General features: G+C 70.9%; 55 protein-coding genes (1 of these 55 running past the window's edge). 34 read left to right on the top strand and 21 right to left on the bottom strand.

Annotation, left to right across the window (positions count from 1 at the left end):
• The 3 genes in view from ACERZO_RS25420 to ACERZO_RS25410 are tightly spaced (at most 14 nt apart) and all read left to right on the top strand, a layout consistent with a single transcriptional unit that may run on beyond the window.
• Positions 1–743 carry the 3' portion of a carbohydrate ABC transporter permease gene (locus ACERZO_RS25420; RefSeq protein ID WP_372667277.1) on the top strand. The gene continues 175 nt to the left of window position 1, outside the view, so 743 of the gene's 918 nt are visible here — the last part of the coding sequence; its start codon lies off the left edge, out of view; it ends in the stop codon at positions 741–743.
• Positions 740–1,558 (top strand): carbohydrate ABC transporter permease, encoded by an 819-nt coding sequence (locus ACERZO_RS25415; protein WP_372667276.1) that lies wholly within the window; start codon positions 740–742, stop codon positions 1,556–1,558. Before ACERZO_RS25420 ends, ACERZO_RS25415 begins: the two co-directional genes overlap by 4 nt.
• A 14-nt stretch (positions 1,559–1,572) precedes the next feature.
• A complete protein-coding gene (locus ACERZO_RS25410) occupies positions 1,573–3,567 on the top strand; it encodes an alpha-galactosidase (protein WP_372667275.1) in 1,995 nt (664 codons plus the stop codon).
• Here ACERZO_RS25410 and ACERZO_RS25405 read toward each other — a convergent pair.
• From ACERZO_RS25405 to ACERZO_RS25395, 3 genes are read right to left on the bottom strand one after another with little or no spacing between them, the layout of a single operon-like run.
• Positions 3,550–4,746, bottom strand: coding sequence for a glycosyltransferase (locus tag ACERZO_RS25405; RefSeq protein WP_372667274.1), 1,197 nt, complete (start codon positions 4,744–4,746; stop codon positions 3,550–3,552). The two genes, ACERZO_RS25410 and ACERZO_RS25405, sit on opposite strands and share 18 nt — an antisense overlap.
• Before the next feature lie 23 nt (positions 4,747–4,769).
• Positions 4,770–5,768, bottom strand: a complete 999-nt coding sequence (locus tag ACERZO_RS25400) for a lactonase family protein (protein ID WP_372667273.1) — start codon at positions 5,766–5,768, stop codon at positions 4,770–4,772.
• Positions 5,761–6,378, bottom strand: coding sequence for a bifunctional 4-hydroxy-2-oxoglutarate aldolase/2-dehydro-3-deoxy-phosphogluconate aldolase (locus ACERZO_RS25395; RefSeq protein WP_372667272.1), 618 nt, complete (start codon positions 6,376–6,378; stop codon positions 5,761–5,763). Before ACERZO_RS25395 ends, ACERZO_RS25400 begins: the two co-directional genes overlap by 8 nt.
• 112 nt (positions 6,379–6,490) lie before the next feature.
• Here ACERZO_RS25395 and ACERZO_RS25390 point away from each other — a divergent pair, with 112 nt between their 5' ends.
• The 12 genes from ACERZO_RS25390 (at position 6,491) to ACERZO_RS25335 (ending at position 18,705) form a co-directional block, all read left to right on the top strand.
• Complete coding sequence (locus tag ACERZO_RS25390) at positions 6,491–8,530, top strand: hypothetical protein (protein ID WP_372667271.1); 2,040 nt, start codon at positions 6,491–6,493, stop codon at positions 8,528–8,530.
• Between the two features lie 16 nt (positions 8,531–8,546).
• Positions 8,547–9,230, top strand: coding sequence for an SDR family NAD(P)-dependent oxidoreductase (locus ACERZO_RS25385; RefSeq protein WP_372667270.1), 684 nt, complete (start codon positions 8,547–8,549; stop codon positions 9,228–9,230).
• Between the two features lie 14 nt (positions 9,231–9,244).
• A complete protein-coding gene (gene dgoD, locus ACERZO_RS25380; RefSeq protein ID WP_372667269.1) occupies positions 9,245–10,390 on the top strand; it encodes a galactonate dehydratase in 1,146 nt (381 codons plus the stop codon).
• Entirely contained in the window at positions 10,384–11,229 is an 846-nt protein-coding gene (locus tag ACERZO_RS25375; RefSeq protein WP_372667268.1) for a DUF4380 domain-containing protein, read from the top strand. Before dgoD ends, ACERZO_RS25375 begins: the two co-directional genes overlap by 7 nt.
• A complete protein-coding gene (purB, locus tag ACERZO_RS25370) occupies positions 11,226–12,653 on the top strand; it encodes an adenylosuccinate lyase (protein ID WP_372667267.1) in 1,428 nt (475 codons plus the stop codon). Before ACERZO_RS25375 ends, purB begins: the two co-directional genes overlap by 4 nt.
• 120 nt (positions 12,654–12,773) lie before the next feature.
• On the top strand, positions 12,774–13,595 hold the full coding sequence (locus tag ACERZO_RS25365) for a substrate-binding periplasmic protein (RefSeq protein WP_372667266.1): 822 nt from the start codon (positions 12,774–12,776) through the stop codon (positions 13,593–13,595).
• Between the two features lies 1 nt (position 13,596).
• A complete protein-coding gene (locus ACERZO_RS25360) occupies positions 13,597–14,373 on the top strand; it encodes an ABC transporter substrate-binding protein (protein WP_372667265.1) in 777 nt (258 codons plus the stop codon).
• Positions 14,370–15,131, top strand: a complete 762-nt coding sequence (locus ACERZO_RS25355; RefSeq protein ID WP_372667264.1) for an ABC transporter substrate-binding protein — start codon at positions 14,370–14,372, stop codon at positions 15,129–15,131. Before ACERZO_RS25360 ends, ACERZO_RS25355 begins: the two co-directional genes overlap by 4 nt.
• Complete coding sequence (locus tag ACERZO_RS25350; protein ID WP_372667263.1) at positions 15,132–15,884, top strand: amino acid ABC transporter permease; 753 nt, start codon at positions 15,132–15,134, stop codon at positions 15,882–15,884. It abuts the gene before it with no gap.
• On the top strand, positions 15,881–16,621 hold the full coding sequence (locus ACERZO_RS25345) for an amino acid ABC transporter ATP-binding protein (protein ID WP_372667262.1): 741 nt from the start codon (positions 15,881–15,883) through the stop codon (positions 16,619–16,621). The genes ACERZO_RS25350 and ACERZO_RS25345 overlap by 4 nt, the downstream gene beginning before the upstream one ends.
• A gap of 116 nt (positions 16,622–16,737) precedes the next feature.
• Positions 16,738–17,685 carry a cold-shock protein gene (locus ACERZO_RS25340; RefSeq protein WP_372667261.1) on the top strand — a complete coding sequence of 316 codons (948 nt, stop codon included), beginning with the start codon at positions 16,738–16,740 and terminating at the stop codon, positions 17,683–17,685.
• 138 nt (positions 17,686–17,823) lie between these two features.
• Positions 17,824–18,705 carry an MOSC domain-containing protein gene (locus tag ACERZO_RS25335; protein ID WP_372667260.1) on the top strand — a complete coding sequence of 294 codons (882 nt, stop codon included), beginning with the start codon at positions 17,824–17,826 and terminating at the stop codon, positions 18,703–18,705.
• Here ACERZO_RS25335 and ACERZO_RS25330 read toward each other — a convergent pair.
• Positions 18,588–19,394 (bottom strand): SAM hydrolase/SAM-dependent halogenase family protein, encoded by an 807-nt coding sequence (locus tag ACERZO_RS25330; RefSeq protein WP_372667880.1) that lies wholly within the window; start codon positions 19,392–19,394, stop codon positions 18,588–18,590. The two genes, ACERZO_RS25335 and ACERZO_RS25330, sit on opposite strands and share 118 nt — an antisense overlap.
• A gap of 47 nt (positions 19,395–19,441) precedes the next feature.
• On the opposite strand from ACERZO_RS25330, the gene ACERZO_RS25325 reads away from it, so the two are divergent.
• The 3 genes from ACERZO_RS25325 to ACERZO_RS25315 all read left to right on the top strand — a co-directional run bounded on the left by ACERZO_RS25325 (position 19,442) and on the right by ACERZO_RS25315 (position 21,601).
• Positions 19,442–20,446 carry a phosphoribosylaminoimidazolesuccinocarboxamide synthase gene (locus ACERZO_RS25325; RefSeq protein WP_372667259.1) on the top strand — a complete coding sequence of 335 codons (1,005 nt, stop codon included), beginning with the start codon at positions 19,442–19,444 and terminating at the stop codon, positions 20,444–20,446.
• Complete coding sequence (locus tag ACERZO_RS25320) at positions 20,367–20,831, top strand: NADPH-dependent FMN reductase (protein WP_372667258.1); 465 nt, start codon at positions 20,367–20,369, stop codon at positions 20,829–20,831. The genes ACERZO_RS25325 and ACERZO_RS25320 overlap by 80 nt, the downstream gene beginning before the upstream one ends.
• A 74-nt stretch (positions 20,832–20,905) precedes the next feature.
• Positions 20,906–21,601, top strand: a complete 696-nt coding sequence (locus tag ACERZO_RS25315) for a DUF2334 domain-containing protein (protein WP_372667257.1) — start codon at positions 20,906–20,908, stop codon at positions 21,599–21,601.
• Here ACERZO_RS25315 and ACERZO_RS25310 read toward each other — a convergent pair.
• Positions 21,598–22,233, bottom strand: a complete 636-nt coding sequence (locus ACERZO_RS25310) for an MBL fold metallo-hydrolase (RefSeq protein ID WP_372667256.1) — start codon at positions 22,231–22,233, stop codon at positions 21,598–21,600. The genes ACERZO_RS25315 and ACERZO_RS25310 overlap by 4 nt on opposite strands.
• Positions 22,234–22,489: 256 nt before the next feature.
• Between ACERZO_RS25310 and ACERZO_RS25305 the strand changes: the two genes are divergently transcribed.
• The gene (locus tag ACERZO_RS25305) at positions 22,490–23,368 is read left to right on the top strand and encodes a hypothetical protein (RefSeq protein ID WP_372667255.1); all 879 of its coding nucleotides are present in this window, start codon (positions 22,490–22,492) and stop codon (positions 23,366–23,368) included.
• A gap of 298 nt (positions 23,369–23,666) precedes the next feature.
• On the opposite strand, the gene ACERZO_RS25300 is transcribed toward ACERZO_RS25305, so the two are convergent.
• Positions 23,667–24,599 (bottom strand): ArsR/SmtB family transcription factor, encoded by a 933-nt coding sequence (locus ACERZO_RS25300; RefSeq protein ID WP_372667254.1) that lies wholly within the window; start codon positions 24,597–24,599, stop codon positions 23,667–23,669.
• A gap of 61 nt (positions 24,600–24,660) precedes the next feature.
• Between ACERZO_RS25300 and ACERZO_RS25295 the strand changes: the two genes are divergently transcribed.
• The gene (locus ACERZO_RS25295; RefSeq protein WP_372667253.1) at positions 24,661–25,800 is read left to right on the top strand and encodes an MFS transporter; all 1,140 of its coding nucleotides are present in this window, start codon (positions 24,661–24,663) and stop codon (positions 25,798–25,800) included.
• A gap of 34 nt (positions 25,801–25,834) precedes the next feature.
• Entirely contained in the window at positions 25,835–27,331 is a 1,497-nt protein-coding gene (locus tag ACERZO_RS25290; protein ID WP_372667252.1) for an aldehyde dehydrogenase family protein, read from the top strand.
• An 80-nt stretch (positions 27,332–27,411) separates the two neighbouring features.
• On the opposite strand, the gene ACERZO_RS25285 is transcribed toward ACERZO_RS25290, so the two are convergent.
• Positions 27,412–28,986 carry a GMC family oxidoreductase gene (locus ACERZO_RS25285; protein WP_372667251.1) on the bottom strand — a complete coding sequence of 525 codons (1,575 nt, stop codon included), beginning with the start codon at positions 28,984–28,986 and terminating at the stop codon, positions 27,412–27,414.
• Between the two features lie 149 nt (positions 28,987–29,135).
• On the opposite strand from ACERZO_RS25285, the gene purS reads away from it, so the two are divergent.
• Both purS and purQ read left to right on the top strand, forming a co-directional pair.
• Entirely contained in the window at positions 29,136–29,375 is a 240-nt protein-coding gene (gene purS / locus ACERZO_RS25280; RefSeq protein ID WP_372667250.1) for a phosphoribosylformylglycinamidine synthase subunit PurS, read from the top strand.
• On the top strand, positions 29,372–30,049 hold the full coding sequence (purQ, locus tag ACERZO_RS25275) for a phosphoribosylformylglycinamidine synthase subunit PurQ (RefSeq protein WP_372667249.1): 678 nt from the start codon (positions 29,372–29,374) through the stop codon (positions 30,047–30,049). The genes purS and purQ overlap by 4 nt, the downstream gene beginning before the upstream one ends.
• A gap of 85 nt (positions 30,050–30,134) precedes the next feature.
• Here the strand turns inward: purQ and ACERZO_RS25270 are convergent, their stop codons facing one another.
• From ACERZO_RS25270 to ACERZO_RS25255, 4 genes are read right to left on the bottom strand one after another with little or no spacing between them, the layout of a single operon-like run.
• The gene (locus ACERZO_RS25270) at positions 30,135–30,608 is read right to left on the bottom strand and encodes a hypothetical protein (RefSeq protein ID WP_372667248.1); all 474 of its coding nucleotides are present in this window, start codon (positions 30,606–30,608) and stop codon (positions 30,135–30,137) included.
• Positions 30,609–30,651: 43 nt separating this feature from the next.
• The gene (locus tag ACERZO_RS25265) at positions 30,652–31,077 is read right to left on the bottom strand and encodes a pyridoxamine 5'-phosphate oxidase family protein (protein WP_372667247.1); all 426 of its coding nucleotides are present in this window, start codon (positions 31,075–31,077) and stop codon (positions 30,652–30,654) included.
• Between the two features lie 60 nt (positions 31,078–31,137).
• A complete protein-coding gene (locus ACERZO_RS25260; RefSeq protein WP_372667246.1) occupies positions 31,138–32,883 on the bottom strand; it encodes an ABC transporter ATP-binding protein in 1,746 nt (581 codons plus the stop codon).
• Positions 32,880–34,514, bottom strand: a complete 1,635-nt coding sequence (locus ACERZO_RS25255; protein WP_372667245.1) for an ABC transporter transmembrane domain-containing protein — start codon at positions 34,512–34,514, stop codon at positions 32,880–32,882. Before ACERZO_RS25255 ends, ACERZO_RS25260 begins: the two co-directional genes overlap by 4 nt.
• Positions 34,515–34,609: 95 nt before the next feature.
• On the opposite strand from ACERZO_RS25255, the gene purL reads away from it, so the two are divergent.
• Positions 34,610–36,916, top strand: coding sequence for a phosphoribosylformylglycinamidine synthase subunit PurL (gene purL, locus ACERZO_RS25250; protein ID WP_372667244.1), 2,307 nt, complete (start codon positions 34,610–34,612; stop codon positions 36,914–36,916).
• A 1,078-nt stretch (positions 36,917–37,994) separates the two neighbouring features.
• On the opposite strand, the gene ACERZO_RS25245 is transcribed toward purL, so the two are convergent.
• The 6 genes from ACERZO_RS25245 to ACERZO_RS25220 all read right to left on the bottom strand — a co-directional run bounded on the left by ACERZO_RS25245 (position 37,995) and on the right by ACERZO_RS25220 (position 43,635).
• Entirely contained in the window at positions 37,995–38,810 is an 816-nt protein-coding gene (locus tag ACERZO_RS25245; protein WP_372667243.1) for a pentapeptide repeat-containing protein, read from the bottom strand.
• The gene (locus tag ACERZO_RS25240) at positions 38,807–39,874 is read right to left on the bottom strand and encodes a pentapeptide repeat-containing protein (protein WP_372667242.1); all 1,068 of its coding nucleotides are present in this window, start codon (positions 39,872–39,874) and stop codon (positions 38,807–38,809) included. The genes ACERZO_RS25245 and ACERZO_RS25240 overlap by 4 nt, the downstream gene beginning before the upstream one ends.
• 4 nt (positions 39,875–39,878) lie before the next feature.
• The gene (locus ACERZO_RS25235; RefSeq protein WP_372667241.1) at positions 39,879–40,805 is read right to left on the bottom strand and encodes a hypothetical protein; all 927 of its coding nucleotides are present in this window, start codon (positions 40,803–40,805) and stop codon (positions 39,879–39,881) included.
• 173 nt (positions 40,806–40,978) lie between these two features.
• Positions 40,979–41,848: a lysozyme gene (locus ACERZO_RS25230; protein WP_372667240.1), complete on the bottom strand. Its 870-nt coding sequence runs from the start codon at positions 41,846–41,848 to the stop codon at positions 40,979–40,981.
• 191 nt (positions 41,849–42,039) lie between these two features.
• Positions 42,040–42,837: a lysozyme gene (locus tag ACERZO_RS25225; RefSeq protein WP_372667239.1), complete on the bottom strand. Its 798-nt coding sequence runs from the start codon at positions 42,835–42,837 to the stop codon at positions 42,040–42,042.
• 99 nt (positions 42,838–42,936) lie between these two features.
• The gene (locus ACERZO_RS25220) at positions 42,937–43,635 is read right to left on the bottom strand and encodes a type VII secretion system-associated protein (protein WP_372667238.1); all 699 of its coding nucleotides are present in this window, start codon (positions 43,633–43,635) and stop codon (positions 42,937–42,939) included.
• A 61-nt stretch (positions 43,636–43,696) separates the two neighbouring features.
• Between ACERZO_RS25220 and ACERZO_RS25215 the strand changes: the two genes are divergently transcribed.
• On the top strand, positions 43,697–44,077 hold the full coding sequence (locus ACERZO_RS25215) for a sterol carrier family protein (protein ID WP_167379652.1): 381 nt from the start codon (positions 43,697–43,699) through the stop codon (positions 44,075–44,077).
• Between the two features lie 9 nt (positions 44,078–44,086).
• On the opposite strand, the gene ACERZO_RS25210 is transcribed toward ACERZO_RS25215, so the two are convergent.
• On the bottom strand, positions 44,087–44,884 hold the full coding sequence (locus ACERZO_RS25210; protein WP_372667237.1) for an SAM-dependent methyltransferase: 798 nt from the start codon (positions 44,882–44,884) through the stop codon (positions 44,087–44,089).
• A gap of 200 nt (positions 44,885–45,084) precedes the next feature.
• Here ACERZO_RS25210 and ACERZO_RS25205 point away from each other — a divergent pair, with 200 nt between their 5' ends.
• The 6 genes from ACERZO_RS25205 (at position 45,085) to arfB (ending at position 49,991) form a co-directional block, all read left to right on the top strand.
• Complete coding sequence (locus ACERZO_RS25205; RefSeq protein WP_372667236.1) at positions 45,085–45,963, top strand: helix-turn-helix domain-containing protein; 879 nt, start codon at positions 45,085–45,087, stop codon at positions 45,961–45,963.
• A 286-nt stretch (positions 45,964–46,249) separates the two neighbouring features.
• On the top strand, positions 46,250–46,489 hold the full coding sequence (locus ACERZO_RS25200) for a DUF397 domain-containing protein (protein WP_072475608.1): 240 nt from the start codon (positions 46,250–46,252) through the stop codon (positions 46,487–46,489).
• Complete coding sequence (locus ACERZO_RS25195; protein ID WP_372667235.1) at positions 46,476–46,781, top strand: hypothetical protein; 306 nt, start codon at positions 46,476–46,478, stop codon at positions 46,779–46,781. Before ACERZO_RS25200 ends, ACERZO_RS25195 begins: the two co-directional genes overlap by 14 nt.
• Before the next feature lie 118 nt (positions 46,782–46,899).
• The gene (gene purF, locus ACERZO_RS25190; protein WP_372667234.1) at positions 46,900–48,426 is read left to right on the top strand and encodes an amidophosphoribosyltransferase; all 1,527 of its coding nucleotides are present in this window, start codon (positions 46,900–46,902) and stop codon (positions 48,424–48,426) included.
• A gap of 29 nt (positions 48,427–48,455) precedes the next feature.
• Positions 48,456–49,526, top strand: a complete 1,071-nt coding sequence (gene purM, locus ACERZO_RS25185) for a phosphoribosylformylglycinamidine cyclo-ligase (RefSeq protein WP_372667233.1) — start codon at positions 48,456–48,458, stop codon at positions 49,524–49,526.
• 48 nt (positions 49,527–49,574) lie between these two features.
• Positions 49,575–49,991 (top strand): alternative ribosome rescue aminoacyl-tRNA hydrolase ArfB, encoded by a 417-nt coding sequence (arfB, locus tag ACERZO_RS25180; protein WP_372667879.1) that lies wholly within the window; start codon positions 49,575–49,577, stop codon positions 49,989–49,991.
• On the opposite strand, the gene ACERZO_RS25175 is transcribed toward arfB, so the two are convergent.
• From ACERZO_RS25175 to ACERZO_RS25165, 3 genes are all read right to left on the bottom strand, one after another.
• The gene (locus ACERZO_RS25175) at positions 49,988–50,722 is read right to left on the bottom strand and encodes a GNAT family N-acetyltransferase (protein ID WP_372667232.1); all 735 of its coding nucleotides are present in this window, start codon (positions 50,720–50,722) and stop codon (positions 49,988–49,990) included. The genes arfB and ACERZO_RS25175 overlap by 4 nt on opposite strands.
• A 177-nt stretch (positions 50,723–50,899) precedes the next feature.
• A complete protein-coding gene (locus tag ACERZO_RS25170) occupies positions 50,900–51,550 on the bottom strand; it encodes a VanZ family protein (RefSeq protein ID WP_372667231.1) in 651 nt (216 codons plus the stop codon).
• A 239-nt stretch (positions 51,551–51,789) separates the two neighbouring features.
• Positions 51,790–52,695 (bottom strand): Gfo/Idh/MocA family protein, encoded by a 906-nt coding sequence (locus ACERZO_RS25165; protein ID WP_372667230.1) that lies wholly within the window; start codon positions 52,693–52,695, stop codon positions 51,790–51,792.
• A 66-nt stretch (positions 52,696–52,761) separates the two neighbouring features.
• Here ACERZO_RS25165 and ACERZO_RS25160 point away from each other — a divergent pair, with 66 nt between their 5' ends.
• From ACERZO_RS25160 to ACERZO_RS25150, 3 genes are read left to right on the top strand one after another with little or no spacing between them, the layout of a single operon-like run.
• Positions 52,762–53,382, top strand: a complete 621-nt coding sequence (locus ACERZO_RS25160) for a hypothetical protein (RefSeq protein WP_372667229.1) — start codon at positions 52,762–52,764, stop codon at positions 53,380–53,382.
• Positions 53,372–54,433 carry a CbiQ family ECF transporter T component gene (locus ACERZO_RS25155; RefSeq protein WP_372667228.1) on the top strand — a complete coding sequence of 354 codons (1,062 nt, stop codon included), beginning with the start codon at positions 53,372–53,374 and terminating at the stop codon, positions 54,431–54,433. The genes ACERZO_RS25160 and ACERZO_RS25155 overlap by 11 nt, the downstream gene beginning before the upstream one ends.
• The gene (locus ACERZO_RS25150) at positions 54,430–56,028 is read left to right on the top strand and encodes an ABC transporter ATP-binding protein (protein WP_372667227.1); all 1,599 of its coding nucleotides are present in this window, start codon (positions 54,430–54,432) and stop codon (positions 56,026–56,028) included. Before ACERZO_RS25155 ends, ACERZO_RS25150 begins: the two co-directional genes overlap by 4 nt.
• Positions 56,029–56,051 lie beyond the last annotated feature (23 nt).

The raw sequence follows: 56,051 nt of genomic DNA, 5'->3' as shown, positions 1-56,051 counted from the left end.
TCTCCGCGCCCACGTTCGTCGGCCTGGGGAACTTCGCCGAGATGTTCTCCGACGACATCTTCAAGACCGCCGCGCTCGACACCGTGATCTGGCTCGTGCTCTTCGGCGGCCTCTCGGCCGTCGGCGGGCTCGCGCTGGCGACGCTGTTGCAGCGGGAGAGGAAAGGCGTCGGGTTCTACCGGGCCGCGCTGTTCACGCCGGTGGTGTTCTCGCTGGTCGCGACTTCCCTGATCTGGCAGGTGATCTACCAGCCGGAGGGCGTCTTCAACAAGGTGCTCGGCGCGATCGGGCTCGGCAGCTGGCAGCACGCCTGGCTGGCCGACCCGAAAACGGCGTTGTACGCGGTGCTCGTCCCCGCGCTGTGGCGGCAGCTCGGCTACGTGATGGTGCTGTACCTGGCCGGCCTCAAGGGAATCGACCCGGCGCTGTACGAAGCGGCCAAATTGGACGGTGCCACGGCGTGGCAGCAGTTCCGCAACGTGACGTGGCCGCAGCTGCGCAGCGTCAACTCCGTCGTCCTGTCGGTGATCATCATCGACTCGCTGCGGTCGTTCGACGTCGTGTGGTCGATGACCAAGGGCGGGCCGTACCACTCGTCCGAGCTGCTCAGCACCTACATGTACGCGACGGCGTTCCAGTCGCTGCGCCTCGGCTACGCGTCCGCGCTGGCCGTGGTGATCTTCGTGCTGGCGTTCGGCGTGATCGTGACCTACCTCGTGCGCGCGTTCCGGGAGGACTCGTGAAGACGCGGACCTTCGGGTTCCACCTCCTGTCCGGCGGGCTGGCGGTGTTGTGGCTGCTGCCGATCCTGCTGGTGCTGACGACGAGCGTCCGGTCCTTTTCGGACATCGCGTCGAACGGCCTCGGCGCGCTCCCGGCGTCGTTCACCCTGGACGGCTTCGGGCAGGCCTGGGGTGAAGGCGGCGGCGGGCACGCGATGCTCAACAGCCTGCTCGTGACGATCCCGACCGTGCTCCTCGCACTGCTGCTCAGCTCGCCGGCGGCGTTCGCGCTGAGCCGGTACGAGCTCCCGTTCCGCCGCACGATCATCCTGGTGATGCTGGCCGGGAACCTCCTGCCGCCGCAGATCCTGCTCGTCCCGGTGGCGAAGCTGGCCGAACTGCTGGGCATCTACGACACGCTGACGGCGCTGATCGTCGTGCAGGTCGGGTTCGGGCTCGGCTTCTACACGTTCGTGCTGCAGGGGTTCATGCGGTCGATCCCCGGCGAGATCCAGCAGGCGGCGCTGATCGACGGCGCCGGCGTCGCGCAGATCTTCTGGCGGATCATCCTGCCGATGACCCGCCCGGCGCTGGCGGCGCTCGGCGCGCTGGCGTTCACCTGGACGTTCAACGACCTGCTGTGGTCGATCACCGTGCTGCGCACCGGGACCGTGATGCCGGTGACGCCGGCGCTGCTCGGCCTGCAGGGGCAGTACGTGTCCAACTGGAACGTGATCGCGGCGGGGTCGGTCATCGCGGCCGTGCCGACCGTGGCCGTGTTCCTGCGGTTCCAGAAGCACTTCATTTCGGGCTTGGCGATCGGGGCGATCAAGTGACGTGGACCGTGTCCATGAAGTCCACTTCGTACACCGTGGCGCTGGACCCTGCCGAACGCTGGCTCGAACTGGTGGCGTGGGGTCCACAAGGGATCGAAGACGGGCCGTCGGTGTTCACGAACGCGGGCACGGTGCACTTCATCACCGAGGCCGACGCGGCCCCGGTCGAGTACGCGCCGCTGGGCCAGCGCCCGTTCTCCGGCGCGGACGTCTCGGTGCGCGGCGGTTCGTGGTGGCGGTTCGAATCGGCCTCCTCGGACGACGACCTGCGAGTGGCCTTTGTGGACGAGGTCTCCGGGCTGCGTGCGGTGCTGTGCTACCGGCCGGTGCCCGAGACGGACGTCCTGACCCGGTGGGTCGAGTTCGAGAACACGGGCTCGGCGACGCTGGAGTTCGACCGGCTGGGCTCGGCGGGCGTGTGCGTGCCGACGACTTCCGGCGCGCGGCTGACGTACCTGACCGGCCAGTGGTCACAGGAGTTCACGCGGCGCACGGTGGACCTGCCCGCCGGTGGGTTCCGGATGGAGAGCCGGTTCGGCGTCCCGGGTCACGCGCACGTGCCGTGGCTGGCGGTGCAGGACTCGGCCGGCGGTCCCGCTTACGGCGTCTCCCTGGAGTGGCCGGGTTCGTGGTCGATCGAGGCCGATGTCGAGCCTTCGGGGCTGACGCGCGTCCGGGCCGGCCGGCTGCCGTCGCCGGGTCCGGTGCTGCTGGAACCCGGTGCTTCGCTCGTGACGCCCGCGGTCGCCTTGGCGTCCAGTGTGGACGGACTCGGTGGGCTGGCCTCGGTGTGGCACGACTACGACCGCGTGCTGGCCGGCTCTCGGTGGCGGCGCCCGCGTCCAGTGCTCTACAACTCCTGGGAGGCAACGGGCTTCGACGTCCGGAGCGCGCACCAGCTGGAGCTGGCGAAACAGGCGGCGGACCTCGGCGTCGAGCTGTTCGTCGTCGACGACGGCTGGTTCACCGGCCGCGACGACGACACCGGCGGGCTCGGCGACTGGACCCCGGCGGAGGAGTCGTTCGGCGACTTCGTCGACTCGGTACGGGAGCTGGGCCTGGAGTTCGGCCTGTGGGTCGAGCCGGAGGCCGTCAGCCCGAAGTCGCGGCTGTACGCCGAGCACCCGGACTGGGTGTACCGGATCGACGGCCGCCCGCCGACGCTGATCCGCAACCAGCTGCTGCTGGACCTGGGACGGCCCGAGGTGGCCGGGTTCGTCAAGTCCACTTTGGATTCGCTGCTGACGGAATACCCGATCTCGTACCTGAAGTGGGACATGAACCGCCCGCCCACGGAACGCGGCCGCCCGGGCTCGCCGGCCGCGGACCTGGACGCCGAGCACGTCGCCGGGTACCTCTCGGTGCTGGACCACCTGCGTGCCGCCCACCCGCACGTCACGATCGAGGCGTGCGCGGGCGGCGGCGGCCGGACGGACCTGGCGACGGTCGCGCGCACCGACGTCGTCTGGCCGAGCGACAACACGGGCCCGCTGGACCGGCTGGCGATCCAGGACGGGTTCCTGCTGATGCACGCGCCGCACCTGATGAGTTCGTGGGTCACGGACTCCCCAGGCGTCTTCGACCCGCGGCCGCGGTCGCTGCGGTTCCGGTTCGTCACCGCCATGGCCGGGGTGCTGGGCATCGGCGCGGACCTGTCGAAGTGGACGCCCGAGCAGCACGCGGAGGCGGCTTCGCTGGTGACTGTGTACAAGTCGATCCGGGACGTCGTCCACCACGGCGTCGCCCGGGTGCTGACCGGCGCGACCCAGTACACCTCGGAAGACGGCGACACCGTGGTGGTGCTGGCGTGGAACACCGGCGAGCTGACGGGCGCACCGCTGGTCCCGGGCCGCTCGTCGCGCGTGCGTCTGGACGTGTGCCCGGAGTCGTCCTATGTGGACGAAGAGGGGACCCGGTACTCAGGCGCTCACCTGAAGTACGCGGGCCTCCCCTTCGACTGGACCGCGGCCCACGACGCGGACGTGGTCGTGTTACGCCGATCCCAGTAGCAGCTTCGCGGCCGCGATGGTGCCGTCGGTGCTGACGAGCGCCGCCACCTCGGCCGCGCGATCCTTCGCGGCCAGGGCCGTCCCGAGTGCCGCCGTCAGCGATTCGACCGTCGGGACCGGACCGTCGTGGGCCACGCCGGCGCCCAGCGCCGCGACCCGGCCCGCCCAGTACGGCTGGTCGGTGGCCTGCGGGACGACCACCTGCGGGACGCCGGCCCGCGCGGCCGTCGTCGTGGTCCCGGCGCCGCCGTGGTGCACGACCGCCGCCGTCCGCAGGAACAGCGCCTGGTGGTTGGCCTCGTCGACGAGGAAGACGTCGGCGCCGTCGACGGTCAGGCCCGCCCAGCCGCGCTTGAGCACCAGCCGGCGGCCGTGCGCCCGCACCGCCGCGACGGCGACCTCGGCGACGTCCGCCGCCGCGTGCATCGGCATGCTCCCGAACCCGACGTACACGGGCGGTTCGCCGTCGGCCAGGAACGCCGCCAAGTCGGCCGGCAGCGGCCGCTCGTCCGGCACGATCCAGGCACCGGTCTGCACGACATCGAGGTCGTCGTCCGGCTCCCACGGGTCCAGGATCCGGTCGGTCGCCAGCCACGGCCGCTTGCCGACGACGAACCCGCGGACGTCGTCCACCGCGGGCAGGCCGTGCGCGGCCCGGCTCGCGTTCAGCCCCGGCCCGAACAGCACGTTCAGGCTCTCGCGGTCGACGTCCCAGAGCGCCCGGTTGTCGGTGACGCCGGGCGGGTGCGGCCGGCCGGGGTAGGCGAGCGGCGCGTGGTGCGGCGACGGCAGCGACAGCTTCTGGAACGCCACGTAGTGCGCCGGGATACCGGCCAGCTCGGCCACCGACAGCGCCCCGGCCGCCGTCGGCATCATCCCGGTGGCGACCAGCACGTCGCAGTCCGCGGCGGCCGCCGGCATGACGTCGAACTGGGCCGCGATCAGCCGCGCGGCCCGCTCGGGCAGCGAAGACGGCGCCGGCGCGGCCTTCGTCAGCTCGCGCGCCGATGGCCCGATCGGCACCAGCGGCACGTCGACGGCGGCCAGCCGCCGCACGAAGTCCTCGTCCGGCGGCGCGCACACCTTCACGTCGGCGCCCAGCTCCTTCAGCCGCACCGCGAACGCCGCCAGCGGCTCGACGTCGCCACGGGAGCCGTAGGTGGACAGCAGTACACGCATTGCGCAAACCCCCAGGTTGTTGCTCAGGGCGTAGATACTGGCAGCACGAAAGTCGGCGAACCCGTCGGGTAGTACTTCAGCTCCGCCTCTCCGGACGCCGTCAGCGTGAACGCCGTGATCGCGTCTTCCGACTGCGCCGCGACGTAGCAGGTGCCGTCCACCAGCGCGAAGTGCCGCGGGTTCGCGCCGCACGCCTGATCGGCCACCGCGGCCGCCTCGTCCAGGGCGAACTCCGTCACGCAGTCCGGGCCTCGGTTGGACACGTACATGCGCGTGCCGGTCAGCTCCAGGTGCGCCACCAGGTTCGGCGTCACCGAAGACAGGGTCGACGGCGTGGAAGCGACCACCTCGAACGCGCCCGGCGAGGTCTCCCGGACGGTCACGACGGTTCCGGCCAGCTCGCCGACCACGTACGCGAGGTCGGTGCCGGGACGGCGGACCAGCTGCCGTGGGCCGGTGCCCGGCGGCAGCGCCGACACGGCCAGCGGTTCCAGCCCGCCCGACGGCGTCAGCGTGTAGCTGCGGATCTCGTCCGTGCCGAGGTCGACCGCGCTGACGATGCCGGGGCCCGGGACGGCCATGTGGACGTGCGCGGCTTCCTGGCGGTCGGTGCGGGGGCCGCTGCCCTCGTGCTGGACGAGCGCGGTCCGAGCCTCGATGGAGCCGGACGACGACAGCGCGAACACCGCCAGGCTGCCGCCGGTGTAGTTGGCGCACAGGAGGAACCGGCCGTCCGGGGTCACCGCGAGGTGGCACGGATGCGCGCCGCCCGTCCCGGCCGTGCCCAGCACCGACAGCTTGCCCGAGTCGTCGAAGGAAAGCGCCGTGACCTCGCCGGTGGCGGTCTCGTTCACGGCGTACAGCACCGGCAACGAGGGGTGCCGGGTCAGCCACGACGGCGACTCGAGGGCCAGCGTCGCGACCTCGTGCAGCTCGCCGGTGGCGGACCGGGAGAACGTCGTGATCCCCGTGCCGTTCCCCGCTTCCCCGGTGTAGCACCCGACGAAGACCAGCTCAGCCATGCGCGCTCCTCAACAGCGTCTCGACCCGGGCGGAGATGTCCGCGGCGGTGCCGCGGGTCAGCGCCGAGCCGACCCCGCACGCCACCGCGCCCGCTGCCAGCCAGCCTGGCACGTCCTCCGGCCCGATGCCGCCGGTGGGCACGAGCGGCGCCTGCGGAAGCGCGGCTCGCACGTCCTTGACCCACGACGGGCTCAGCGCGGAGGCGGGGAAAACCTTGACGGCATCGGCACCTTCTTCCAGCGCACGAACGATTTCGGTGACGGAACCGGCGCCGGGGAAGGCCGCCGCGCCGTACCGGTGAGCGGTACGGATCACCGCCGCGTCCACGGACGGCGCCACGAGGAACCGGGCGCCGGCGCGGATCGCGAGCACGGCGGAGGCCTCGTCGAGGACGGTGCCGGCGCCGACGGTCGCGTCCGGGTAGGCGGCGGTGAGGCCGGCGATGGCGTCGAGCGCGCCGGGGTTGGTGAGGGGCAGTTCGACCGACCGCAGCCCGGCTTCGAGGACCGCGCGGGCGGCGGAGACCGCCGACTCCGCGTCGTGGGTGCGGACGATGCCGATGACGCCCTGGCGCAGGGCGTTCGCTGTGTTCTCCCACCGGTAGCTCATGGGCCGAGCATAGCGCGTGAAATCTTAATTTAGGATTTATTCTTGACGGACGCCGACACGCCCCGGCATGCTGCTCCCGGCTCGCAGTTCACCGGAGAAAGGCGTCCGGCACATGCTCTTGAAGAGATCCCTCGCGGTGGTCGCCGCAGCTGTGGCGGCGCTCGCGACCACGGCGATCCCCGCCCAGGCGGCCGTGGACCAAGGCGCTCCCGACTACTACGACAGCGGGGTCGCGAAGACCCCCTACATGGGCTGGAACACCTACTACGGCCTCGGCGCCCCGAGCGAGGCGTCGGTCAAGTCCGTCGCGGACTTCCTCGTGACCAGCGGCCTGCGCGACGCCGGCTACCGCTACGTCTGGATCGACGGCGGCTGGACCGCGCCCGATCCGCGGGACGCGCAGGGGAACCTCCACGAGGACCGCGCGAAGTTCCCGAGTGGACTGTCCACTTTGGTCGACTACCTGCACGGCAAGGGCCTGAAGGCCGGCATCTACACCGACGCGGGCGCCTCCGACGGCAAGAACTGCGCGGCCGGCTCCGGCGGCTACTACGAGCAGGACACCAAGCGGTTCGCTAGCTGGAAGTTCGACGCCGTCAAGGTCGACTTCCTCTGCGGCATCGCCCAGAACCTCAAGCCCGCCGAGGCGTTCGCGCAGTTCAGCCAGGCCCTCGCCAAGGCGGGCCGGCCGATGGTGCTCAACATCTGCAACCCGGTCACCGACGAATGGGGCGTCCCGCACGGGCCCGACCAGGTCGCCGGCATCGCCTACACCTACGGCCCGCTCGTCGCCGACTCCTGGCGCACCAGCACGGACATCGCGTTCGGCACGCCGTACGAGGGCATCTGGAAGGACGTCCTGCGCAACATGGACGCCAACGCCGCGCACCCCGAGGCCAACGGGCCGGGCCACTACAACGACCCCGACTACCTCATCCCGATGCGCAAGACCGAGCAGGGCACCTACGAGCTGAACGAGGAGGAGTCGACCACCCAGTTCGTCATGTGGGCGGAGATGGCCTCCCCGCTCATCCTCGGTTCCGACCCGCGCACGCTCCCCGCGTCGATGCTGAAGACGCTCAAGAACCCGGAGATCGTCGGCGTCAACCAGGACCGCCTCGGCACCCAGGGCGTCCGCGTCGCGACCGCCGGCAGCACCGACACCTACAGCAAGGTCCTCTCCCAGCGCGGGGACCGGGCCGTGGTGCTGCTCAACCGCGGTGAAGCGCCGACGCAGATGACGCTGAACTTCGCCGACGCGGGTCTCAGCGGCCGGGTGTCCGTCCGCGACCTCCGTGCTCGCGCCGACCGCGGCACCGCGACCGGGTCCTACACGGTCACCGTGCCCGCGCACGGCACCGCGTTCCTCCGCCTGCACGGCACCGATCTCGTCCCCGGTGACGACGTCGGCGGCCCGGCGTCCGCCAGCCCGGCGGTCGTGCGCGCCGGCGGCAAGACCGTGACGTTCTTCCGCGACCCCGCCGGCAACCTTCAGCAGAACGGCCTCGACGGGTCGCGTCAGGTCGGCGGCAAGTTCCTCGGCCAGCCCGCCGCGATCGCTTCCGGAGACCAGGCCGACGTCTACGTCCGCGGCCTCGACAACGCCCTCTACCAGCGCACTTACCGCAAGCAGTGGGGTGCCTGGCAGCGGCTCGGCGGCACGCTCACCGACTCCCCGTCCGTGACCACCGACGGAACGGTCTTCGTCCGCGGCGGCGACGGCCAGGTCTGGCAGCGGACCGGTGATGGTCAGTGGTCCGGTCTCGGTGCGCCCGGCGGCAAGCCGATCTACGGCCGCCCCGGCGCGGCGACGTCGACGAGCGGCACGGTCGTCGCCGTCCGCACCGCCGACGACAGCGTCTCGGTGCGCACGAAGACCGGCGACAGCTGGTCGGACTGGACGTCCATCGGCGGCACGATCAGCAGCAGCCCGACGCTGGTCGCGGTCGGCGCGAAGGTCGCGCTCACCGCGTCCGCGAGCGACTACACGCTGTGGGCCAACGACTGGTCCGGCTCCTGGGCGGGCTGGTTCAAACGGCCGGAGTACCCGAGCGGGAGCATCGTGGGAACCCTCGGCACGGCGTCGGACGGCGCGTCGCTGTGGTTCGCCGCCCGCGGGCCGGACGACCATGTCCACGTAGCGAAGTTCTGAGAAACGGAGAACGGCGATGTCCACGCGCACCGCGGTGGTCACCGGAGCGGCGTCCGGGATCGGGCTGGCGACGGCCCGCAAGCTCCTGGCCGACGGCTACCGCGTGCTGGGCGTGGACGTCGCCGAACTCCCCGACGGCATCACACCGATCCGGGGAAGCGTCAGCGACGAAGCGACCTGGGCCGACATCGGCGAGGTCGACGCCCTGGTCAGCAACGCCTACGTCCCCAGCACCGGCCCGCTGCACGAGATCGACCGCGCCGAGTGGCAACGTCAGCTCGACGTCAACCTGACCGGCACGTACCTCGCGCTGAAGGCCTGCCTGCCGTCTCTGCGAAAAAAGGGCGGCGCGGTCGTGCTGGTCTCGTCGGTGCACGCGCACTTCGGGCTGCCGGGCCACCCCGCGTACGCCGCCAGCAAGGGCGCGCTGGTCGCGCTGGCCCGGCAGCTGGCCGTCGAATACGCCCCCGACGTGCGGGTCAACTCCGTTCTGCCGGGCCCGGTGCTCACCGACGCCTGGAACGGCATCTCGCCGGCGGACCGCGAACGCAGCGCCCAGGCGACCCCCGCGGGCCGGCTCGGCGACCCGGCCGAGGTGGCGAACGTGATCGCGTTCCTGCTCTCGGACGCGGCGTCGTTCGTCACCGGGGCCGAGCTGACCGTCGACGGCGGCTGGTCCGCCGCCAAGGATTCCGCGTAGACAGGGGGACACGGGTGAAGATCACCGGGGTTGAAACGTTTCTGGTCGCGCCGCGCTGGCTGTTCCTCAAGGTCAGCACGGACGAGGGGGTCAGCGGCTGGGGCGAGCCCGTGGTCGAGGGCCGCGCGGAGACCGTCCGCGCGGCCGTGCACGAGCTGTCCGAGCTGCTGATCGGCCAGGACCCGCTGCGCATCGAGGACCACTGGCAGGTGCTGCGCCGCGGCGGCTTCTACCGCGGCGGCCCGGTGCTCTCCAGCGCGCTCGCCGGCTACGACCACGCGCTGTGGGACATCGCCGGCAAGGTCCGCGACGCGCCGGTGCACGAGCTGCTCGGCGGTCCGGTCCGCGACCGCGTCCGCGTCTACAGCTGGGTCGGCGGCGACCGGCCGGCCGGCATCCGCGAAGCCGTGTCCGCGCAGGTCGAGGCCGGGTTCACGGCGGTGAAGATGAACGTCGCCGGCCCGTTGACCGCGATCGCGTCGCCCGCCGAGGCCGACGCCGCGGTGGCGCGCGCGTGGGAGGCGCGGGAGGTCCTCGGCCCGCACCGCGACCTCGCGATCGACTTCCACGGCCGCGTCTCGCCCGCGATGGCGCGGCGGCTCGTGAAGCTGCTGGAAGACGTCCAGCCGATGTTCGTCGAGGAGCCGATCCTGCCGGAAACGCAGGGCGACGCACTGCGGTCGATCGTCGAGGCGTCCACCGTGCCGATCGCGCTCGGCGAGCGGCTCTACTCGCGCTGGGAGTTCAAGCCGGCGCTCGACGCGGGCGTCGCGGTCGTCCAGCCGGACCCGTCGCACGCCGGCGGCATCTCCGAGCTGCGGCGGATCGGCGCGCTGGCCGAGGTGTACGGCGCTTCGCTCGCCCCGCACTGCCCGCTCGGCCCGATCTCGCTGGCCGCGTCGCTGCAGGTCGCGTTCGCGACGCCGAACTTCCTGATCCAGGAACAGAGCGTCGGCATGCACTACCACGAGGGCCGCGAGCACGCGTACCTCGCGGACCCGTCGATCTTCGCGTTCCAGGACGGCTACGCGGCCCGGCCGGTGAAGCCCGGGCTCGGCATCGAGGTCGACGAGGAAGCCGTCCGGCGCGCCGACGAGGTCGGGCACACCTGGCGCTCGCCGGTCTGGCGGCACGACGACGGCGGCCTCGCCGAATGGTGATCTGGCTGGACCGCGGTGACCTGCGGCTCGGCCTGGTGCCGGAACTCGGCGGCCGGCTGCTTTCCGTTTCTTTCAAGGGCGTTGAGCTGCTTTGGCGGAACTCCGAGCTGCTCGACGACGACCTGCGCGGCGAGTACGTGCCCAACTCGGGGCGGATGGGCGACTGGGTCAACTACGGCGGCGACAAGACGTGGCCGGCGCCCCAGGGGTGGTCCGGTCCCGGCGAATGGGCGGGGCCGCCCGACCCGGTCCTCGACTCCGGGCCGTACACCGCGGTCGTCGACGGCGACACGGTCACCATGACCAGCGCGCCGGACCCGCGTACCGGACTGCGTTTCACCCGCGCGATCACGATCCTCGACGACGGCTACCGGCTGGACCTGCGCGCTTCGAACACGGCCGGCCACCCGGTGCGGTGGGCCCTGTGGAACGTCACCCAGTTCCCCGGCGGCGGGACGGTCACCGCGGGGCTGCGGCGGCCGGACGTCGTCGCGCTGGTCGCGGGCACCGGCACCCCGGAGTACACAGTGGACGGTGACCGGCTGGTGATCCCGGCCCAGGACGTCGTCGGCAAGCTCGGCGTCCCGGGCACCGCGAGCTGGGTGACGTACGGCGGCTTGACGCTGTCGTTCGACGTCGACCCGTCGGGTGAGTACCCGGACGAAGGCTCGCCGCTGGAGATCTGGCTGGAGCACCCGCTGCCGGCGCCGCTGGCGTCCCTCGGCGACCTCGACCCGCCCGCGCGGATCGTCGAGCTGGAGGTCCTCGGCCCGCTGACCTGGCTCGACCCGGGAGCCACGACGAGCCTGACCATCCACGCGGGTATCGTTGAGCCGTGACGGACAAGCCCCGCATTCCGAACGTGCTCGCCGCCCGCTACGCCTCGCCGGAGCTGGTCCGGCTCTGGTCGCCGGAGTACAAGGTCGTCCTCGAGCGGCAGCTCTGGCTGGCCGTCCTCGAGGCGCAGAAGGACCTCGGCGTCGACGTGCCTGACGGCGTGCTCGAGGCCTACCGGGCGGTGGTCGAGCAGGTCGACCTCGAGTCGATCGCCGCTCGCGAGCGCATCACGCGGCACGACGTCAAGGCGCGGATCGAGGAGTTCAGCGACCTCGCCGGCCAGGAGCACATCCACAAGGGCATGACCTCGCGCGACCTCACCGAGAACGTCGAGCAGCTGCAGCTGCTCCGCTCGCTGGAGCTGGTGCGCACCCGCGTCGCCGCCGTGCTGGCGCGGCTGGCCGCCCTCGCCGTCGAGCACGCCGACACCGTCATGGCCGGCCGCTCGCACAACGTCGCCGCGCAGGCCACCACCCTCGGCAAGCGGTTCGCCACCGCGGCCGACGAGCTGCTCGTCGCCTTCGAGCGGCTCGACAACCTCATCGAGCGCTACCCGCTGCGCGGCATCAAGGGCCCGGTCGGCACCGCGCAGGACATGCTCGACCTCCTCGGCGACGAGTCCACTTTGGACGAACTCGAAGACCGCGTCATGCAGCACCTGGGCTTCGGCCGCCGGTTCGTCAGCGTCGGCCAGGTGTACCCGCGCTCGCTCGACTTCGACGTGGTGTCCACTGTGGTCCAGCTCGCGGCGGCGCCGTCCAGCCTGGCCAAGACGATCCGGCTGATGGCCGGCCACGAGCTGGTCACCGAGGGCTTCAAGCCCGGCCAGGTCGGCTCGTCCGCGATGCCGCACAAGATGAACACCCGTTCGTGCGAGCGCGTGAACGGCCTGGCCGTCGTGCTGCGCGGCTACCTGTCGATGATCGGCGAGCTGGCCGGCGACCAGTGGAACGAGGGCGACGTCTCCGACTCGGTCGTCCGCCGCGTCGCGCTGCCGGACGCGTTCTTCGCGCTCGACGGCCTGCTGGAGACGTTCCTCACGGTCCTGGCGGAGTTCGGCGCCTTCCCGGCGGTGATCGAGCGTGAGCTGGATCGCTATCTGCCGTTCCTCACCACGACGAAGGTGCTCATGGCCGCGGTCCGCGCCGGCGTCGGACGTGAGACGGCCCACGAAGCCATCAAGGAGAACGCCGTCGCCGTCGCGCTCGAAATGCGCGAAGGCCGCGCCGAGAACGACCTCCTCGACCGCTTCGCCGCCGACGAGCGCATCCCGCTCGACCGCGGTGAGCTGGACAAACTCCTCGCCGACCGGATCTCCTTCACCGGCACGGCCGGCCGTCAGGTCGAGCAGGTGGCCGAGCGCGTGGCGCGGGTGCTGGAGCGGTTCCCGGAGGCGGCGGGCTACGCGCCGCAGCCGATCCTGTGAGCTGACGCACGCGTCCACGGACTGGAACGAATCCACCCGAACGGGCCAAATCCCTAATCTCGATCGCTGACCCCGTGTTCTTCGCGCGCGACCCGCGCGCGCTCACCCATGGAAGAAGCGATGAGATCCACGCTGTCGAAGATCGCCGCGCTCGTCACCTCGGGCGCGCTGGCGCTGACCCTGGCCGCCTGCGGTGGTGAGGACTCCGCCGGCGGGCAGACCCTGCGCGTCGGCACCCTGAGCGACGCCCCGCCGTCGATCTACCTGGAGAACGGCCGCTTCACCGGCTACGACAACGAGCTGCTGCGCGACATCGCCAAGCGCGAGGGCTTCGAGGTCGAGTTCGTCGGCACGGAGTTCTCCGGCCTGCTCGCGGGCGTGGCGAACGGCAAGTTCGACATCGGCAGCTCGACGATCTCGAGCACCGAGGCGCGCAAGAAGACGGTCGCGTTCTCCAACGGCTACAACACCGGCTTCACGACGATCGTGACGGCCAAGGGTGCGAACCTGAAGGACCCGGCGGCGTTCGCGGGCAAGCGGCTCGGCGTCGTCCAGGGGTCGGTGCAGGACGAGTTCGCGGGCAAGACGGCCGGCGCGCAGGTCGTCCGCTTCCCGGACTACAACGCGGGTTTCGCGCAGCTGAAGAACGGCACGCTCGACGGCTGGGTCGTCCCGCAGGACATCGGCCAGAAGTACCTGGACCAGAACCCCACGGTCCCGCTGGAGCTCGGCTACACCGTCGAGGACAAGGACACGCCGTCGGCGTTCGCGGTGTCGAAGAAGAACGCGGACCTGCTGAACAAGCTGAACGACGGGCTCGCGAAGGCCGTCGCCGACGGCACGGTCGCCCGGATCTACGCGCAGTTCTACAAGACCACGCCGCTGTCCAAGGAACTCCAGCAGGGCGGCCCCGGCCTCCCCGTGAAGAACGTGGGTGTCTGAGATGAAGAAACTGATCGTCACCGCGCTGGCCGCCGCGCTCACGCTCACCGCGTGCGGTGGGGGTTCGGACAGCGCTTCCTCGACCCTGCGCGTCGGCACCCTGAGCGACGCGCCGCCGAACATCTTCCTCAAGGACGGCACCTACACCGGGTTCGACAACGAGCTGCTCAAGGACATCGCGGCCAAGCAGAACCTCAAGCTGGAGTTCGCCGCGACCGACTTCTCCGCCCTGCTCGGGCAGGTCGCGTCCGGCCGCTACGACATCGCCAGCTCGGCGATCGCGCAGACCGACGAGCGCAAGAGGACGGTCGACTTCTCCGCGGCCTACGACTTCGAGACGATGAGCATCCAGGCCAAGCAGGGCACGCCGGTCACCGACGAAAAGGGTTTGGCGGGCAAGCGGGTCGCCGTCATCCAGGCGACCGTCGGCGACCACTGGCTGGGCACCACGGTCCCGGACGCGCAGGCCGTCCGGTTCCCCGACTACGCCGCCGCGCTGACCGCGTTGAAGACCGGCGCCGTGGACGCGTACATCCTGGACCAGAGCATCGCCGAGAAGAACGTCACCGACAACCCGGACGCCAAGCTCGTCGTGGTGAAGAGCTTCGTCACCGACGTGCCGCACGGCTTCGCGGTGAAGAAGGGCAACACCGAGCTGCTCGGGAAGATCAACGACGGCCTCAAGAAGGCGATCGCGGACGGCACGTGGCTGAAGCTGCACCAGCAGTTCCTGCCGAACGCGCCGGTGCCGGCCGGGTTCTCCGGGGGTGGCTCGTGAAGAAGACGCTGATCACCGCGGTCGTCGCCATGCTGCTGACCGCGTGCGGCACTTCGGACACCGCGTCGGACACCCTGCGCGTCGGCACGCTCAGCGACTCGAAACCCAACGCCTACCAGGAAAACGGCACCTTCACCGGGTTCGACAACGAGCTGCTCAAGGCCATCGCGCAGAAGGAGGGCCTGAAGCTGGAATTCGTCGCGACCGACTTCTCCGCCCTGCTCGGCCAGGTCGCCAACGGCACCTTCGCCATCGGCAGCTCGGCCATCGCGCAAACCGAGGCCCGCAAGAAGACCGTCGGCTTCTCGGAGCCGTACAACTACCAGGCCCTCGGCATCGCGGCGCGGGACACGGCCGGGATCACCGACGAGAACTCGTTGTCGGGCAAGCGGATCGGCGTCGTCCAGGGCACGGTCTCGGACAACTGGCTGGCGTCCAACGCGCCCGCCGCCCAGGCCGTCCGGTTCCCGAACGACGCCGCCGCGTTGAGCGCGCTCAAGACCGGCGCGGTCGACGGCGCTGTGTTCGACCAAGCCACCGCCGAGGACTACGCGAAGAACAACGCGGGGCTCAAGGTGGCCAAGTCGATCGTCACGACCATCCCGCACGGCTTCGCCGTCAAGAAGGGCGACGACGAACTCACGAAGAAGCTCAACGACGGCATCAAGAAGGTCGTCGCGGACGGGACGTGGCTGAAGGTGCACGACCGGTTCGAGCCGACCGCGCCCGTGCCCGCCGAGTTCAAGCCGGGGCAGTAGATGGAGCAGTTCCTCGACACCTTCCTGAACTGGGAGTACATCTGGCAGGTCTTCCCCGACCTGCTGAAGACGGGCCTGCTCAACACGCTCGTCCTGGCGCTGACGTCCGGGCTGATCGGCATCGTGTTCGGCATGGTGCTGGCGGTCATGGGCCTGTCCACCAAGCGCTGGCTGCGCTGGCCGGCCCGGATCTACACCGACATCTTCCGCGGCCTGCCGGCGATCCTGACGATTCTCGTGATCGGCCAGGGTCTCGGCGTGCTCGCGCGCAACGTCGTCGGCACCAACCCGTACCCGCTCGGCATCCTGGCGCTGAGCCTGATCGCGGCCGCCTACATCGGCGAGATCTTCCGGTCCGGCATCCAGAGCGTCGACAACGGCCAGCTCGAAGCCAGCCGCGCGCTCGGGATGAGCTACGGCAAGGCCATGCTGCTGGTGATCATCCCGCAGGGCGTCCGGCGCGTGCTGCCCGCGCTGGTGAACCAGTTCATCGCGCTGATCAAGGACTCCAGCCTGGTGTACTTCCTCGGCCTGCTGTCCGAGCAGCGCGAGCTGTTCCGCATCGGGCAGGACCTCGCGGCCAACACCGGCAACCTGTCGCCGCTGGTCGCCGCCGGGTTCGTCTACCTGGTCATCACCGTGCCGCTGACGCACCTGGTGAACTACATCGACAAGAAGCTCCGGACCGGCCGCAAGGTGCGCGCCGACGAACCAGAGCTGGACCTCGTGTCCAGTGGAAAGGTCGTGTCGTGACGACGGCCGTGCGATCGTCCAGTGTGGAACTGCGGGACATCCACGTCCGGTTCGGGACGCTGGAAGTCCTGCGCGGCGTGGACCTGCGCGTCGAAAGCGGCAAGACGACGTGCGTCATCGGGCCGTCCGGTTCGGGCAAGTCGACGCTGCTGCGATGCGTGAACCGGTTGCAGGAGCCCGATTCCGGCGACCTGCTGCTCGACGGCGAGTCCGTGATCAAGGCCGACCCGGACGCGCTGCGCCAGCGCGTCGGCATGGTGTTCCAGCACTTCAACCTCTTCGGCCACCGGAGCGTGCTGGACAACATCGTGCTGCCCTTGCGCAGCGTCAAGAAGCTGAGCAAGGAAGAGGCGACGGCGATCGCCCGGGCCCGGCTCGCCGAGGTCGGCCTCGCGGACAAGGCACCGTACCGCCCGAGCGCGTTGTCCGGCGGTCAGCAGCAGCGCGTCGCGATCGCGCGGGCGCTCGCGATGGACCCCGAGGTGATGCTCTTCGACGAAGCCACCAGCGCGCTCGACCCCGAGCTCGTCAAGGGCGTGCTGGACCTGATGGCCGGGCTCGCCTCGCGGGGCCTCACGCTGATCGTGGTCACGCACGAGATGGGCTTCGCGCGGAGCGTGGCCGACGAGGTCGCGTTCATGGACGCGGGCAAGATCGTCGAGCAGGGTCCGCCGGCACAGCTCTTCGACGACCCGCAGAGCCCCCGCCTGCAGCGATTCCTGTCACAAGTCCTCTAAGAACTGGTCTCAAAACTCGGCGTGTCGCCGCCCGCCTGTGGGCCCGCTCCGACGGACCGGAGGTCTGTCAGAGAGAATGGGGGGCCAGTGCCCGCCCTCTCGACCTGGAGCCGTTGATGCCGCAAGGGACCGTCCGTTGGTTCGACGCCGAACGGGGTTTCGGCTTCCTCGCGCCCGAGGACGGCTCGCCGGACGTGTTCGTGCACGCCTCCGAGATCGTCGGGGACGGCGGCGCGAAAATGCTCCGCGAGGGTCAGGCCGTCGTGTTCGAGGTCGGCGAGAACGACCGCGGGCCCCAGGCGCTGCGCGTTCGCGTCACCGCCGATGCGGCCACCGGCAGCGCCGTGGGCCTGCTCGGCACCATCAACTGGTACGAGCCGGGCAAGGGGTACGGCTTCGCGTCGCCGGACGGCGGCGGCGCCGACATCTTCGTGCACAGCTCCGCCATCGTGACCGGCGGCGTGGTCACCGAGGGGCAGCGGGTGGCCTTCCTGATCGTCGAAGGCGAGCGCGGCCCGCAGGCCGGGCACGTGATCCCGCTGGGAGCAGGGGCCGGCTCATCCGCCGCGGCTGGTGTCGCGGACGGTGCCGACGGCACGGTGGCCTGGTACGACGAGGACAAGGGCTTCGGCTTCATCAACCCCGACTCCGGTGCCGGGGACGTCTTCGTTCACGCCCGGGCCCTGGCCGAGGGGCTGACGTGGCTCGCGGAGGGCGACCGCGTCGCCTACGAGGTGGCCAGTGGAGACAAGGGCCCGCAGGCCCGCGACGTGCACCTGGTCCGGGGCGCCGAGCCCCAGACGGCGCCGCGGCGGCCGGCACCTGCCGCGGCCGCGGGGCCGGCGGTGCGGGACGTGCCCGTACGAGGCGGCGAGGGCGTCGTCGCGCGCTACGACAGCGACCGCGGCTTCGGCTTCATCACCCCGGACGCGGGCGGCGACGATCTCTTCGCCCACGTGTCCGTGGTCATGGGGTCGGAGCCGCTGCAGAAGGGTGACCGGGTCCGGTACGCGGTGCGTCAGAGCGACCGGGGCCCGCAGGCCGACCGCGTCGAACGCCTCTGAAGAGGCGCGGCTGCTGCCTTCTCCAGGAGATGGTGCGTTCGACGACCCAGCGGACCCGGCCGAGGCGGGACTTGCCACGGCTGCCCACGATCGACGACAGCGGGCTTCGCTGGTCACGCCCGCGGGTAGCCTGCGGGCATGGCGAGGATCGCGCGGTTGACGTACTACCCGGTCAAGGGCTGCGCCGGCACCGACGTGCCGGTGGCCGAGGTCACCCCGGCCGGGCTGGCGCACGACCGCGTCTTCCAGGTCGTCGCGCCCGACGGTGACTTCCGCAGCCAGCGCCGGTACCCGGTGCTGGCCGCGGTCCGGCCGCGGGTGCTCGGCGACAAGCTCGCGCTGTCCGCGCCCGGCCGCGACGACCTCGAAATCGACATCCGGCGCGACGGCCCGCGGCACCCGGGCTCGACGTTCTCGTGGCACGGCGAAGGCATCCACCAGGGCGACGCGGCCGCGGAATGGTTCTCGGACCTGCTCGGCCTGCCCTCGGTGCTGATCGGCGTCGCGCCGGACCACGAGCGCGTGACGGGCGGCGAGACGCCCGGCACGGCCGCGTTCGCCGACGGGCACGCGCTGCTCGTCGCCAGTGAGTCCTCTTTGGACGGCCTGAACGCGCGGATCCTCGAGCACGGCGGCGAACCCGTGCCGATGGACCGCTTCCGCCCCAACGTGGTCGTCTCCGGCTGGCTCGACCCGCACACCGAGGACGAGGTCCGCACGATGACCGCGGGCACCGCGGAGTTCGGCTACGCCAAGCAGTGCGTGCGCTGCACGGTCCCGATGGTCGACCAGGAGACGGGCAAGAAGGCCGGCCCCGAGCCGATCCGGACGCTCGCCGGGTACCGCCGCCACCCGGACGGCGGGGTGACGTTCGGGATGAAGGCCGCGGTACTGAGGCCGGGTCAGCTCGCGGTCGGCGACGAGGTGATCGTGCACTCCTGGGCCGGCCCGAGCCCGAGCACCGCCGCGGCCGAACCGCCGTTGACGGCGACGGCGAGCCGGCCCGCCGAGTCGGTGTAGAGCACGCTCGCCCCGGCCGGGACGTCGGCGAAGGTCCGGCCGATCTCGGTCGTCACCGCGACCCGCTCGCTGTGCACGGACACCGCGCCCGACAACCCCGACAGCTCCAGGTCGGCCGGCGTCGCCGCGAGCTGGACGTTGCCGAAGTGGTCGACCGTCAGCACCTCCGACACCAGCTTCCCGGGGAACGCCGCGACGAAGGGCTCCGGCAGCTCGACCAGGTCGTCGACGCGGGCGCCGAACTCGCCCGGCGCGACCCCCAGCGCCAGGTGCGCGGCCGCGGGCGCGAAGACGTCCCGTCCGTGGAACGTCGCCGACGTGACCGGCAGCCGCAGCGACGGCTCGGCCAGCTCGTAGGCCTCCCGGACCCCGCCGAGGGCATGCGCGGCGGGCAGCAGGAGGCCGTTGTCCGGCCCGACCAGCAGCCCACCTTCGGCGACGACGACCACGCCGAGCCGGGCCGTCCCGACGCCCGGGTCGACGACGGCGACGTGCACCGCTTCCGGCAGGAACGGCACGGTCTGGGCCAGCGCCATCGCGCCGTGCCGGATGTCCTGGGGTGGCACCTCGTGGGTGATGTCGATCACCCGCACGGCGGGCGCGAGCCGCGCGATCACGCCGTGGCAGGCCGCCACGAAGCCGTCGCGCAGGCCGTAGTCGGTCGTCACCGAGATCCAGTCGTACGCCATGTGAGCATCATCCATGGTGGCGGAGGGTGCCCGTTAGGGTTCAGCGCGTGACACCCCTCCCCACCCCCGAGCGGCTCGCCTCCGGCAAGGTCCGCGACCTCTACGCCGTGGGCGACGACCACCTGCTGGTCGTCGCCTCCGACCGCATTTCGGCTTTCGAGCGCGTGTTCCCCACGCCCGTCCCGGACAAGGGCCGGGTGCTCACCGCGATGAGCGTGTTCTGGTTCCGCGAACTGGCCGACGTCGTCCCGAACCACCTGGTCGCCTGCGAAGGGCGCCGGATCCCGAAGGCGTTCCGCGGCCGGGCGCTGCTGGTCGAGCGCCTGAAGATGCTGCCGGTGGAGGCCGTCGTCCGGGGTCACCTTGCCGGGCGCGGGTACGCGGAGTACCGCAAGTCCGGTTCGGTGTGCGGGGTCGCGCTGCCGCCGGGGCTCGCCGAGTCCGAGCGGCTGCCGGAGCCGATCTTCACGCCGTCCACGAAAGCGTTCCCCGGCGAGGTCGACGAGCACCTCGACTTCGGGACGTTCGCGGAGATCCTCGGCCGCCCGCTCGCCGAGAAGGTCCGGGAGGCCTCGCTCGAGCTGTACCGCCGCGGTGCCGCGCGGGCCGCGGAACAGGGCCTGCTGCTGGCCGACACCAAGTTCGAGTTCGGCGTCCGCCGCAACGGCGAGCTCGTGCTCGCCGACGAGCTGCTGACCCCGGACTCGGCGCGCTACTGGCTGGCCGACGGCCACCGCCCCGGCCGCCCGCGCCCGTCGTTCGACAAGCAGCACGTGCGCGACTGGCTGGTCGGGCCGTCGTCGGGCTGGGACTGCGTGTCCACGCTGCCGCCGCTGCCCCCCGAAGTGGTGACGGCCACGCGCGACCGGTACATCGAGGCGTACCACCGCGTCACCGGGCTTTCGCTGGCAGACTGGCCTCGTGATCCTGCTGATCTGCGGCAGCCTGCGAGCAGGCTCGGGCAATGCGGCGGTGCTGGGGACCGTCGCGACCCTCACCGCGAGCAAGACGTACACCGGCCTCGGCGACCTGCCGCACTTCAACCCCGATGACGACCGCGACCCGCTGCACCCGGCCGTCGCTTCGCTGCGGGCGGCGATCAAGGAGGCGGACGCGATCCTGATCTGCACCCCGGAGTACGCGGGTGGCCTGCCGGGCTCGTTCAAGAACCTCCTGGACTGGACGGTCGGCGGCGGCGAGATCTACGGCAAGCCGGTCTCGTGGATCAACGCGTCGTCGGTGGCGGCCCCGACGGGCGGCCGCGACGCGCACGACTCGCTGCGCAAGGTGCTGACGTACGCGGGCGCGAAGATCGTCGAAGAGGCGTGCGTGCGGATCCCGATCGCGCGCGTGGACGTCGCCGACGGCCAGGTCGCCGACCCCGACCTGCGGGGCCGAATCGCGGTGGCGGTGTCGCGGCTGCGCGAGGGCGCCTGACCCTTCCGGCAACGGACGCTCGCCCGTTCTGCGCAGTTCACGGCGACGTCAGACGCGTGCGTCCCAATGGTGGCGTGGACGCTCGCTTGCTGGTTTCGCTGTCGGGAATCACCCCACGCACGCTGCACCGGTGCGCCGACCTCGCGGCCGAGCTCGACCGCCGCCGGGTCCCGCTGTCTCTGCTGTACGCCGCCCGCACCGGCGAAGGCCCGGTGACGGAGTGGGTGCGCACGCGCGCCCGCCGCGGCGATTCCGTGCTGCTGCACGGCTACGACCACACCGTCACGCCCACGCACCGCACGGTGTACCTGGGCAAGAAGGCGGAGTTCGCGACGCTGCCGGCGCACGAGGCGCGCCTGCGGCTGATCGCGGCGAAGGCGGCGCTGGACACCGCGGGCCTGTCGGTCGACGGCTTCGCGCCGCCACGCTGGATCGCCTCCCAGGGCACGCTGCAGGCGCTCGCCGAGCACGGCTTCCGCCTGTGCGCGGACCTCGGCGCGGTCCGCGACCTGGTGACCGGCGAGGTGCTGCGGGCGCGGGTCCAGGAGTTCACGAGCCAGTCGCACCGCACGGAGACGGTGCGCTGCTTCGCGCTGGTGCTGGCGGCGGCGCGGTCGGCCCGCCGGGGCGGGCTGGTCCGGCTGGGGGTGGAAGCCACGGACCTGACCCGCCCCGGTCTCCGCCAGGCGCTGCTGGACGCGGTGGACGTCGCTCTCGAGAACCGCGCGTTCGGCGCGACTTACGGCTCGTTGCGAGCGGTGGCCGCTTAGAACTTCGCGGGTTCGGCCCGTTCGAGCACCTTGACCTCGGTGCCTTCCGGCGCGAGGTTCCCGAAGAGGCCGTAGTGCATGGCCGGGTTGGCGAGCACGGCTTCGTGGATCGGCACGGCCACCCGCGGCGCGACGGCCCGCAGGTAGTCGACGGCTTCGCCGGCCTTGAGCCACGGCGCCCCGGTCGGCAGGCCGAGCACGTCGATCTTCTGCTCGGGCACGAAGAACGAGTCGCCGGGGTGGAAGAAGGCGCCGTCGTCGAAGACGTACCCGATGTTCGGGATGACCGGGATGTCGGCGTGGATGACGGCGTGCTGACCGCCGACGGCCTTGATCGAGGTGTCCCCGACGGCGAACGCATCACCCACATTGGCGACGTCGAACGGGACACCGAGCTTTTCGACCTCGGGCGCGGACCCGGGGTCGACGATCAGCTTGGCGTCCGGGTTGGCTTCGAGGACCTTCGGCAGCCGCTCGACGTCGAGGTGGTCGAAGTGCTGGTGCGTGACCAGCACGGCGGACAGCTCCCGCTCGCCCTCGAACCCGGTGGAGAACGCCCCGGGGTCGATCAGGATCCGCTCGGAGCCGGTCTCCAGCAACAGGCAGGCGTGTCCGAAATGGACGATACGCATCGTTGGTTCTCCTTTACGGGGGATCGTTTTCCAGCCTAGTCCTGGACGCCTCCGCCTCGCCAACACGCACAGTCGCCGACCATCGGCCCAGCCTCGGCAGCGGAGAGGTAACCCGCGAGTTCGGTGACGCTCAGTCCGTCTTTTCGATAATTGTCCTTGATATGTCCACCCCGAACGGAGCAAGCTCGTCGAATTGCGGCCTTATGGATTATCCTGATGCGTCCTGAACTCGTCGAGGTGAGGGGCGGGTGTCCGAATGCTCAAAAGCTTCCTCGGCTGGCTCCGGGACTACGTCGTCTACACCGGCATTGTGGGTCTGGCGGAGGGCGTGCTCGGGATCCTCGCCTTCGGTGGTCTGCTCAGTGCGTTGCTGGGGAATACCGCGATAAAGGCAGGCGCGATCGTCGCAGTTCTGCTCGGGGTGATCGGGTTGTACATCCTGCTCATCGCGAATCGGGTCGAATGGCGGTCACGAACGGAACTCGACCGTCGGCTGCTCCAGTACTACTGCAACGTCCTCAAGGAGCGGCATGGTCACTCGTGGAGGATCGCCAGCTGGGTGGAGTCCGCCGCGGTGCGGCCCAACGGCGACGCGAGCGAGGTGATCACCGTCAAGGCGATCGTCGAATGCGACCTGCTCGACTTCTTCGCCATTCGCACCGGTGCGGGCTGGCATCAATCCGAACAGGCGCGCCGCAAGGTCAAGGTGGATGTCAAGTCGCTTGAGGTGGACGGCATCGGCGGAACACGGCGGGATGCGACTTCCACCTGGCTCAATGATGACCGGCTGGAGATAATCGCCCATTTCGGCAGTCCCGCCAGGCGTGGCGACGAGATCGTGATGGTGATCGAGAAAGAATGGCCAGGAAAGTGTGCTCCACTTATGCGAGACCGGCAGCCGGACGAATTCGCCTTGCGGTTCGCGTGCGTCACCGACTACCTGGAGTACGTGGTTCAACTACCGGAAGGCAGTGATGTCGCCTGCGACGCGATCGGGCTGGTCAAGGACCAGCACGACTACTCGCTCACCGTCCGACGCAACGGTGTCGGGCCGACAGAGGTGTGTTTGGTGGTGAGGAACATCCCGCCACGCCTTCGGGTCGGGATGCGCCTCGACCTCAAGAAGGCGAGGTAGCCCGTCCGAGCGACGGGGCCTCTTACTGCTGTTGCGGGGCGGGAACTACGTGTCTCCGCCTTCGCCACCTTGGTGATTCATGCCCATCCTAGAACTCGACATCGTGGAAGCCTCGGCAGCCGGTTCCGGCCCGAGGGTCGGAACTGTAGCGCTTCGGAGGCCTTTGCGCTCCCTTATCGCACAAACTGATGACCCCGTTACTTTACCCTTACTGACCGTGTGCGAACCTTCGGGTCGGGTCGGTAGTAATGAAGCACGATTCGCTAGTCGTCGAGTCAAGAATGGATCGAAGAGTTCCTCACAGCTTCCCCGTCAGCAAGGCGTCGCCCAGCTCCGTGCGCCGGTACAGCACTCGATGCCCCCGGCGTTCCGACGCCAGCAACCCCGCCGCGCGCAACGCCGTGAGGTGCGCCGAAACCGTCGCCGGGGCCAAGCCGTGCCGTCCCGCCAGCTCCGTCGTCGCCGCCGGGCGGTCCAGGCTCGTCAGCAGCAGCGCCCGGGTGCGGCCGAGGACCTCGGCCAGCGCCTCCGGCGGGTCGGCCGAGGATTCCCACAGCGCGGCCACGCCCCGCGCCGGGTACAGCAGCGAAACCTGCCACGGCGGCACCGTCACGACGCCGACGTTCGGCCACGCGAACACCGCCGGGATCAGCAGCAACCCGCGCGAATCCAGCTGCAGCCGCTCGCGCGCCCGGAGGTCGACCAGGACCGACGTCTCCGACAGCCGCACGCGCGGGTGCAGGCCGGCCAGCATCGCCGCGATCCCGCCGGATCCCAGCTGCCGCGTCCGGTACGCGATGTCCGCCGCCAGCAGCTCGCGCAGCCTCGGCCACTCCGGGGCCAGCAGCGCGTTCCACACGATCTCGAGCTGGTCGGCCAGCAGGTCGCGCGCGGCAGCCGGGTCGGCCGGCAGCCGCGACAGGTCCGCGTCGACCATCCCCAGCTCCAGCGCCACCTGCGCCGGCGGCGTCGCCCGCACGGCCTGGAGCTGCGCCTGCGCGGTGGTTTCCGGGCCGGCGGGCGGCGGGCTCAGGAACTCGGTGATGTAGTGCCGCGCGCTCAGCACCGCGGCCAGCTCGGGCACGTCGGGAACGTCCGGCAGCCACGGCAGGTGCGCCGGGTGCCGCCGGACGCCGAGCAGCGTCTGGACGGCGCCCAGCACCTCCTCCAACGGCGAGATCGCGAACCGGACGCGTTGCGCGCCGGCCGCCGTCAGAACCAGCTCGATCATCGGTGATTCGCCCTCACCCGAATCAGTGTGCCTCCTAGGAGCGGCGAACGACGCTACCGGCATGTCGTTGTTCACCCATCGCGCCTACTGGCGCTGGTCGGCGGGCGTCCAGTTCGCCCGGCTGCCGGCGACCATGGCGCCGCTCGCGTTCACCCTCCTGACCACCGCGACGACCGGCTCCTACCGGCTCGGCGGCGTGCTGATGTCGGTCTTCGTCGCCGCCGAGATGCTGTGCGCGGTGCCGGTCGGGCGGCTGCTCGACCGCGTCGGCCCGTCGCGGGGCCTGCCCGCGCTGCTCCTGCTGACCGCCGCCGGCTACGTCGTGCTGGCGCTGGCCGCGGACGCTCCCGCACCCGTCTTGATCGCGCTCGTCCTGCTGCCCGGCATCGCGGGCGGCGCGTTGTCGGGCGGCTTCCGGACGCTGCTCGCGGACACCGTCGACGACGAACTGCTGCCACGCGCGATCTCCGTCGACGCGATGCTCCTCGAAGGCGTGCTCATCGGCGGTCCGGCGCTGGTCGCGCTGCTCGACCTGGCCGGCACGTTCGTCCCGCTCGCCGCCATGGCGGTCGCGTGCCTGGCGGCGGCGCTGCTCGTCCCGCGTGGTGTTCGCGAGCACGAACGGGTGGAATCCGGCGACGACGTCCCGCCGGCGCGGCTCGTCACCTACCTGCCGTGGCTGGGCTGCGCGTTCACCGTCGGGCTGCTGCTGTCGACGATCGAGGTGGCGCCGCTCCCGCTGGTCCAGCGGCTCGGCGCGCCCGAGACGGTGGCGCCGGTCGTGATCGCCGTGCTGAGCGGGGCGAGCATCGCGGGCAGCGCGCTCTACGCGTGGCGCGGGAAGACCGGTGACCCGCGGCTGTTCCTCGCCGGGTTCGTCGTCGGCGGGCTCACCCTCGCGGGCGGCCTCGGCTGGGCCGGGCTCCTCGGCTCGGTGGCCCTGATCGGCGCCTGCACGGGTCCGCTGGTGGCCGCCACCTCGGTCAACCTGCAGCGGCTGCTGCCGAAGAACCGCAGGTCAGCCGGGTTCTCGTTGTCGTTCACGGTGCAGGCGGCCGGCTTCGGGCTGGGGTCGCTGGCGGTGGGCGTGCTGCCGCTGTGGGTCACCCCGTTGTTCGGTGTCTTTGCCGCGGCGATCGCCGGTGGAATGCTGGTGGCGAAGCCCGCGCGAGCTATTGGCACGATGTCAGTAACGTCGTAACCTGGGCTGACCCGCGACCTCCAGGGAGACGCCGATGACTGCCGTCCAGCCGAAGCCGACGTCGGTCGGCGAGACCTTCGACTCGCTCAGCCCGGCGACCGACGAGGTGGTCGGAACCTACCCCGTCCACAGCGCCGAAGACGTCCAGGCGGCCGTCGAGCGAGCGCGTGTCGCGGCGAAGTGGTGGGAAGAGCTGGGCTTCGCGGGGCGCGCCGAACGGCTCCGCGCGTGGAAGGGCGTGCTGACGCGGCGGCTGCCGCAGCTGTGCCAGGTGGTCCGCGACGAGACCGGAAAGCCGATCGCGGACGCGCAGCTCGAAAGCGTCCTGGCCATCGAGCACATCGCGTGGGCGGGCAAGCACGCTCGCAAGATCCTCGGGAAGCAGAAGCGCTCGGCCGGCCTGCTGATGTCGAACCAGGCGGCGACCGTCGAGTACCAGCCGCTGGGCGTGGTCGGCGTGATCGGCCCGTGGAACTACCCGGTGTTCACGCCGCTGGGCTCGATCGCGTACGCGCTCGCGGCGGGCAACGCCGTGGTGTTCAAGCCGAGCGAGTACACGCCGGGTGTCGGGAAGTGGCTGGTCGACGCGTTCGCCGAGATCGTCCCGGAGCAGCCGGTGCTGCAGCTGATCACGGGCTTCGGCGAGACGGGCGCGGCGCTGGTCGGCGCGGGTGTGGACAAGATCGCGTTCACCGGCTCGACGGCGACGGGCAAGCGCATCATGGCGGCCGCGGCCGAGACGCTCACGCCGGTGGTCATCGAGGCGGGTGGCAAGGACCCGGTCCTGGTCGACGCGGACGCGGACCTGGACGCGGCGGCCGACGCGACGGTGTGGGGAGCGTTCTCGAACTCGGGCCAGACGTGCATCGGCGTCGAGCGAGTGTACGTCCACGAGAAGGTCCACGACGAGTTCGTCGCGAAGGTGGTCGAGAAGTCGAAGGACGTGCGGGCGGGCTCGGACGAGGCGGCCCAGTACGGCCCGGTGACGATGCCTTCGCAGCTTTCGGTCATCAAGCGCCACATCCAGGACGCCCTGGCCCGAGGAGGCAAGGCGGTCCTGGGAGGCGAGGAAGCGGTCGGCGACCGCTACGCGCAGCCGACGGTGCTGATCGACGTCCCGGAGGATTCGGAAGCGGTCACGGAGGAGACGTTCGGCCCGACGGTGACGATCGCCAAGGTCGCGTCGATGGACGAAGCGGTCGAGAAGGCCAACAGCACGAAGTACGGCTTGGGTTCGACGGTGTTTTCGAAGTCCCGAGGGGTGGAGCTGGCGGAGAAGCTGCGCACGGGCATGACGGCGATCAACGCGCCGCTGTCGTTCGCGGGCATCGCGTCCTTGCCGTTCGGCGGGGTCGGGGATTCGGGCTTCGGGCGGATCCACGGTCCGGAGGGGCTGCGCGAGTTCGCCCGCACGAAGGCGATCGCCCGGCAGCGGTTCACGGCCCCGTTGACGTTGACATCGTTCAGCCGCAAGGAATCGACGGACGCACTGGTGGCCAAGCTGGTCACCATCCTGCACGGCAAGCGCTGACGCAGTTCCGGGGCTGTGGACAACTCGCGTCCACAGCCCCGGAACCGCGCCGGTTTTGTCGGTGGTCCCCGGTAAAATGGTTACCGGGGGGCCGAGGCCCGCCCTCGAATCAGATCCGCGCCCTTCTCCGCCACCATGATCGTCGGCGCATTGGTGTTCCCGCGCGGCACCACCGGCATCACCGACGCGTCCACAACCCGCAGCCCCTCAACCCCCTGAACCCGCAGCTGCGGATCGACCACCGACCCGATCGAGCAAGTCCCGACCGGGTGATAAAGCGTCTGCGTGTTCTCCCGAATGTGCTCCGCCAGCTCGGAATCGCTCAGATCGTGCCGCGCAGGCAGGAACGGCTGGTCCAGGAACCGCTTCAGCGGACCGGAACGACCGATCTCGATCAGCGCCCGCAACCCGGCGATCATCTTGTCCATGTCCACCGATTCCGCGTAGTACGCCGGGTCGATTTCCGGCTTCCACAACGGATTGGCCGACTTCAACCGCAGCCGGCCGCGGCTCGCGACGTCCACCAGCGTCGCCGCCGACGTGAACCCCGGGACCGTCGGCTCGCGCATGCCGTTGTCGTAGAACAGCGTCGGCGCGACGTGGATCTGCATGTCCGGCGCCGGCAGCCCGTCGGTCGTCGGGAAGAACGCGCCCGCCTCGCCGATGTTCGACGCCAGCGGCCCGCGTTTCGTCAGCTGGTAGCGGACGAGACCGCCCGGCGTCGCCGCGTCGACCAGGTCGGTCGTGCCGCGTGTCGACCAGATGATCCCGCACGCCGGGTGGTCGTGCAGGTTCTCGCCGACGCCCGGCAGCGCCGCGACGACGTCGACGCCGTGCTCGCGCAGGTGCTCGGCCGGGCCGACCCCCGACACCATCAGCAGCTGCGGCGAGTTCACCGCGCCACCGCTCAGGATGACTTCGGCCGACGCCCGCGCGGTCGTCTCGACCCCGTTGTCCAAATAGGACACGCCGACCGCGCGCGTGCCCTCGAAGACGACGCGGGTCGCCGGCGCGCAGGTCTTCACCGTGAGGTTCGGCCGCTCCAACGCGGGCCGCAGGTACGCGTCGGCGGTCGACCAGCGGCGGCCCTTCTTGCAGGTGACCTGGTAGACGCCGGCGCCTTCCTGGCTCTCGCCGTTGAAGTCGTCGGTGCGCTTGAGCCCCCACGCGACGGCGGAGTCGACCCACGCCGTCGACAGCTCGTGGGTGAAGCGGCGGTCCTCGACGTGGAGCGGGCCGTCGGTGCCGTGCAGGGGCCCGTCGAGCCGCTGGTTGCCCTCGGCGCGCTTGAAGTACGGGAGGACGTCGTCCCAGCCCCAGCCTTCGGCGCCGTGGGAATCGCGCCAGCCGTCGTAGTCGGCGCGGTTGCCGCGGATGTAGATCATCGCGTTGATCGACGAGCAGCCGCCGAGCATCTTGCCGCGCGGCCAGTAGGCCGTCTTGCCCGTGTGCTTCTGCTCGACCGTCTCGTAGTTCCAGTCCCACTTGGTCTTGAACAGGCCGGGGAACGCGGCCGGGATGTGGATTTCGTCGGCGGTGTCCTCCGCGCCCGCTTCGAGCAGCAGGACCTGGGCGGACGGATCCTCGGTGAGCCGGTTCGCCAGCACGCACCCGGCGCTCCCGGCGCCGACGATCACGTAGTCGTAGGAGTCCACAGTGCCTCCACAGCTGTTGGCGCGATGTCAACGACTCATCATGGCGCAGCGCGGCGCGTACGGCCAGTCTAGGTCCTCGCGGCCTGCCGAACTGGGTGAACTATGCTCGCGGGGTACCCACGACCTGCGTGAATAAGGAGCAGCCTGCCGTGGCCCGAGTCGTTGTCGACGTCATGCCGAAGCCCGAAATCCTCGACCCGCAGGGGCAGGCCGCGCTCGGCGCCGCCGGTCGCCTCGGCTTCACCGGGATCAAGGAGATCCGCCAGGGCAAGCACTTCGAGCTCGAGGTCGACGACACGGTCGACGACGCGACGCTCGAGAAGATCGCCGAGGGCTTCCTCGCGAACCCGGTCATCGAGCAGTGGACGATCACCCGGGTGGACGCGTGAGCGCGCGCATCGGCGTCATCACGTTCCCGGGCACGCTCGACGACGGCGACGCGGCCCGCGCGGTCAAGTACGCCGGCGCGGAGGCGGTGCCGCTGTGGCACGCGGACGAGAACCTGCACGACGTCGACGCGGTCGTCGTCCCGGGCGGCTTTTCCTACGGCGACTACCTGCGCGCGGGCGTGATCGCCCGGTTCGCGCCGGTGATGACGCCGGTGATCGAAGCGGCGCGCGGCGGCATGCCGGTGCTCGGCATCTGCAACGGGTTCCAGATCCTGTGCGAGGCCGGGCTGCTGCCGGGCGCGATGATCCGCAACCAGGGCCTGCACTTCATCTGCCGCGACCAGTGGCTGCGGGTGGAGAACACCGACACGGCGTGGACCACGCGGTACGACGCGGGCGCGGAGATCCTCATCCCGATGAAGAACATCGACGGGTGCTACGTGGCCGAGCAGTCCACTTTGGACGAGCTCGAGGCCGAGGGGCGCGTGGTGTTCCGCTACGTCGGCGGCAACCCGAACGGGTCGCGCAACGACATCGCCGGCATCCGGTCGGCGAACGGCCGGGTGGTCGGGTTGATGCCGCACCCGGAGCACGCGATCGATGCGTTGACCGGGCCGTCGGACGACGGGCTGGGCATGTTCTTCAGCGCGGTGGACGCGCTGGTCAAGGCTTAGGGCTCCGCCCCCGGTTTCCAGCTTATCGGGGGCCACCGACAGTTCCGGGGCTGTGGACACGAGTTGTCCACAGCCCCGGACGCGGTCAGCGGTCCCGCGGTTCCGTCAGCAGCGCGACGCGGTCCGCGCCGGGATCGAACCCGAGCACCGGGTAGCCGTGGTCGCCTTCGGCGGTCATGACGACGGGCTTCGCCAGCCGGCGGCCGATCGCGCGCAGGAAGCCGCACAGGGTGTCCACGCCCGCCTGGCCTTGAAGCTCACGAAGGTCGACGTCGAAGTCGATCCGCCCGGCGCACGTCGGACGGAAGATCGCCAGGACACCCGGGACCGGCCAGACCCGCAGTTCGGCCGAGTCCGCATCGGCCGGATGGGTCAGCACTTCCGTGGCGGAAGGCAGCGCCCCTGCCGAGTACTTCCAAGACCATCCCGCCGACCTGACGAGGTCGAACACCGCCTGCCAGTCCTCGACCGAGGTGTTCGCCACGGTCACGTCCGGCAGCGCGCCCATCACCTCGGGGTCGAAGAGATCGCTGACGTCGTCCCACCGCAAGTCCGGCATCCGGCCATGCTGCCCGCCGGCGTGCTCCCGGCGCAGCCGATTTTCAGCTCTTGCTCTGGTCGTTGGACAGCCACTTCTCCGGCCGAACCCGCACCAGCACCGACCGCTCCCCGAGCGCCGAATCGACGTACGCCGTCGCCTGGTCCTCGGGCCAGTAACGGCCCGCGATCCGCAACGCCTGCTCACGCGTCGGTGGCTGGTCGTTCGCCACCACCGGTCCCTCCACCGTCACGTACTTGTACGGCGGGTTCTCGTCCTGCACCGCCAAGCTCAACCGGCCGGCCGCCGTGATCGCGCGGTCCTTGACCGTGTCGCGCTCCATCCAGATCAGGACCTCGCCACCCGGCGAGTAGTCGTACCAAACCGGCACCGCCAGCGGCGCCCGCCCGGCGCGCTCCACCGCCAGCACTCCCACGTGCACTCCGCTCAAGAACTCCGAACGCTCGGCCGCGGTCATCACAAACGACATGGCACTCCCCAAGTAGGCCTACTCGGGGAGCAACCAGCCGAACACTCCGGACATTCCGGGCTACGAAGCCGCCGCTACCAGACGCGCGTACGAGCCGCCCGCCGCCAGCAGCGATTCGTGCGGACCCAGCTCCGTGATCCGGCCGTCCTCGACCACCGCGACCCGGTCGGCCGCCGCCGCCGTGTGCAGGCGGTGGGCGATCGCGATCACGGTCCGCCCGGACAGCACGCTGTTCAGCGACCGCTCCAGGTCCCGCGCCGAGCCCGTGTCCAGCAGCGACGTCGCCTCGTCCAGCACCAGCGTGTGCGGGTCCGCCAGCACCACGCGGGCCAGCGCCAGCTGCTGCGCGATCGCCGCCGGCACCGGGTGCTCGCCCGAGCCCAGCTTCGTGTCGAGCCCATCCGGCAAGGAAGAAGCCCACTCCGACGCGCCCGCCGAGGCCAGCGCCGCCAGCAGCTCGTCGTCCGTCCAGTCGCCGCCCTCGCGGCGGGCCGGCAGCGCCAGGTTCTGGCGCAGCGTCCCCGAGAACACGTGATGCTCCTGGGTAAGCAGCAGGACCTCGCCGCGCAGGACGTCGTCGGCCAGCGCCGAGACGTCCTGGCCGCCGATGCGCACCGACCCCGACGACGGCGCCGCGATGCCCGCCAGCAGCCGGCCCAGCGTCGACTTGCCCGCGCCGGACGGGCCGACGATCGCCAGCCGCTCGCCGCGCGGTACCCGCAGGTCGATGCCGTGCAGCACCTCGCGGTCGGCCGTGTACGCGAACCGGACGCCGTGGACGTCGATGTCACGCCCGCGCGGCACCTCGGTCACCTTCTCCCCGCCCTCGAGCGAGACCGACCGAACACCCAGGATCCGGCGCGCCGCGGCCGCCGCGACCTGCAGGTCCTCGAGCCAGAACAGCGCCTCGTTCAGCGGCGCCGACATCGCCTGGACGTACAGCAGCATCGTGGTGATCTCGCCGAGCCCGGCCCAGCCGCGCGTGTACGCGAGCAGCCCGAGCGGCAGCATGACCGCCAGCGGCAGCACGTAGCTGATCTCCAGCGACGGCAGCCACCGCAGCTGCAACGCCCGCATCCGCCGCTCGCCGAAGATGCTCTGGTCCAGCGCGTCGTGCGCCGCGTCGACGCGCCGCTCGGTGAGGCCGAGCGCCTCGACCGTGCGTGCGCCCTCCGCCGTCTCGTGGACGCTGGTCGTCAGGTCCGCCCAGCGGTCGAGCATCCACTGCATCACCGACGGGATCCGCCGCTGGTACCAGACGTTGACGCTCACCAGCAGCGGCACCGCGACCAGCAGGCCCAGCGAGAGCAGCGGCGACGTCAGCACCATCGCGACGACCGTGAACACCACGGTCACCGCCGCGATCAGGATCTCCGGCGCCGCGAACCGCGCCGCGTGGTCGATCCGGCCGAGGTCGGTGGTGGCGCGGCTGAGCAGGTCACCCGTGCCGGCCGCCTCGACCGTGCCGAGCGGCAGCTGCAGCGCCGTCCCGACGAACTCCTCGCGCGTCTCGGCCAGCACCAGCTCGCCGAACACCGCGCCGCGCATCCGCGCGACCTTCCGCGCCGCCGCCTGCAGCACCAGGATCCCGACGAACACCGCCGCCAGCACGTCGACGTGGCCCGTCGTCGTGCCGGCCGCGACGTCGTCGACCAGCGTGCCGAGCAGCTGCGGCCCGGCCAGCCCGATCAGCGTCGCCACGCACAGCGCGCCGAGCAGCAGCCCGAACTCGCGTTTGTGGATCGCCGCCGTCTTCAGCGCCCAGCGCCGGACGTCCCGCCGGGACGCCGTGGGGAGCCGCTTCACACCGTCACCACCTTCGCCGTGAAAACCTCGTCGGCCACATGTGTCCACAGTGGACTCTGGCTGAACACCACCGTCGTCTTGCCGCGGCGCAGGGCCGCGACGCGCTCGGTGATGCGTGCCTCCGTGTGCGCGTCGACCGCCGACGTCGGCTCGTCCAGCACCAGCACGTCGGCGTCCGCCGCCAGCGCGCGGGCCAGGTTCAGCCGTTGCCGCTGGCCGCCGGACACCTCGCGCCCGCGCTCGCCGATCACCTCGTCGACGCCGTTGGGCAGCGCGTCGACGATGTCGTCGGCGTCGGCCGCGTACAGCGCTTCGGTGATCCCGACGCCGCCCGGTCGCGCCGGCGCCAGCTGCTCGCGCAGCACGCCCGAGAACCAGATGTCCTGGTTGTGCGCGTAGACGATCCGCCGCCGCAGCTCCGTGAGCGCGACGTGGTCCGCCCGGACGCCGTTGACCAGCACCTCCTCGCCGTCGGCCGGGTCGGCGAACCGGGCCAGCCGGTCGGCCACCGCTTCGCCGTCGGCGCCGAAGTCGACGACCGTCAGCCGCCCGGCCGCGACCCGCACGCCGGACTCGGAGTCGAGCAGCTCCAGCGGCCCGTCGGGCAGCCGGACCGGGTCCGCCGGGTCCGCCAGCTTCGGGCGGATCGCCAGCAGCGCCACCACCTTCCGCGCCGCGACCAGGCCCGACGTGATCGAGCCGACCGCTTCGGTGGCCGCGGTGACCGGCCAGATGAGAAACGTCGAAATGCCGTAGAACGCCACGAGCTGCCCGACGCCGATCTCCCCGGACACGGCCAGCCGCGCACCCAGCCAGGTGATCGCCACGGTGACCAGGCCGGGCAGCGCGATCTCGGCCGCGGCCAGCCACGACTCGGCCTTGCCGACCTCGATGCCGGCCCGCCGGACCCGCTGGCTCGTTTCGCGGAAGCGGCCGAAGAACCGCCGCTCGCCGCCGATGCCGCGCAGGATCCGCAGGCCGGACACGATGTCCGCGCCGAGCGCGTTGACGTCGCCGCGCTTCTCGCGCTGCTTCGCCTTGCGCTTCTGCAGCGGCGCCAGCAGCGGCCCGATGCCCAGCACCGCGACCGGCACGCCGACCAGCGCGACCACGCCGAGCAGCGGCGACGTCGAGATCAGCCACACGGCCACCACGACGAACGCCAGCAGCGAGCCGAACGCCCGGCCGGTCACCTCGACGGTGTTGCCGATGTGGTTGATGTCGGTCGTGCTGATCGCGACGAGGTTCCCGGTGGTCGTCTGCTCGCGCAGGCCGGCGCCGACGCGGGTGGTGTGCGCGGAGACGGCCCGCTGGGTCGAGCCCGCGCCGTGCAGCCACAGGCCGTAGTTGAGGAAGTGCAGCCAGGTCCCGGTCAGCGTCTGCACCACCCCGAGCAGGGCGGCGGCCAGCGCCCAGCGCCAGACGCCGGCGCCGTCGTGCGCGCTGACGGCGCCGATGCCCTGGCCGATCACCAGCGGCATCAGCGCACCGGGCAGCGCCCACACGACACCGAGCGCGGCGGCGCCCAGCACCGTGGCGAGCCGGGCCCGGAACACGGCGAGCAGGAAGCGGCTCGCGCTCGGCCGCGCGGGCAGCCGCAGCGGCGGAAAGGGATATGTGGCGGAAAGCACGATTCCCGACGGTAAGCCGCCGACCAGCGGAAGGCGACCGATTTTCGGCGGCCCACCGTCCGGGGCGCCCGGGTGCGCCCCGTATCCTGGCGGCCGTGGCGAACCCTGACACGGACACCGTGACCAGCACCGTTGACACCACCGAGCGCGCCGGGGCGACCCCGGAGCACACTCAGCCGTATCGCGAATTGGGCCTCGCCGACGACGAGTACGCCCGCATCCGCGAGATCCTCGGCCGCCGGCCGACGGACGCCGAGCTGGCCATGTACTCGGTGATGTGGAGCGAGCACTGCTCCTACAAGTCCTCCAAGAAGCACCTGCGGTACTTCGGGGAGACCGCCACCGACGAGATGAAGGCCAAGATGCTGGCCGGCATCGGCGAGAACGCCGGCGTCGTGGACATCGGCGAGGGCTGGGCGGTCACCTTCAAGGTGGAGAGCCACAACCACCCGTCCTATGTGGAGCCGTACCAGGGCGCCGCGACCGGCGTCGGCGGCATCGTCCGCGACATCATGGCCATGGGCGCGCGGCCGCTGGCGGTCTCCGACGCGCTGCGCTTCGGCCCGGCCGACGCCCCCGACACCAAGCGCGTGCTGCCCGGTGTCGTCGCCGGCGTCGGCGGCTACGGCAACTGCCTCGGCCTGCCGAACATCGGCGGCGAGCTCGTGTTCGACCCGTCCTATTCGGGCAACCCGCTGGTCAACGCGCTGTGCGTCGGCGCGATGCGCGTCGAGGACCTGCACCTGGCGTTCGCGTCCGGCACCGGCAACAAGATCATCCTGTTCGGCGCCCGCACCGGCCTCGACGGCATCGGCGGCGTTTCCGTCCTCGCGAGTGACACCTTTTCGGGTGACGAGTCGTCGAGCGGCCGCAAGAAGCTGCCGAGCGTCCAGGTCGGCGACCCGTTCACCGAGAAGGTGCTCATCGAGTGCTGCCTCGAGCTGTTCGCGCAGAAGCTGGTCGTCGGCATCCAGGACCTCGGCGGCGCCGGGCTGTCCTGCGCGACGTCGGAGCTGGCCGCGGCCGGCGACGGCGGCATGCACATCTACCTCGACCGCGTTCCGTTGCGCGCCACCGGGATGACGCCCGCCGAGGTGCTCTCCAGCGAGTCGCAGGAGCGCATGTGCGCGGTCGTCTCGCCGGAGAACGTCGAGGCGTTCATGGCGGTCTGCCGCAAGTGGGACGTCATCGCGACCGACATCGGCGAGGTCACCGACGGCGAGCACCTGGTCATCACCTGGAACGACGAGGTCGTCGTCGACGTCCCGGCGCACACGGTCGCCCACCAGGGCCCGGTGTACGACCGGCGGATCGAGCGTCCGTCCTTTCAGGACGCGCTGATCGCGGACACGTCGGCGTCGCTCCCGCGTCCGTCCACTCCGGACGAACTGCGCGCGGACGTGCTGCGGTTGATCGCGTCGCCGAACCAGGCGTCGAAGGAATGGGTGACGTCGCAGTACGACCGGTACGTGCGCGGGAATTCAGTGCTGTCGCAGCCGTCGGACTCGGGCATGATCCGGATCGACGAGTCGTCCGGCCGCGGCGTTTCGGTGGCGACGGACTGCAACAGCAAGTTCGTGTACCTGGACCCGTACCGCGGCGCGCAGCTGGCGCTGGCGGAGGCGTACCGCAACGTGGCGACGGGCGGCGCGACGCCGGTGGCGGTGTCGGACTGCCTGAACTTCGGCGCGCCGACGGACCCGGGCGTGATGTGGCAGTTCGAGCAGGCGGTGCACGGCCTCGCGGACGGCTGCGTCGAGCTGGGCATCCCGGTGACGGGCGGCAACGTGAGCTTCTTCAACCAGACGGGCTCGACGGCGATCCTCCCGACCCCGGTGATCGGCGTCCTCGGCGTGATCGACGACGTGACCCGCCGCATCCCGACGGGCATCGGCGCGGAGGCGGGCGAAACCCTGCTGCTGCTGGGCGAAACGCACGACGAGCTGGACGGTTCGGCGTGGGCCCGCGAGCTCCACGGCCACCTGGGCGGCGTGCCCCCGCGCGTGGACCTGGCCCGCGAGAAGCTGCTGGGCGAGATCCTGGTGGCGGGTTCCCGCGACGGAATGATCTCGGCGGCCCACGACTTGTCCGACGGCGGCCTGATCCAGACACTGGTCGAGACGGTCCTGATCGGACAGTGCGGCGCGCGGGTGTTCCTGGACGCGGACCAGGACCCGTTCGTCCAGCTGTTCTCGGAGTCGGCGGGCCGCGTGCTGGTGGCGGTCCCGCGCACGGAGGAGCTGCGCTTCACGGAGATGTGCACAGCGCGCGGGCTGCCGTGGCGCAAGACGGGTGTGGTGGACCCGGAGTCGGGAACGCTGGAGCTGCAGGGCATCACGGAGTTCACGTTGGACGAGCTGCGCACGGCGTGGGAGTCCACGCTCCCGGCCCTGTTCGACTGACCCGATCCCGACCTGTCCACAACCCGGCTCGGATGTGGACAGGTCGGGGCCGCCGGAGCTTTTCCGGCGAGTTTGTCGCACCCTGCCGATAGACTGGAACCGGGGACGCCCCCCAGGGAAGGGCGGGGCTCCGGCAAAGTCGGGTGGGGCGATGCTCCGCCCGGCACGACCGCCCGCGGAACGCCGGACCGAAGAGGCGCGTCGGCGGGATGCCGAGCTTTGATGGTCATGAACGACTCGTTCATGCCATCCGCCAACCCCGCCTGAACGACTGCCCACCGTCTCGCCACGCCACAAAGGCCGACGCTAAAGGCGAGAGGCCCCCGAGAACGTGCACCGACGAGAACCCAGACTCCCCCCGCACCCCGATCCGAAGCCACAACACGGCCGGGAATGCCGGGTCAAGGCATCTTTCCCGCCTTGACGCGGTGTTGCCGGCCGTAGTCACCATGACAGCTTCGGGGTGCCGGAAGGGCTTTGGCAGAAACAGCTGCCCCCGCCCCCGCCCCACCTCACGCGACTCGAATGCACGTCCCCAAGCCCCACCCCGCCCCGCACGCCATGACCCATTCAAGTCACCTGACGCCAGGCTCCAGCAAAGTCGGCCGGGGCGATGCTCCGCCCGGCACCACCGCCCGCGGAACGCTGGGCTTCGACGGTCATCAACGACTCGTTCATGACGTCACCGGCCGCCGGACCGGCCGCACCGATCCGACTTTGCCGGGACCCTGCCAGGGAAGGGCGGGAGCCGCTCGGGGCGGTTCGGCCTCGGCGGGTTTCCGGCGAGCGCGGGTCGGCGGTCTCGCCGGCGGTTGTCTTGAATGAGTCATTCAGGGCGTACGAGGTCCTGAACGACTCATTCAAGACGTTTGGCAGGGGCGGCCAGGGAAGTGGTCAGGGCAGTTCGACCCCGACCCGCTTCCCGCACGCGGCCGGCTTCAGTGTGTTCGGACCGCCGGGAAACCAGGCCGACCGCGACGTCGAGTTCGGCCCAGACTGATCCTGCCCGGGCAGTCCACAGTAGACAACCGACCCGAAACTGTCGGTGCCCTCCGCTAGCGTGGAAAACGGGGGCTGCTCAGGGCAACTCAGCCCCCGCCGGAAGCCGCGCCTGGCCGAAATCCGGCGGCAGCGCAAAGAAAACACCCTCGAACCGCACCTCATCGTGCACGGTGAAGTCCCGGAATCCCGTCCCGGCGCCGAACCGCGTCCGCGTGAAGTCGACCGGCCCGTGCACACTCGCCCCGGTCAAGAACACCGACCCCGCGAACGTCGTGTCCACGAACGAAGCGCCGTTGACGATCGCCGCCGCCTGCGCGCCCAGCAAGCCCACGTGCTTACCCGACAGGTTGAACCGGTCCAACCGCGCGCCCGAGAGGTCGAGGGTGTACGCCGGTCCAGCCGAACCGGCGTCCGGTAGCGACGCGCGGATCACCCGCTGCGCCGTGCGCCGGACCAGCAGCTCCCGCTCGGCGATCGCCGGATCGTCGACGGCGTCGTCGAACTCCGGATGCGCGAACGGCCGCCGCAAGTACGCGCACAACACGTCGATCACCGTCTGCGTGTAGAGCTCACTCCGCGCCAGCCCGCCCAACGCGTGGATCGCCCCGACGCGCACCTGATCGGCCTCGTGCCCGAGCAACTCGACCGACTTCGCGAACCGCTCGTCGGAAATCCGCGTCCGCTCCAGCTCGTGCCGGTCCTCCTCCACCCGGCGACGGCGGTCGTTCAGCCACAGCCCGTACAACGCCGCCACCGCGCCGCCCGCCAACCCCGCCGTCTTGAGCGCGTCGCCGCGGCTCGTCGCGCGGTCCGCGAGCAACCAGACCAGCACCCCCGCGAACGCCGCCACGCTCAACACGAACGCCAGCAGCAGCGGCGAGACGCGCTTCACCCGCTCACCGCGGTGATCCGGGACTCGCCGTCGCGCAGTTCCTCCTGCTTCCACTCGGCCGGCAGTTGCACGTCCTTCTCCGCCCGGACCCGGGTGTTGTACAGCGAAACCGACGCCGGCAGCGACGCGAACCGCAGATCCGTCTGCCCGCCGAAGGAAGTTCGACGCAGGTCCAGCGAGTCGGACGCGACCACCCCCGAGAACACCGCGTCCTTCTCGAACGTCGCGTCCTTGAACGTCGTCTTCCCGGCGAACGTGGTGTCCGTGAACTCCGCGTCTTCGGCGAAAGTCGTTCCGCTGAACCACGCGTGGCTTTCGAAAACCGCGCCGCGGCAGCGGAAGTACCCCAGCAGCCGGCCCGAGCCGGTGCCCGCGGAGGTGAGGTACACGCGGCCCGTGAACCGGCAGCCGCTGAAGTTGGTGCTGCTGTGCAGCGACGCGTACCGCAGCAGCAAGCCGCCGATCAGCTTGCCCGACAGGTCGAAGTACTCCAGCGTCGCGCCGGTCAGGTCCAGGTCGTACGTCGGACCCTCGGCGTCACGCGCGGGCAGCAAGTCCGTGACCAGGCGCTGCGCCGTGAGCCGGACCGTCAGCTCGCGCTCCGGTTCTTGGTCTTCGGAATCCGGTTCGGGTCGCTTGAACGGCCGCCGCAGGTAGGAACACAGCACGTCGAGCACCGTCTGCGTGTACTCCGGCCGGCTCCGCGCCAGCCCCGCCAACGCGTGCAACGCCCCGACGCGCACCTGATCCGCGTCGTGCCCCAGCAGCTCGACGGCCTTCGCGAACCGCTCGTCGGCGACGCGCTCGCGGTCCTGCTCCGCGCGCTGCGACTCCAGCTCGTGCCGGCGCCGCTCGATGTCCTGACGCCGTTCCTCGACGCGGCGGCGCCGGTCGTTCAGCCACAGCGCGTACAGCGCCACGATCGCGCCGCCGGCGAGGCCGCCCGTCTTCAGCGCCTCGCTGCGGCTGGTGGCGGGGTCGGTCAGCAACCAGCCGCCGACGCCCGCCAGCAGGACCACCGACGCGAGGAACGTCCACGCCAGCGGTGATCGCCACAGCTTCACCGTGTCAGGAAACCAGCATCGTGCTGACGCAGAAACCCTTGTCGTCGAAGTTCGTCGCGCTCAGCGTGCCCTTGACGTTCTTGCCCGCGGACGTCCCGGTGACCTGGCCCTCGACGAGGAACTCGTCGTCCGGCACGTCGCCGAGCGTGAGCTGCAGCGGCGGCTTGAGGAACGTCTTGAGCCACGAGTCGAGCAGGTCCTTCGAGTCCGAGCAGCCCAGCGCGAGCGCGCCGGCGTTGTCGCCCGCGTTCAGCTTGTCGATGAAGCCCTGCAGCACGACCTTGGCGTCCGCGCCGCCACCGGACGACGGCGCCTTGCTGGTCGTCGTCGGGGTCTTCTTCGTGGTGGACTTCGGCGCCGTCGGCTGGGCCGACGTGCTCGACGCCGGCGGGGCTGCGACGTTGTTGTCGTCCTTCGACAGGAAGAACCCGGGCGCGACGAAGCCGGTGACACCGAGGACGGCCAGCACAACCACCACGGTGGCGCCGATCGCGATCCACATCCCGGTCTTGCTCTGCTTCGGCGGCGCCGGCGGCCCGCCGAAGCCCTGGCCGTAGCCGCCGGACTGGTCCCAGCCCGACATCTGGCCGCCCTGGTTCGGGTCCCAGGCCTGCTGGCCGTACTGCTGCGCGTTCGGGTCCGCCCACGCCGACTGCTGCTGCGCGTTGGGGTCGGCCCAGCCCTGCTGCTGCGCGTTCGGGTCACCCCACTGCGGCTGCGGGCTCTGCGGGAACCCGCCCGACGGGTAGCCCGGCTGCTGCTGGCTCGGGTCGAAGCCCTGCGGGTACTGCTGCGTCGGGTACGGCTGTTGCTGCTGGTTGGGGTCCCACCCACCCTGCTGCGGGTACGGCTGCTGGAAGCCACCGGACTGGGGCTGCTGGCCGTACGGGTCGGGCTGGCCGGGCTGGCCCGGCTGAGGCGGGTAAGTCATCTTTCATGCCTTCCGGGCGCTGGGTGTTCGTGCGCTTCCGACGTCCGCAAGGCCCGTGCGGTTCCCCCAGGACGTGGTGAGCAGCATTCTGCAAGCTCGGACGGTACGGCATGAAACCGGCTCCCGGACCGTGATGACGCGAAGTCGTCACGATCCGGGAGCCGGGGTGCGGGTCAGCCGTTGGCGAGGGCCTGGAGCCGGTCGTAGGCACCGTTGAAGGTGTCCTGGTCGAGCGGGCTGGAGGTGTACTGCCAAACGGTGTAGAAGCCCCAGTTGTAGGGCAGCGTGCCGACCGATGACGCGTAGCGCGCGACCCACAGCGGGGCCGTGCTGGAGAAGTCACCGCTCACGCAGCTGCTCCACCAGCTCGTCGACGTGTAGATCACCGGGTAGCGGCCGGTCAGGGCGTGGTAGGTGTCGTGGAAGTCGAGGATCCACGACGTCATCCCCGCCTTGCTCAACCCGTAGCAGGTCGCGCCGTACGGGTTGTACTCCATGTCCAGTGCCCCGGGCAGTGTCTTGCCGTCCTTCGACCAGCCGCCGCCGTGGGCGACGAAGTACCGGGCCTGCGCCGCGCCGCTCGAGGTGTTCGGCGTGGCGAAGTGGTAGGCGCCCCGGATGAAGCCCTGGTTGTAGGAGCCGTTGTACTGCTGCGCGAAGTACGGGTTGGTGTAGCTGGTGCTCTCCGTGGCTTTGGTCCAGACGAACCGCTTGCCCTGGTTCCACCAGCTCGCCCAGTCGACGTTGCCCTGGTAGCTGGCGACGTCCATGCCGGCCACCGTGGCCAGCACCTGGCCGGGGATGGCCTGTCCGGGTTGCGGCTGCTGCGCCGCCTTCTGCGTGTCCGGGGTCGACTTGTCGCCTTCGACGCGCCGGATCTGCGACCCCAGTTCGTGGTTGTGCTGCGCGATGTCCGCGTTGATCGCGGCCACGGGGTCGACCTCGGGGGAGAAGGTCGTCGCCTGGGCCGTGCTGCCGAGCAGGAGCAGCGTGGCCGGGACGACCAGGGCGGCGAACAGCCGCCTTCTTCGGGAAGTGGACATCGTTGAATCCCTTCACAGATACCCTCGCTGAGGGCGGCTTACTGCAGGTAGCCGCCCGTGCACGATTGTTGGTGACGAAGTGGCGTTTGTCACTCAGTTCCGTGAAATTGGGTATACGCGTGGGTGATTTTCCCGGGAAGACGGTCGTCAACCGGTGACCGGTTAACACCTATAATTCGTGAGCCGGGCGGTCAGCCGAGCGCGAGGGCGCGCAGCCGCTCCGCCGAGCCGTTGAACCAGTTCTGGTCGCCGGGCAGGCTGCCGCTGTCGGCGAACTGCCAGATCGTGTGGATGCTCCAGGAAGCGGGCAGCTCCCCGATGAAGGTGTTGTAGCGGGCGATCCACAGCGGGTTGGCGCCGAAGCCGGCGTTGTTCGCGGTGCAGCGCTTCCACCAGCTCGTCGACGTGTAGATCGTCGGGTAGCGCCTGGTGGCCGCGCGGTAGGTCTCGGAGAAGTCGCTGATCCAGCGGGTCATCCCGGCCGCGTCCTTGCCGTAGCAGGTTTCGCCGTACGGGTTGTACTCCGCGTCGAGCGCGCCGGGCAGCGTTTTCCCGTCGGCCGACCAGCCGCCGCCGTGGGCGAGGAAGTAGCGGGCCTGCGATGCGCCGTCGGAGATGTCCGGCCGGGCGAAGTGGTAGGCGCCGCGGATCAGGCCCGCGTTGTAGGAACCGTTGTACTGCTGGGCGAACTGCGGGTTGACGAACCCGGTGCCCTCGGTCGCCTTGACGTAGACGAACTTCGCGCCCGTCCGCGCCGCGCCGGGCCAGTCGACCGGGCCCTGGTGCCCGCTGACGTCGTGGCCGAGCTGCTCGTCGTCACCGCCGTAGAGCACGCCGGGCGCCGCGTCGACGCCTTCGACCTTGGCGATCTGCGAACCGGCGAAGTGGTCTTCGGCGCCTTCGTAGATGTCGTCGGCCTTCGCCGGCGTCTGGCCGGCTACGAGCAGGACGGCGACGGCGAAGGGCAGCAACGAACGTTTCACCCTCATGCTCCCCACCGGTCTCGTGAGACTTATCCAGTCTCACGATGCACCCGAGTCGCGCGATCGGCGACTCGGGTGGTCACTCGATGGGGTTAAACCCGCAGGTCAGCGCTGTTCGTCGGCCAGCGCCTTCAGCAGGTGCTCGGCCGGCACGACGGCGGTGATCAGGTCGTGCGGGTTCACCGCGACGGGGTGACCGCCGAGCAGGCTGACGATGTCGCGGCCGAGCACCGCGCGCGCGTGCGGCCACTCGCGCGGCACCAGCGCCTTGCGCGTGTACGCGGGCACCATCACCCGGCCATCGGTGTTGTGGAAGCCGATCACCGTGCGCTGCACCGGCGACATCGCGTAGACGAACAGCGTCGCGTCGAGGACGACCTTCGGCAGGTCCGACGCCGGCCGGTGCTCGGTGCGGACGAGCTGCAGCAGCTGCTCGAGGTCGTTCGACGGCTCCGGGAAGCCGAGCGCCTTGGGCGAGGGCCGGTAGCGGTCGTTCGGGTGGAAGTCCGCGACGACGTCGCCGGCGCCGTTCACCGGGTAGGCGCCGACGACCGCCCACGACGGCACCGGGCCGTTCGGGTCGAAGGCCTCGTCGATGACGTAGAGCCAGCTGTTGGGGTTGGCGCGGGCGTTCGCGCGCATCTCCGCGGTGATCTCGGGCGTGCCGTGCTTGCCGGAGCGCCGGGCCTGCTGCCCGCCGCGGCGCGCGGCGCGGTTGGGCTTGCTGTGCTTGCCGGGGCGATCGGCCCCGCTTCCGGTGGGCTGCTGCGAAACCATCCGATCTGCCTCGTCCCGCTGCGCCATCTCATCCCCACGTTCTCGGGTGTCCCTGAAAAGTCTTGGTGCGCCACTCTACTGTTTGCCCATGGCCTCTTCGCGTTCGGTCGACCCCGGACAGTTACGTGCGGCGGTGCTGGCGATTTCGCCGTGGCTGCAGGGCGACGCACCCGATCCCGCGCGGCCGGAACTGGCCGCGGCGGTCCGCCTCAGCCTGCGCGCGCTCGCGGCCGACGCGCCGGGCCGCACGGTCGAAGTCCGCGTGCCGCCGTTCGCGGCGGTGCAGTGCGTGGAGGGTCCGCGGCACACCCGCGGCACCCCGCCGAACGTGATCGAGACCGACCCGCGCACGTGGCTCGAACTGGCCACCGGCCGGCTGGACTGGACCACGGCCGTGGCGGACGGCCGGGTGTCCGCGTCGGGCACCCGGGCCGACCTGTCCCACTGGCTGCCGATCGTCCGGCTTTGACGGGCCTCGCTACGGCTTGCGGCCGACGCCGCCGGCGATCGTCCGCTGCGCGACGTTGAGCTCCTTCAGGCGCGGGCCGTCCGGCCACCAGTCGGCGCACAGCGTCACGCCCGGGTCGACCAGCTCGAGACCGGGGAAGAGCTCCTCGATCTCCTTCTGCGTCCGGAACGTGCCGGAGCCCATCGGGCTGTGCACGAAGAAGTCCTCCATGCGGCGCGCGGTCGCGGAGTCCTCGTTCTCGGGGTCGAAGAAGTGGCTGATCCCGACGAAGGAGCCGGGCGCCAGCGCGTCGACGTACTCCTTCATGATCTCCTTCGGCCGGTCGTGGTCGCCCTTGAAGTGGTGCAGCGTGCCCATCTGCAGCAGCACGAGCGGCTGGGTGAAGTCGATGTGCTCGCGGATGACCTCGTTCTCGATGATCCGCTGCGGCTCGAAGATGTCCTCGGCGACGAAGTGCGTGTGCTCGTTCTCCTCCAGCAGCGCCCGGCCGTGGGCGAGGACCACGGGGTCGTTGTCGACGTAGACGACCGTGGCCTCGGGGTGGGTCCGCTGGACGACCTGGTGGGTGTTCTCCGCCGTCGGCAGGCCGGAGCCGAGGTCGAGGTACTGGGTGATGCCGGTCTGGCTCGCGAGGAAGCGGCACACGCGGATGAGGAAGCCGCGGTTCTCGAACGCGAGGTCCTGCGCCTCCGGTGCGGCCTGCTGCACCTTGTGCAGGACCTCCCGGTCGATTTCGTAGTTGTCCTTCCCGAGCAGGAAGGCGTCGTACACGCGCGCGATGCTCGCTCGGGTCGGGTCGACCCCCACGGGAACTCGTTCGGTCCGGGTCGCGGCGTCGGGCATCTTGAACCTCGCAAGTTCTGTGTCGAAAGTCTCGTACTCTACGTAGAGTAGGACTCCACACGCATGCGGTAAACCGGGTCACCTCTTTGCGCAGGACGGCCCAACGTGTACTTTCGGTAGTCGGGCTAGAACCCCCTGGTGACGTGAGCGCGGAAGGTCCGGGAATGAACGCGGTGAACGCGTCCGCAGGTGAACAGAACATCGGCCCCACGGCGCGCCGCATGATCCTGGGCTCGCAGCTCCGCCGACTCCGCGAAGAGGCCGGCATCACCCGTCAGCAGGCCGGTTACAACATCCGCGGGTCCGAATCCAAGATCAGCCGCCTCGAACTGGGCCGCGTCGGGTTCAAGGAACGCGACGTCACCGACCTGCTCACGATGTACGGCGTCGAGGACGCGACCGAGCGCCAGACGTTCCTCGACATGGTCAAGCAGTCGAACGAGCCCGGCTGGTGGCGCCGCTTCGGCGACACGATGCCGAACTGGTTCACCGACCTCGTCGGCCTCGAAGAAGCCGCGGCTCGAATCCAGATCTGGGAGCCGCTGTACGTGTCGGGCCTGCTCCAGATCGAGCCGTACGCGCGGGCGATCTTCAGCCACGGCCGCCCGGAGATGGCCGACGAGCGCGTCGACCAGCTGGTCGCGCTGCGGATGCGGCGCCAGAAGATGTTCAGCAGGCCGGACGCGCCCCGCGTGTGGATGGTGCTCGACGAGTCGGTGCTGCACCGCCCGATCGGCGGGATGAAGGTGCTCAAGCAGCAGATCGAATACCTGCTGGAGATGAGCGCGCTGCCGCACGTGTCGGTGCAGGTCCTGCCGTATTCGCGAAGCGGGTTGTCGGCCGAGCACGCGTTTTCGCTGCTGCGGTTCGGCGAACCGGAACTGCCGAACATCGCGTACGTCGAGTACCTGACCGGTGCGCACTACATCGAAAAGCGCGAAGAGATCGAGAAGTACAGCCGGGCGCTGGACATGCTGGCCGTCGACGCGGAGACGCCGGAGCGGAGCCGCGCCCTGCTCGCCAAGCGGCGCGCGGAGATCTGAGCCGGCGCCTCGGACCCGCCCGGAACCGGTCCCGGTGAACCACCCCGCCGGTGCGGACGTGTCCCCACTGAGCGGTAACCCCCAGTAGCAGCTAAGCCATTCGAGTCGCTATCTATCACCCGATAGGTTAACCGTGACCTGGTGATTCTTTACCGTCCGAGAACTTTGCAAGAAATTCTGCACGTGCATTTACCGCTGCAGGCACACGTGCTAGCCTCCGATACGCGGGCAAATGCACATGCAGATGCAACGCCCTGGAAGCTTTTCCACATCGAGAGGTGGGACCATGGCTGAGCGATTCGAGAACGGCATCCCGGCCGACCGGCTGTCCGGTGCCGAGTGGCGCAAGGCGAGCTACAGCGGGGCCGTCGGCAACTGCGTCGAGGTGGCGCCGCTGTCCAGCGGTGAGATCGCGATGCGCAACTCGCGCTTCCCGACCGGTCCGGCGCTCGTCTACACGCGCGCGGAAATGGCGGCCTTCCTGGCCGGGGCCAAGGACGGTGAATTCGACGATGTCCTCGGCTGAGGCCGTCGCCCCCGTCTTCGACATCGAAACCGGACTGCAGGAGCTGGTGGCCCGCGGCTACCAGTTCGTCCACCCCGCCGACGAGCACGGTGAGGTCCTCGCCGTCGTCGGCGTGCGGGTGCACGACGACGTGGTGGACGTGGTCCGGCTCAACGCCGAAGACGACGTCGTGGCGACCCGGATGCCCGGTACCGAGGAGAACATCCTCGAGCCGGAGCGCTGGTTGTGGCGCCGCCGCGGCGAAGGCGCCGAAGTGCTCACGGAGATCCTCTCGCTCCCGGATGCTTGCTAGGGATGAAGGCTTCAGGCCCTGTCCGAAGTGGTCAGTACCACGTCGGGCGGGGCCTGACTCATGTCCGCACCGTCTATACTGAAATCGGCCTGACCACGTCTTCCTGGGAGCACCTTCGGTGGTTTCCGACCCGCAGCTCGTGTCCGACCAGCCCGAACCGGAACCCCGTGAGGAGTGTGGCGTCTTCGGCGTCTGGGCTCCCGGGGAAGAAGTCGCGAAGCTGACCTACTACGGCCTCTACGCCCTGCAGCACCGCGGGCAGGAGGCCGCCGGCATCTCCGTCTCCGACGGCTCGCAGATCGTGGTCTTCAAGGACCTCGGCCTGGTCAGCCAGGTGTTCGACGAGCAGATCCTGCAGTCGCTGCAGGGCCACATCGCCGTCGGGCACTGCCGGTACTCGACCACCGGCGCGACCATCTGGGAGAACGCCCAGCCGATCTTCCGCACCACCGAAACCGGCAGCGGCCTTTCCTTCGCGCACAACGGCAACCTCGTCAACACCGCCGAGCTGCGCGAACGCACCATCGAGGCCGGGCTCAAGCCGCACGCGGGGCTGACCGGCTCGTCCAGCGACTCCGACCTGATCTGCGGGCTGCTCGCGGCGAACGCCGCCGACAAGGGCATCGAAGCCGCCGCGATGGACCTGCTCCCCACCCTCAAGGGTGCCTTCTGCCTGGTGTTCTCCGACGAGAACACGCTCTACGCGGCGCGTGACCCGCACGGCGTACACCCGTTGGTGCTCGGCCGGCTCGAGCGCGGCTGGGTCGTCTCCAGCGAGACGGCGGGCCTCGACATCGTCGGTGCGTCCTTCGTCCGCGAGGTCGAGCCCGGCGAGCTCATCGCGATCGACGCCGCGGGCCTGCGCTCGTCCCGGTTCGCGAACCCGGACCCCAAGGGCTGCGTCTTCGAGTACGTCTACCTCGCGCGCCCCGACACCACGATCGCCGGCCGCGGCGTGCACGCCACCCGCGTCGAGATCGGCCGCCGGCTGGCCAGCGAGCAGCCGGTCGAAGCCGACCTCGTGATGCCGGTGCCGGAGTCGGGCACCCCCGCCGCGATCGGCTACGCGCAGGGCTCGGGCATCCCCTACGGCACCGGCCTGGTGAAGAACGCCTACGTCGGGCGCACGTTCATCCAGCCGTCGCAGACCATCCGCCAGCTCGGCATCCGGCTCAAGCTGAACCCGCTGCGGGACGTCATCCGCGGCAAGCGCCTGGTCGTGGTGGACGACTCGATCGTCCGCGGCAACACCCAGCGCGCGCTCGTCCGGATGCTGCGCGAGGCCGGCGCGCTCGAGGTGCACGTCCGGATCGCGTCGCCGCCCGTGCGCTGGCCGTGCTTCTACGGCATCGACTTCGCCTCGCGGGCCGAGCTGGTCGCGAACGGCGTCGACCTCGACGGCATCCGGCGCTCGATCGGAGCCGACTCCCTGGGTTACATTTCCCTGGACGGCCTGGTCGCGGCGGCGGAACAGCCGAAGTCGCGGCTGTGCACGGCGTGCTTCTCCGGCGAGTACCCGATCCCGCTGCCGGAGGACGCGCTGATCGGGAAGCACCTGCTCGAAAGCCTCGACTCGGTCAATGGCGCGGCGACCCCGGTCAGCCCCGCCGGGTACGGTGCCGAGGACGCCGTCCGGCGTCCCTAGCAGTTCCTTCCAGAGGGAGTCCTTCCACCGTGAGCGAGTCCACGAGCGCCACGTACGCCGCCGCCGGGGTCAGCATCGACGCCGGCGACCAAGCCGTCGAGCTGCTCAAGCCGCACGCCGCGCGGGCCACCCGCCCCGAGGTCCTGGGCGGCGTCGGCGGCTTCGCCGGGCTCTTCTCCCTGAAGCTCGACAAGTGGAAGGAGCCGGTGCTCGCGTCGTCGACCGACGGCGTCGGCACCAAGATCGCGGTCGCGCAGGCGCTGGACAAGCACGACACGGTCGGCATCGACCTGGTCGCCATGGTCGTCGACGACCTGGTCGTGACCGGCGCCGAGCCGCTGTTCCTGCAGGACTACATCGCCGTCGGCAAGGTGCACCCGGAGAAGATCGCCGCGCTGGTCGGCGGCATCGCCGAGGGCTGCGTCCAGGCCGGCTGCGCGCTGCTGGGCGGCGAGACCGCCGAGCACCCGGGCCTGATGGGCGAGCACGACTACGACATGTCGGCCACCGGTGTCGGCGTCGTCGAGGCGTCGCAACTGCTTTCGCCGGAAAAGGTCCGTCCGGGTGACGTCGTGTTGGCCCTCGGCTCGTCCGGTTTGCACTCGAACGGGTACTCCCTGGCCCGGCACGTGCTGCTGGACATCGCGCGGATGCCGCTCGGCGGCCACGTCGAGGAGTTCGGCCGCACCCTCGGCGAGGAGATGCTGGAGCCGACGCGCATCTACGCGAAGGACTGCCTGGCGCTCGCCGCCGAGACCGAGGTCCGGACGTTCGCGCACATCACCGGCGGTGGCCTGGAGGCCAACCTGGCCCGCGTCATGCCGCGCGGCCTGGTCGCCCGGCTCGAGCGCGGCACCTGGACGCCGGCCCCGGTGTTCGCCGTGATCGGCCAGCGCGGCAAGGTCGAGCGGGCCGAGCTGGAGAAGACGTTCAACATGGGCGTGGGCATGGTCGCGATCGTCGGCGCCGAAGACGTCGACCGGGCGCTGGCCATGCTGACCGCGCGGCACGTCCCGGCGTGGATCCTGGGCGACGTCCAGCCCGCCGGCGACGTCGACGGCCCGCGCGCGGTGCTTTCGGGCGACCACCCGCGGTTCTGATTTTCGCTCGACCCGGCTGTCACACTGGTTGACGTGGCAGCCGAAGACGTGGTGATCGGCTCCCGGTTCACGATCCCGGGAGCCGAGTTGAGCGAGCGCTTTTCGCGCTCGTCCGGCCCGGGCGGGCAGGGCGTGAACACCACGGACTCGCGCGTCGAGCTGTCCTTCGACGTCGCCGCGTCGCCGTCGATCCCCGAGCACCTGCGTGACCGGGTCCTGGCCGGGCTCGGCTCGCGGCTGGTCGACGGCGTCCTGACGATCGCGGCCAGCGAACACCGCTCGCAGCTGCAGAACCGCGAAGCGGCGCGCGGCCGGCTCGCGAACCTGCTCATGGACGCGTCGGCGCCGCCGCCCGCCAAGCGGCGCCCCACGAAACCGTCCCGCGGTTCGAAGGAACGCCGCCTGGCGTCGAAGAAGCGCCGGAGCGACGTGAAACGAGGCCGCTCCGGCCGCTTCGACGACTAGGCCAGTGACAGGTGCACGCACTCGCCCGCCGGCCGGTAGCCGACGCGGGCGTAGACGTTTCCGATCCCCAGGTCACCGGGGGTGAGGAACGCCGTGTGCGCACCGGCTTCGTGCGCTTCGCGGGTGAGCCGCGCGGTGAGCGCCGCGGCGATCCCGCGGCCGCGGTACGGCTCGAGCACGGCGATCCCGGCGATCTCGGTGGTGCCGTCGACGATGTCGAGCGCGACCCCGCCGCCGACGACCACGCCGCCGGCTTCCGCGAGGAGGTGCCGCTCGCTGGTCTTCAGGTGCTCGACCTCCTCGTCACTGATTTCCGGCGCTTCGCCGAACGCGATGTTCTGCGCGGCTCGCATGCGCCGGAAGTCCTCGCCGGACTCCGGTGCGCGCAGCCGGATCCCCGCCGGCGCCGATTTGTCGACCCGCTCGGCCGGCGAGCAGGTCATCAGCGGCACCCGGCGTTCGAGCCCGTACCCCGCGTCGACCAGCAGTTTCTCCAGGCCGGGGGCGACGTCGGTGAAGTACTCGAGCCGCGGGAGCAGGTCCCGCCGCCGGTACGCCTCGGTCAGGGCGGCGATCTCGGCCGGCGTCGGCTGGGCGCCGTCGTCCGGGATCGCGTAGTTGAGCATCGGGTGCGGCGTGTCCGGCGAGTAGGTGGCCAGGAAGGGGCCGACCCGCTCGGTGTCCCGGCCGCGCGGCGCCGTCTTGCGGACATAGGCCTGAATGGCGGACATGTGAACCTTTCGAAAGCATGTCAAGGAACCGCAGCCCGGTGAGCGGGCCTGCGGGCGGATCGCCGGGCGTCGGGCCTAGCGGGGGCCGACGCCGGAGGCGGCGCCAGGCATAGGCGGTCATTCCTTGACTCGAAGGGGTCAGTCCTCGCGGCCATCTTGGCACGGCCCGCAACCGGATTACTGGCGTTCCGGGTGCGCGATGGCCGCGTAGCGCGTGTCCCAGACCGAACGCGGGACGCGCATCCGAAGCGTCGGCGACTCGCAGATCCGCCGCCGTTGCGCCGGGATGGCCACCGGCGCCGGCGGGTCGAGGGAGCGCCACCCGCGCCGGCTGAGCGCGGCACCGAGCGTCGCGCCCGCGGTGTTCAGCAGGACGTCGTCCGCCGAGGTGACCCGGCCGCAGTGGATGAGATATTGCGTACCCTCCACCAGCACGGACGCGAGCAACGCGGCCAGCGCGACCCGCAGCAGGGTGCGCAGCCGGCGCACCCGCAACGGCAGCAACGCGCCGAGCGGGCACAGCAGCAGGACGTTGCCGATCACCTGCCAGAGTGAACCGTCGTCGGCGAGCGCGGCGGTGATGTCGGAGCCGGGAACGAGGTCGAGAGTGCTGTCGGACGAGCCGCCGACGGGCATGATGACCAGGCAGAACACGAGGAAGACCAGGAGCGTGGCGGCGCAGTCGACGCCGGCCGTCGCGGTCGCGAAGCGGGCCGGGAGTCTCCGCCGTCGCCGGGCCGCGAGCAGTGGCCACCCCAGCAGCGCGTACGGCAGTGCGATCGCCGAAATCGGAATCATCCCCCAGAAGGCGCGAAGCAGCGCTTCCATGCGCGTCCTCTCTCGGAACCCCTCCACTCAAGATCACCTTTGCACCGCAAGATCGACTCGGCAGTCCGAGCGAGCCGCACTATTCGGTGATCTTTCCGGTGGCGGCGTTTGTCTTCCCGTGGTTCGGTCAGGACACGCACTGTCCACAGTGGAGATTGTGGACAACCCTGTGGATGAATTCGGGGAGTTCCAGGAGAAGCCTTACTTCACAACGTAAATCCGTGCGCCGGGCCTGTGTACTACTCGGCGAGCGCGCGGGCCTGTTCGAGCAGCTTCTGGAGGTGCAGACCGCGCCGGACATCACACGGGTGAGTGGTGGTGCCGCTCGCGATCATCGCGGCGAAGTCGTCCAGCAGCGCGGTGTAGGACTCCTGCGCCGAGCCCGGTTTGCGCCCGAGCGTCCGGTATCCGTGCTCGCCCCAGACGGCGACCTCGACGACCGTCGGCTGCACCGGAAGCCGCAGCGAAAGCGTCGCGGTGCTGATCACGCCGGCCTCGTGGGCGAGCATCAGGTGCCAGAGGTCGCCGGGGCTCCGCCGGGCGGCGACGACCTCGGTGATCGGGCCGAGCGCGGCGTCCAGCATGTCGAGCGCGTGCGGGCCGATGTCGAACAGCGCGCCGCCGTCGTCCTGGCGCCACTCCGAAGCGGCGTACTGGCCGCCGAGCAGCGCGCCGGACAACCAGCGGGCGCCGCCGCCCGCCCAGCCGCCCGCCTGGGCGAGGCCGGCGAGCCAGTCCTGGGTCTGCGCCGAGTACCGCAGGGTCAGCACGACGAGCGCGGCGACGTCCGCGGCCGCGACGGCGTCGGCCAGCCGCTGGGCACCGCCGAGGTCGGCGGCGATCGGCTTCTCCAGGATGAGGTGCTTCCCGGCTTCGGCCGCGCGCACGGCCAGTTCGGCCTGGATCGACGGCGGAACGGCGAACGCGACCGCGTCCACCTGCTCGAACAGCTCCTCGACGCTGCCGGCGGTCGCCGCGCAGTGCGTGTCCGCAAGCGTTTGCGCGGCCTCGGGCCGCCGGGCCCAGACCGCGGTCAGCGCCGTGCCGGGGTGATCCGCCAGGCCGGGCGCGTGGATCGTCGTCGCCCACGGGCCGGCGCCGATCAGGCCGACGCGCAGCTGTCCGTCCGCGATGAGCTGTCCCACGGCCCGCAGTCTAGGTGTGTCCCTCGTCGCGCCGGAACCGCGTCCGAGGCTGGCTATGGTTCTTGCATGATCGCCGCCCGGTTCGCCGTCGTTTGCGCCCTGCTGTTCAGCACATCCTTCGCGGGCGCCGCGCCCGCCTCGGCCGCCGATGGGGCGTGCGCCGAAGGTGCCGGCGTGACGGTGGTCGTCGACTTCGGCGACCTGGGCCCGCAGCCGCTGATCCGTTGCGCGCCCGGGACGCCCGCGAACGGCATCGCCGCCCTGCAGGAGGCCGGGATCGACGTCGCCGGCTCGCAGAAGTACGGCCTGGCCGTGGCCTGCCGGATCGACGGCAAGCCGGGGCCCGACGTCGAGTCGTGCGCGGGCATGCCGTCGGCGACGGCGTACTGGAGCTACTGGCACGCTTCGGCGGGCGGCAAGTGGGAGTCGAGCCAGGAAGGCGCGCAGACGTCGAAGCCGGCGGCTAACGGCTTCGAAGGCTGGGCGTTCGCCCGGCCGAAATCGGCGGACGACCTGCCGTCGCCGCCTCGCGTGGCCCCGGTTCGGCAAGCCGCCACCCCCGCTCCGGCGCCCGCTCCCGCCGAGCAGGGCGGTTCGTTCCCGTGGGGCCTGGTCATCGGGGCCGTCGTGATCGTGGTGGTCGCCGGCGCCGGGATCGTCGTGGCCCGTCGCCGGCGTGCGCAGTAGGGCGCTGCACCCCGGCGCCTGGTGGGTCTGGGCGCTCGCGCTGGCCGTCGCCGCCAGCCGGACGACGAACCCGCTGCTGCTCGGCCTGATCATCGCCGTCGCGGGGTTCGTCGTCGCGAACCGGCGCAGCGACGCGCCCTGGGCGCTGGCGTTCCGGCTGTACGCGTACGTCGGCGCGCTGATCGTCGCGTCGCGCGTGCTGTTCCGGATCCTGGTCGGCGGCGAAGACGGCGGGCACGTGCTGCTGGCGCTGCCGCGGATCCCCCTGACGGCCGGGTTGTCCCTGCTCGGGCCGACGTCGGCGGAGGCGCTGCTCGGCGGGTTCTACGACGGCCTGCGGCTGGCGACGATGGTCGTCTGCGTCGGCGCGGCGAACGCGCTGGCCAACCCGAAACGCCTGCTCAAGGCCGTTCCAGGAGCGTTGTACGAGGTGGGGACGGCGGTCACGGTCGCCCTGACGGTCGCGCCGCAGCTCGTCGAGAGCGTCCAGCGCGTGCGGCGGGCGCGGCGGCTGCGGGCGGGCCGGACTCGCGGGCTGCGAGCAGTCAAGGGCATCGTGGTGCCGGTGCTGGAGGACGCGATGGACCGGGCGCTGCGGCTGGCGGCCGCGATGGACTCCCGGGGCTACGGGCGCCGGGCGTACCTGAGTCCCGGGGTGCGGGTGCTGATCGCGTCCTGTGTTCTCTCGGGGCTGGTCGGCGTGTGCGTCGGCGTGTACGGCGTGCTCGACGGGACGTCGTCGTGGCCCGGCGTGCCGCTGCTGGTCCTGGGCCTGGTGGTGGCGGTCGTGGGGTTCGTCGTCGGCGGCCGGCGCGTGCGGCGGACGGCGTACCGGCCGGACCCGTGGCGGTGGCCGGAGACGCTGGTCGTGCTCGCCGGCGTCGGGTCGTGCGTGCTGCTGTTCGTGTCGGCGCGGGTCGACCCGGCGAACCTGTTCCCGTCGTTGAGTCCGTTGCGGTGGCCGGAGGTTTCCCTGGTGCACGTGGTTTCCCTGCTCGTCGCGGTGCTGCCGGCGTGGGTCGCGCCGCCGCCTCCGGAGGTCGTCCGGTGATCGAGTTCTCGCGGGTCACGGTGACCTACCCGGACGCGGCGCGCCCGGTGCTTTCGGACGTCTCCCTGCAGGTCGAGGAGGGTGAACTGTGCTTGGTCGCGGGGCCGACCGGGGCCGGCAAGTCGACGTTCCTCGGCGCGATCAACGGGCTCGTCCCGCACTTCACGGGCGGTCTCCTGGCCGGTCGTGTCCTGGTCGGCGGGCTGGATACCGCTGCTCATCCGCCGCGTGAGCTGGCGTCGGTCGTCGGCGTCGTCGGGCAGGACCCGCTCGCCGGGTTCGTCACGGACACCGTCGAGGAGGAGCTGGCGTACGCGATGGAGCAGCTCGCGGTGGCGCCGGACGTCATGCGCAAGCGCGTCGAGGAAACCCTTGACCTGCTGGGGATCGCGGACCTGCGCAACCGTCCACTTCGGACTTTGTCGGGCGGCCAGCAGCAGCGCGTGGCGATCGGCTCGGTGCTGACGGCGCACCCGTCGGTGGTCGTCCTCGACGAGCCGACGTCGGCCCTGGACCCGACGGCGGCCGAAGACGTGCTGGCGGCGATCACGCGGCTGGTGCACGACCTCGGGACGACGGTGGTCGTCGCGGAGCACCGGATGGAGCGGGTGGCCCAGTACGCGGACCGGCTGCTGTACCTGCCGGGCGACGGTTCGGTGCGCTCGGGACCGCCGGCGGAGATCCTGGCGACGTCGTCGATCGCCCCGCCGATCGCCGAGCTGGGGCGGCTCGCGGGCTGGTCACCGCTGCCGTTGTCGGTCCGGGACGCTCGGCGCGTCGCGGGGCCGTTGCGATCGCGGCTTCAGAAATTGTCGGTGGTGGGTCGTACTCTCTCGGTGACCGGTTCGGCACTGGACGTGAGAGAGGTGGTGGTCCGATACGGGGATGTCCTCGCGGTGCGTGGGGTGGACCTGCGCGTCGGGCAGGGGGAAGTAGTCGCGCTGATGGGACGCAACGGCTCCGGCAAGTCGTCGCTTCTCTGGGCGGTGCAGGGCAGCGGACCGAGGTCGGCGGGGAAGGTCGACGTCGGCGGAGCGGACCCGGCATCGCTCAAGCCACGAGCGGCCCGTCAGCGCGTGGGGCTGGTCCCGCAGACCCCGGCCGACTTGCTGTACCTCGATTCGGTGGACGCCGAGTGCGCACAGGCCGACACGGAGTCCGAGGTACCGGCAGGCACGGCCCGGGCCCTGCTGGACCGGCTCGCCCCCGGGATCGCCGGTGAAGCGCACCCCGGCGACCTGTCCGAAGGACAGCGACTGGCGCTGGTGCTGGCGGTCCAGCTGGCGGCGGCCCCGCCGGTCGTGCTCTTGGACGAGCCGACGCGCGGTCTGGACTACCACGCGAAAAGGCGCTTCGCGTCGACCCTGCGAGAGCTGGCCTCGCAGGGTCACGCGGTAGTGCTGGCCACGCACGACGTCGAGTTCGTGGCAACGGTGGCGAGCCGCGTGGTGGTCATGGCCGAGGGCGAGCTGGTAGCGGACGGTCCGACGAAGGAGGTGATCGTCGCCTCACCGGCATTCGCCCCGCAGGTGGCGAAGATCCTGGCACCGGAGCGCTGGTTGACGGTGGACGAGGTCGCCGAGGCGCTGGCATGAGGAAGGAGGAGGCGGAGGGCCAT

Origin of the sequence: Amycolatopsis kentuckyensis, from assembly GCF_041679295.1 — a bacterium.
Lineage (GTDB): Bacteria > Actinomycetota > Actinomycetes > Mycobacteriales > Pseudonocardiaceae > Amycolatopsis > Amycolatopsis kentuckyensis_A.
This window is presented reverse-complemented; position numbering and strand designations above follow the sequence as displayed.

Excerpts from the sequence above, each read along its gene's own strand:
- ACERZO_RS25410 (WP_372667275.1), top strand. The coding sequence starts at position 1,573 with ATGAAGTCCACTTCGTACACCGTGGCGCTGGACCCTGCCGAACGCTGG.
- ACERZO_RS25405 (WP_372667274.1), bottom strand. The coding sequence starts at position 4,746 with ATGCGTGTACTGCTGTCCACCTACGGCTCCCGTGGCGACGTCGAGCCG.
- ACERZO_RS25400 (WP_372667273.1), bottom strand. The coding sequence starts at position 5,768 with ATGGCTGAGCTGGTCTTCGTCGGGTGCTACACCGGGGAAGCGGGGAAC.
- ACERZO_RS25395 (WP_372667272.1), bottom strand. The coding sequence starts at position 6,378 with ATGAGCTACCGGTGGGAGAACACAGCGAACGCCCTGCGCCAGGGCGTC.
- ACERZO_RS25390 (WP_372667271.1), top strand. The coding sequence starts at position 6,491 with ATGCTCTTGAAGAGATCCCTCGCGGTGGTCGCCGCAGCTGTGGCGGCG.
- ACERZO_RS25385 (WP_372667270.1), top strand. The coding sequence starts at position 8,547 with ATGTCCACGCGCACCGCGGTGGTCACCGGAGCGGCGTCCGGGATCGGG.
- ACERZO_RS25375 (WP_372667268.1), top strand. The coding sequence starts at position 10,384 with ATGGTGATCTGGCTGGACCGCGGTGACCTGCGGCTCGGCCTGGTGCCG.
- ACERZO_RS25365 (WP_372667266.1), top strand. The coding sequence starts at position 12,774 with ATGAGATCCACGCTGTCGAAGATCGCCGCGCTCGTCACCTCGGGCGCG.
- ACERZO_RS25360 (WP_372667265.1), top strand. The coding sequence starts at position 13,597 with ATGAAGAAACTGATCGTCACCGCGCTGGCCGCCGCGCTCACGCTCACC.
- ACERZO_RS25350 (WP_372667263.1), top strand. The coding sequence starts at position 15,132 with ATGGAGCAGTTCCTCGACACCTTCCTGAACTGGGAGTACATCTGGCAG.
- ACERZO_RS25340 (WP_372667261.1), top strand. The coding sequence starts at position 16,738 with ATGCCGCAAGGGACCGTCCGTTGGTTCGACGCCGAACGGGGTTTCGGC.
- ACERZO_RS25335 (WP_372667260.1), top strand. The coding sequence starts at position 17,824 with ATGGCGAGGATCGCGCGGTTGACGTACTACCCGGTCAAGGGCTGCGCC.
- ACERZO_RS25330 (WP_372667880.1), bottom strand. The coding sequence starts at position 19,394 with ATGGCGTACGACTGGATCTCGGTGACGACCGACTACGGCCTGCGCGAC.
- ACERZO_RS25310 (WP_372667256.1), bottom strand. The coding sequence starts at position 22,233 with ATGCGTATCGTCCATTTCGGACACGCCTGCCTGTTGCTGGAGACCGGC.
- ACERZO_RS25305 (WP_372667255.1), top strand. The coding sequence starts at position 22,490 with ATGCTCAAAAGCTTCCTCGGCTGGCTCCGGGACTACGTCGTCTACACC.
- ACERZO_RS25300 (WP_372667254.1), bottom strand. The coding sequence starts at position 24,599 with ATGATCGAGCTGGTTCTGACGGCGGCCGGCGCGCAACGCGTCCGGTTC.
- ACERZO_RS25295 (WP_372667253.1), top strand. The coding sequence starts at position 24,661 with ATGTCGTTGTTCACCCATCGCGCCTACTGGCGCTGGTCGGCGGGCGTC.
- ACERZO_RS25290 (WP_372667252.1), top strand. The coding sequence starts at position 25,835 with ATGACTGCCGTCCAGCCGAAGCCGACGTCGGTCGGCGAGACCTTCGAC.
- ACERZO_RS25270 (WP_372667248.1), bottom strand. The coding sequence starts at position 30,608 with ATGCCGGACTTGCGGTGGGACGACGTCAGCGATCTCTTCGACCCCGAG.
- ACERZO_RS25265 (WP_372667247.1), bottom strand. The coding sequence starts at position 31,077 with ATGTCGTTTGTGATGACCGCGGCCGAGCGTTCGGAGTTCTTGAGCGGA.
- ACERZO_RS25235 (WP_372667241.1), bottom strand. The coding sequence starts at position 40,805 with ATGACTTACCCGCCTCAGCCGGGCCAGCCCGGCCAGCCCGACCCGTAC.
- ACERZO_RS25230 (WP_372667240.1), bottom strand. The coding sequence starts at position 41,848 with ATGTCCACTTCCCGAAGAAGGCGGCTGTTCGCCGCCCTGGTCGTCCCG.
- ACERZO_RS25225 (WP_372667239.1), bottom strand. The coding sequence starts at position 42,837 with ATGAGGGTGAAACGTTCGTTGCTGCCCTTCGCCGTCGCCGTCCTGCTC.
- ACERZO_RS25220 (WP_372667238.1), bottom strand. The coding sequence starts at position 43,635 with ATGGCGCAGCGGGACGAGGCAGATCGGATGGTTTCGCAGCAGCCCACC.
- ACERZO_RS25215 (WP_167379652.1), top strand. The coding sequence starts at position 43,697 with ATGGCCTCTTCGCGTTCGGTCGACCCCGGACAGTTACGTGCGGCGGTG.
- ACERZO_RS25205 (WP_372667236.1), top strand. The coding sequence starts at position 45,085 with ATGAACGCGGTGAACGCGTCCGCAGGTGAACAGAACATCGGCCCCACG.
- ACERZO_RS25200 (WP_072475608.1), top strand. The coding sequence starts at position 46,250 with ATGGCTGAGCGATTCGAGAACGGCATCCCGGCCGACCGGCTGTCCGGT.
- ACERZO_RS25195 (WP_372667235.1), top strand. The coding sequence starts at position 46,476 with ATGTCCTCGGCTGAGGCCGTCGCCCCCGTCTTCGACATCGAAACCGGA.
- ACERZO_RS25175 (WP_372667232.1), bottom strand. The coding sequence starts at position 50,722 with ATGTCCGCCATTCAGGCCTATGTCCGCAAGACGGCGCCGCGCGGCCGG.
- ACERZO_RS25170 (WP_372667231.1), bottom strand. The coding sequence starts at position 51,550 with ATGGAAGCGCTGCTTCGCGCCTTCTGGGGGATGATTCCGATTTCGGCG.
- ACERZO_RS25160 (WP_372667229.1), top strand. The coding sequence starts at position 52,762 with ATGATCGCCGCCCGGTTCGCCGTCGTTTGCGCCCTGCTGTTCAGCACA.